The 55404-nt window shown below is 61.6% G+C and carries 63 protein-coding genes and 1 tRNA gene (1 of these 64 only partly in view); 1 reads left to right on the top strand and 63 read right to left on the bottom strand.

The genetic code is table 11. The features are described 5' to 3' along the window. The 20 genes from PQG80_RS15905 to PQG80_RS15810 all read right to left on the bottom strand — a co-directional run. On the bottom strand, positions 1-629 hold the 5' portion of the coding sequence (locus PQG80_RS15905) for a hypothetical protein (protein ID WP_271752384.1). 637 nt of this gene lie to the left of the window's left edge; only the first 629 of its 1266 coding nucleotides appear in the window; it begins with the start codon at positions 627-629; the stop codon falls past the left edge of the window. Next, the gene (locus tag PQG80_RS15900; protein ID WP_271752383.1) at positions 616-1140 is read right to left on the bottom strand and encodes an RNA polymerase sigma factor; all 525 of its coding nucleotides are present in this window, start codon (positions 1138-1140) and stop codon (positions 616-618) included. The genes PQG80_RS15905 and PQG80_RS15900 overlap by 14 nt, the downstream gene beginning before the upstream one ends. A 297-nt stretch (positions 1141-1437) precedes the next feature. After that, a complete protein-coding gene (locus tag PQG80_RS15895; protein ID WP_271752382.1) occupies positions 1438-2937 on the bottom strand; it encodes an AAA family ATPase in 1500 nt (499 codons plus the stop codon). After that, positions 2930-3463, bottom strand: coding sequence for a hypothetical protein (locus PQG80_RS15890; protein ID WP_271752381.1), 534 nt, complete (start codon positions 3461-3463; stop codon positions 2930-2932). Before PQG80_RS15890 ends, PQG80_RS15895 begins: the two co-directional genes overlap by 8 nt. 259 nt (positions 3464-3722) lie before the next feature. Further along, complete coding sequence (locus PQG80_RS15885) at positions 3723-4247, bottom strand: cell wall elongation regulator TseB-like domain-containing protein (RefSeq protein ID WP_271752380.1); 525 nt, start codon at positions 4245-4247, stop codon at positions 3723-3725. After that, on the bottom strand, positions 4244-5548 hold the full coding sequence (locus tag PQG80_RS15880; RefSeq protein ID WP_271752378.1) for an amidohydrolase: 1305 nt from the start codon (positions 5546-5548) through the stop codon (positions 4244-4246). The genes PQG80_RS15885 and PQG80_RS15880 overlap by 4 nt, the downstream gene beginning before the upstream one ends. Then, the gene (locus tag PQG80_RS15875) at positions 5545-6231 is read right to left on the bottom strand and encodes a redox-sensing transcriptional repressor Rex (RefSeq protein WP_271752377.1); all 687 of its coding nucleotides are present in this window, start codon (positions 6229-6231) and stop codon (positions 5545-5547) included. Before PQG80_RS15875 ends, PQG80_RS15880 begins: the two co-directional genes overlap by 4 nt. After that, a complete protein-coding gene (dinG, locus tag PQG80_RS15870; RefSeq protein ID WP_271752376.1) occupies positions 6228-9242 on the bottom strand; it encodes an ATP-dependent DNA helicase DinG in 3015 nt (1004 codons plus the stop codon). Before dinG ends, PQG80_RS15875 begins: the two co-directional genes overlap by 4 nt. 90 nt (positions 9243-9332) lie before the next feature. After that, the gene (locus PQG80_RS15865) at positions 9333-9986 is read right to left on the bottom strand and encodes a tetratricopeptide repeat protein (protein WP_271752375.1); all 654 of its coding nucleotides are present in this window, start codon (positions 9984-9986) and stop codon (positions 9333-9335) included. 70 nt (positions 9987-10056) lie between these two features. After that, positions 10057-10440, bottom strand: coding sequence for an aspartate 1-decarboxylase (panD, locus tag PQG80_RS15860; RefSeq protein ID WP_271752374.1), 384 nt, complete (start codon positions 10438-10440; stop codon positions 10057-10059). Positions 10441-10444: 4 nt separating this feature from the next. Next, positions 10445-11347 (bottom strand): pantoate--beta-alanine ligase, encoded by a 903-nt coding sequence (gene panC, locus PQG80_RS15855; RefSeq protein WP_271752373.1) that lies wholly within the window; start codon positions 11345-11347, stop codon positions 10445-10447. Further along, on the bottom strand, positions 11344-12207 hold the full coding sequence (gene panB / locus PQG80_RS15850; RefSeq protein ID WP_271752372.1) for a 3-methyl-2-oxobutanoate hydroxymethyltransferase: 864 nt from the start codon (positions 12205-12207) through the stop codon (positions 11344-11346). The genes panC and panB overlap by 4 nt, the downstream gene beginning before the upstream one ends. A gap of 314 nt (positions 12208-12521) precedes the next feature. Next, positions 12522-13520 (bottom strand): biotin--[acetyl-CoA-carboxylase] ligase, encoded by a 999-nt coding sequence (locus tag PQG80_RS15845; protein ID WP_271752371.1) that lies wholly within the window; start codon positions 13518-13520, stop codon positions 12522-12524. 151 nt (positions 13521-13671) lie between these two features. Continuing rightward, positions 13672-15009: a [cytidine(C)-cytidine(C)-adenosine (A)]-adding enzyme gene (locus PQG80_RS15840; RefSeq protein ID WP_271752370.1), complete on the bottom strand. Its 1338-nt coding sequence runs from the start codon at positions 15007-15009 to the stop codon at positions 13672-13674. A gap of 63 nt (positions 15010-15072) precedes the next feature. After that, the gene (gene bshA / locus PQG80_RS15835; RefSeq protein ID WP_271752369.1) at positions 15073-16239 is read right to left on the bottom strand and encodes an N-acetyl-alpha-D-glucosaminyl L-malate synthase BshA; all 1167 of its coding nucleotides are present in this window, start codon (positions 16237-16239) and stop codon (positions 15073-15075) included. A gap of 162 nt (positions 16240-16401) precedes the next feature. After that, complete coding sequence (gene bshB1 / locus PQG80_RS15830; RefSeq protein WP_271752368.1) at positions 16402-17106, bottom strand: bacillithiol biosynthesis deacetylase BshB1; 705 nt, start codon at positions 17104-17106, stop codon at positions 16402-16404. Further along, on the bottom strand, positions 17103-17525 hold the full coding sequence (locus tag PQG80_RS15825) for a methylglyoxal synthase (RefSeq protein WP_271752367.1): 423 nt from the start codon (positions 17523-17525) through the stop codon (positions 17103-17105). Before PQG80_RS15825 ends, bshB1 begins: the two co-directional genes overlap by 4 nt. A gap of 61 nt (positions 17526-17586) precedes the next feature. Continuing rightward, a complete protein-coding gene (gene dapB / locus PQG80_RS15820; RefSeq protein WP_271752366.1) occupies positions 17587-18390 on the bottom strand; it encodes a 4-hydroxy-tetrahydrodipicolinate reductase in 804 nt (267 codons plus the stop codon). 6 nt (positions 18391-18396) lie between these two features. Then, positions 18397-18948 carry a tetratricopeptide repeat protein gene (locus PQG80_RS15815; protein WP_271752365.1) on the bottom strand — a complete coding sequence of 184 codons (552 nt, stop codon included), beginning with the start codon at positions 18946-18948 and terminating at the stop codon, positions 18397-18399. 43 nt (positions 18949-18991) lie between these two features. Then, positions 18992-19360, bottom strand: a complete 369-nt coding sequence (locus PQG80_RS15810; RefSeq protein ID WP_432432760.1) for a nucleotide pyrophosphohydrolase — start codon at positions 19358-19360, stop codon at positions 18992-18994. Positions 19361-19447: 87 nt separating this feature from the next. Between PQG80_RS15810 and PQG80_RS15805 the strand changes: the two genes are divergently transcribed. Further along, positions 19448-20317, top strand: a complete 870-nt coding sequence (locus PQG80_RS15805) for a YitT family protein (protein WP_271752364.1) — start codon at positions 19448-19450, stop codon at positions 20315-20317. Between the two features lie 6 nt (positions 20318-20323). On the opposite strand, the gene PQG80_RS15800 is transcribed toward PQG80_RS15805, so the two are convergent. From PQG80_RS15800 to PQG80_RS15590, 43 genes are all read right to left on the bottom strand, one after another. Then, positions 20324-21166 (bottom strand): sporulation protein YpjB, encoded by an 843-nt coding sequence (locus tag PQG80_RS15800; protein ID WP_271752362.1) that lies wholly within the window; start codon positions 21164-21166, stop codon positions 20324-20326. A 51-nt stretch (positions 21167-21217) separates the two neighbouring features. Beyond that, on the bottom strand, positions 21218-21880 hold the full coding sequence (locus PQG80_RS15795) for a DUF1405 domain-containing protein (RefSeq protein WP_271752361.1): 663 nt from the start codon (positions 21878-21880) through the stop codon (positions 21218-21220). Between the two features lie 72 nt (positions 21881-21952). Beyond that, positions 21953-22825: a menaquinol-cytochrome c reductase cytochrome b/c subunit gene (locus tag PQG80_RS15790; protein WP_271752360.1), complete on the bottom strand. Its 873-nt coding sequence runs from the start codon at positions 22823-22825 to the stop codon at positions 21953-21955. Positions 22826-22844: 19 nt separating this feature from the next. Further along, entirely contained in the window at positions 22845-23516 is a 672-nt protein-coding gene (qcrB, locus tag PQG80_RS15785; RefSeq protein ID WP_217597518.1) for a menaquinol-cytochrome c reductase cytochrome b subunit, read from the bottom strand. An 18-nt stretch (positions 23517-23534) separates the two neighbouring features. Further along, entirely contained in the window at positions 23535-24068 is a 534-nt protein-coding gene (locus PQG80_RS15780; RefSeq protein ID WP_271752359.1) for a Rieske (2Fe-2S) protein, read from the bottom strand. 241 nt (positions 24069-24309) lie between these two features. After that, the gene (locus PQG80_RS15775; protein ID WP_271752358.1) at positions 24310-24732 is read right to left on the bottom strand and encodes a DUF2487 family protein; all 423 of its coding nucleotides are present in this window, start codon (positions 24730-24732) and stop codon (positions 24310-24312) included. Between the two features lie 147 nt (positions 24733-24879). Beyond that, the gene (locus PQG80_RS15770) at positions 24880-25059 is read right to left on the bottom strand and encodes an IDEAL domain-containing protein (protein WP_271752357.1); all 180 of its coding nucleotides are present in this window, start codon (positions 25057-25059) and stop codon (positions 24880-24882) included. Positions 25060-25095: 36 nt separating this feature from the next. Then, positions 25096-25608 carry a gamma carbonic anhydrase family protein gene (locus tag PQG80_RS15765; protein ID WP_271752356.1) on the bottom strand — a complete coding sequence of 171 codons (513 nt, stop codon included), beginning with the start codon at positions 25606-25608 and terminating at the stop codon, positions 25096-25098. Positions 25609-25696: 88 nt separating this feature from the next. Continuing rightward, complete coding sequence (locus PQG80_RS15760) at positions 25697-26965, bottom strand: hypothetical protein (RefSeq protein WP_271752355.1); 1269 nt, start codon at positions 26963-26965, stop codon at positions 25697-25699. Between the two features lie 205 nt (positions 26966-27170). Continuing rightward, on the bottom strand, positions 27171-27761 hold the full coding sequence (locus PQG80_RS15755; protein WP_271752354.1) for a histidine phosphatase family protein: 591 nt from the start codon (positions 27759-27761) through the stop codon (positions 27171-27173). Beyond that, positions 27758-28357 (bottom strand): anti-sigma factor family protein, encoded by a 600-nt coding sequence (locus PQG80_RS15750; RefSeq protein ID WP_271752353.1) that lies wholly within the window; start codon positions 28355-28357, stop codon positions 27758-27760. Before PQG80_RS15750 ends, PQG80_RS15755 begins: the two co-directional genes overlap by 4 nt. Then, positions 28354-28956 carry an RNA polymerase sigma factor gene (locus PQG80_RS15745; RefSeq protein ID WP_271752534.1) on the bottom strand — a complete coding sequence of 201 codons (603 nt, stop codon included), beginning with the start codon at positions 28954-28956 and terminating at the stop codon, positions 28354-28356. The genes PQG80_RS15750 and PQG80_RS15745 overlap by 4 nt, the downstream gene beginning before the upstream one ends. Before the next feature lie 475 nt (positions 28957-29431). Further along, positions 29432-30580 carry a prephenate dehydrogenase gene (locus PQG80_RS15740; protein ID WP_271752352.1) on the bottom strand — a complete coding sequence of 383 codons (1149 nt, stop codon included), beginning with the start codon at positions 30578-30580 and terminating at the stop codon, positions 29432-29434. A 3-nt stretch (positions 30581-30583) separates the two neighbouring features. Beyond that, positions 30584-31681: a histidinol-phosphate transaminase gene (gene hisC / locus PQG80_RS15735; protein WP_271752351.1), complete on the bottom strand. Its 1098-nt coding sequence runs from the start codon at positions 31679-31681 to the stop codon at positions 30584-30586. Between the two features lie 202 nt (positions 31682-31883). Next, a complete protein-coding gene (gene trpA / locus PQG80_RS15730) occupies positions 31884-32729 on the bottom strand; it encodes a tryptophan synthase subunit alpha (RefSeq protein ID WP_271752350.1) in 846 nt (281 codons plus the stop codon). Then, the gene (trpB, locus tag PQG80_RS15725; RefSeq protein ID WP_271752349.1) at positions 32726-33928 is read right to left on the bottom strand and encodes a tryptophan synthase subunit beta; all 1203 of its coding nucleotides are present in this window, start codon (positions 33926-33928) and stop codon (positions 32726-32728) included. The genes trpA and trpB overlap by 4 nt, the downstream gene beginning before the upstream one ends. Beyond that, the gene (locus tag PQG80_RS15720; protein ID WP_271752348.1) at positions 33925-34683 is read right to left on the bottom strand and encodes a phosphoribosylanthranilate isomerase; all 759 of its coding nucleotides are present in this window, start codon (positions 34681-34683) and stop codon (positions 33925-33927) included. The genes trpB and PQG80_RS15720 overlap by 4 nt, the downstream gene beginning before the upstream one ends. Further along, positions 34680-35492, bottom strand: a complete 813-nt coding sequence (trpC, locus tag PQG80_RS15715) for an indole-3-glycerol phosphate synthase TrpC (RefSeq protein WP_271752347.1) — start codon at positions 35490-35492, stop codon at positions 34680-34682. Before trpC ends, PQG80_RS15720 begins: the two co-directional genes overlap by 4 nt. Then, positions 35482-36531, bottom strand: a complete 1050-nt coding sequence (gene trpD / locus PQG80_RS15710; RefSeq protein WP_271752346.1) for an anthranilate phosphoribosyltransferase — start codon at positions 36529-36531, stop codon at positions 35482-35484. Before trpD ends, trpC begins: the two co-directional genes overlap by 11 nt. Before the next feature lie 34 nt (positions 36532-36565). Continuing rightward, a complete protein-coding gene (trpE, locus tag PQG80_RS15705) occupies positions 36566-38149 on the bottom strand; it encodes an anthranilate synthase component I (RefSeq protein WP_271752345.1) in 1584 nt (527 codons plus the stop codon). A 342-nt stretch (positions 38150-38491) separates the two neighbouring features. Beyond that, positions 38492-38863, bottom strand: coding sequence for a chorismate mutase (gene aroH / locus PQG80_RS15700; RefSeq protein ID WP_271752344.1), 372 nt, complete (start codon positions 38861-38863; stop codon positions 38492-38494). A 5-nt stretch (positions 38864-38868) separates the two neighbouring features. Next, positions 38869-39981 (bottom strand): 3-dehydroquinate synthase, encoded by a 1113-nt coding sequence (gene aroB / locus PQG80_RS15695; protein ID WP_271752342.1) that lies wholly within the window; start codon positions 39979-39981, stop codon positions 38869-38871. Continuing rightward, positions 39981-41156 (bottom strand): chorismate synthase, encoded by a 1176-nt coding sequence (gene aroC / locus PQG80_RS15690; protein WP_271752341.1) that lies wholly within the window; start codon positions 41154-41156, stop codon positions 39981-39983. The genes aroB and aroC overlap by 1 nt, the downstream gene beginning before the upstream one ends. A gap of 135 nt (positions 41157-41291) precedes the next feature. After that, on the bottom strand, positions 41292-41483 hold the full coding sequence (locus tag PQG80_RS15685) for a hypothetical protein (protein ID WP_271752340.1): 192 nt from the start codon (positions 41481-41483) through the stop codon (positions 41292-41294). 52 nt (positions 41484-41535) lie between these two features. Next, positions 41536-42342, bottom strand: a complete 807-nt coding sequence (locus tag PQG80_RS15680; protein WP_271752339.1) for a CheR family methyltransferase — start codon at positions 42340-42342, stop codon at positions 41536-41538. A gap of 39 nt (positions 42343-42381) precedes the next feature. After that, positions 42382-42825 carry a nucleoside-diphosphate kinase gene (ndk, locus tag PQG80_RS15675; protein WP_271752338.1) on the bottom strand — a complete coding sequence of 148 codons (444 nt, stop codon included), beginning with the start codon at positions 42823-42825 and terminating at the stop codon, positions 42382-42384. A 76-nt stretch (positions 42826-42901) separates the two neighbouring features. Beyond that, positions 42902-43876: a polyprenyl synthetase family protein gene (locus PQG80_RS15670; protein ID WP_271752337.1), complete on the bottom strand. Its 975-nt coding sequence runs from the start codon at positions 43874-43876 to the stop codon at positions 42902-42904. A gap of 15 nt (positions 43877-43891) precedes the next feature. Then, positions 43892-44773, bottom strand: coding sequence for a menaquinone biosynthesis protein (locus tag PQG80_RS15665; protein ID WP_271752336.1), 882 nt, complete (start codon positions 44771-44773; stop codon positions 43892-43894). Then, complete coding sequence (locus PQG80_RS15660) at positions 44763-45386, bottom strand: UbiX family flavin prenyltransferase (RefSeq protein ID WP_271752335.1); 624 nt, start codon at positions 45384-45386, stop codon at positions 44763-44765. Before PQG80_RS15660 ends, PQG80_RS15665 begins: the two co-directional genes overlap by 11 nt. Further along, positions 45380-46255, bottom strand: coding sequence for a UbiA-like polyprenyltransferase (locus PQG80_RS15655; protein ID WP_271752334.1), 876 nt, complete (start codon positions 46253-46255; stop codon positions 45380-45382). The genes PQG80_RS15660 and PQG80_RS15655 overlap by 7 nt, the downstream gene beginning before the upstream one ends. Further along, entirely contained in the window at positions 46252-46971 is a 720-nt protein-coding gene (locus tag PQG80_RS15650; protein ID WP_432432762.1) for a demethylmenaquinone methyltransferase, read from the bottom strand. Before PQG80_RS15650 ends, PQG80_RS15655 begins: the two co-directional genes overlap by 4 nt. A gap of 5 nt (positions 46972-46976) precedes the next feature. Next, positions 46977-47855, bottom strand: a complete 879-nt coding sequence (locus PQG80_RS15645) for a heptaprenyl diphosphate synthase component 1 (protein ID WP_271752332.1) — start codon at positions 47853-47855, stop codon at positions 46977-46979. 101 nt (positions 47856-47956) lie between these two features. Then, a complete protein-coding gene (locus PQG80_RS15640; protein WP_271752331.1) occupies positions 47957-48493 on the bottom strand; it encodes a hypothetical protein in 537 nt (178 codons plus the stop codon). Between the two features lie 81 nt (positions 48494-48574). Beyond that, positions 48575-48799, bottom strand: a complete 225-nt coding sequence (gene mtrB / locus PQG80_RS15635; protein ID WP_271752330.1) for a trp RNA-binding attenuation protein MtrB — start codon at positions 48797-48799, stop codon at positions 48575-48577. Positions 48800-48919: 120 nt separating this feature from the next. Next, positions 48920-48996 (bottom strand) — tRNA-Pro (locus PQG80_RS15630). 136 nt (positions 48997-49132) lie between these two features. Beyond that, complete coding sequence (locus PQG80_RS15625) at positions 49133-49513, bottom strand: LytTR family DNA-binding domain-containing protein (RefSeq protein ID WP_271752328.1); 381 nt, start codon at positions 49511-49513, stop codon at positions 49133-49135. Further along, on the bottom strand, positions 49510-49632 hold the full coding sequence (locus PQG80_RS15620) for a cyclic lactone autoinducer peptide (RefSeq protein ID WP_271752327.1): 123 nt from the start codon (positions 49630-49632) through the stop codon (positions 49510-49512). The genes PQG80_RS15625 and PQG80_RS15620 overlap by 4 nt, the downstream gene beginning before the upstream one ends. Beyond that, positions 49629-50153: an accessory gene regulator B family protein gene (locus tag PQG80_RS15615; RefSeq protein ID WP_271752326.1), complete on the bottom strand. Its 525-nt coding sequence runs from the start codon at positions 50151-50153 to the stop codon at positions 49629-49631. The genes PQG80_RS15620 and PQG80_RS15615 overlap by 4 nt, the downstream gene beginning before the upstream one ends. Then, the gene (locus tag PQG80_RS15610) at positions 50143-50811 is read right to left on the bottom strand and encodes a hypothetical protein (RefSeq protein WP_271752325.1); all 669 of its coding nucleotides are present in this window, start codon (positions 50809-50811) and stop codon (positions 50143-50145) included. Before PQG80_RS15610 ends, PQG80_RS15615 begins: the two co-directional genes overlap by 11 nt. A 283-nt stretch (positions 50812-51094) precedes the next feature. Next, positions 51095-51367 carry an HU family DNA-binding protein gene (locus PQG80_RS15605; RefSeq protein WP_090112863.1) on the bottom strand — a complete coding sequence of 91 codons (273 nt, stop codon included), beginning with the start codon at positions 51365-51367 and terminating at the stop codon, positions 51095-51097. A gap of 113 nt (positions 51368-51480) precedes the next feature. After that, positions 51481-52467 carry an ABC transporter permease gene (locus PQG80_RS15600; protein WP_271752324.1) on the bottom strand — a complete coding sequence of 329 codons (987 nt, stop codon included), beginning with the start codon at positions 52465-52467 and terminating at the stop codon, positions 51481-51483. After that, positions 52464-53978 (bottom strand): sugar ABC transporter ATP-binding protein, encoded by a 1515-nt coding sequence (locus PQG80_RS15595; RefSeq protein WP_271752323.1) that lies wholly within the window; start codon positions 53976-53978, stop codon positions 52464-52466. Before PQG80_RS15595 ends, PQG80_RS15600 begins: the two co-directional genes overlap by 4 nt. Positions 53979-54065: 87 nt before the next feature. After that, on the bottom strand, positions 54066-55163 hold the full coding sequence (locus PQG80_RS15590) for a sugar ABC transporter substrate-binding protein (protein ID WP_271752533.1): 1098 nt from the start codon (positions 55161-55163) through the stop codon (positions 54066-54068). Positions 55164-55404: the final 241 nt, after the last annotated feature.

The following is a 55404-nucleotide window of genomic DNA, read 5'->3' as shown; positions in this document are numbered from 1 at the left end:
TTGTTGCCGACGAACAGCAGACGCTCGGTCAGCGGGACCGCGGGCAGCGTACGCATCAGCGCAGCATCCGTCTTGGCCGCGTCCTTGCCCGTCAGCGGGTAGGCGATCAGCCGCTGGGCGAACTCCGAATCGTCCGAGGCGGCGGACACAGCCTCGATCTTCCAGAAGTTCTGGCCATAGGGCATCACGATGCCCGCGCCCTGCGCCGCGAGCTCGTACTGCCCATCCTCCGGCGCGATAAAGAGGGTACGGTAGCTGCTGACGACGTTGCCGCCGTCGTTCTGCGGATCCTCCCGCAGTCCGAGCAGCAGCGCCGAATGCAGCTCGGCGTTCGCGTCGGCGAACATCGGGGATTCGGTATCCGCGGTCTTCCCTGCCCGATCCAGGTTCATCGGGCCCGCCGGTCCGCCGGATCCGAACGACCAGTGCCAGAGGCCGACGAACAGGAGCAGCACCGCCATCGCCGCGAGCCCGGCGCCGTGCCAACCGAACCGAAGGAGCGGATGCCGGCGCGTCTCGGGACGCTCGATCGCTTCTTCGATGCGGGAGACGAGCCGCGCATCAAAACCGTTTTTCGTGAGCGGACCGCGCGAAAGCTGCTGCAAAAGATCTCTGTCATTCGGTTCCATGGCCGTTGCGCTCCTTCAATTTAGCGATTTTGCGGCGAGCGTGAAACATCCGCGACTTGACGGTTCCCTCGGTGACGCCGAGCACCTCCGCGATCTCCTTCAGAGACAGCTGGTGGTGCGCGTAGAGGATAAGCACCTCGCGCGACTTGATCGGCAGCTTCATGACCAGCTTCCAGAGGTCGTTCACGGCGTGCTGCTCGATGACGTCGTCCTCCACGGAGCGCCGATGGCCCGTTTCCAGGCTCCAGTCCGTCAAGGAGACCCGCCGGATAAACGCCGAACGCTGATGGTCGATCACCGTGTTGCGCGTGATCGTGAGGAGCCAGGTGCGGATGGACGAGTCGCTCCGGAACGTGTCCAGGTTCTTGAACACCTTGACGAATACGTCCTGCGTAATGTCGTCCGCCACGTCCCACTTGCGCGTCAGGCTGAAAGCGAAATTCCACACTTCCTTGCCGTACGCGGTCATCAGTTCGTGGAGCACCGTTTTTTTGTCGTCGGAATCGCTCATATATTTAAGATATTCGAAATTGGCGTCGGAGCCCTGCACGCAACCACCTCATTATTGGACGAAGACAAATGACTTCCGGTTCAAATTATTATGTTACCACAATTAGTTGCCCGGGTCATTTCCTGCTGCCCTGTCCGATTCAAAAGCGTGGCCGCGGTGTATGCCGGTACGGCCGCAGACGCCCGCCGCAGGCGGCGAGCCTCGCCGCCTGCCGTTCCTCCCGGTAAGCGCGGTAAATAAAAACAGGCCGTCCCGGCAGCCTTGTTCGGCTAGCGGAACAGCCTACGTCGCTTAAGATCAAGCGGCTACCGCGCGAAGGTACGCGCGGAGATCCTCGCCCGACAGCGTTTCTTCGCGGATCAGAATGTCGAGGAGCTTGGCGAACGTATCCATGTGGCCGGAGAGCAGCTGGCGCGTGCTATCGGTCAGTTCGCTTAGGATGCGCGCGTTTTCCTTGGACCATTGCTCCGCGGTCAGCGCCTCCGGATGGATGATGCCCAGATCCGTCATGCCCGATTCGATCAATGTCTTCACGATGTTGGTCGCTTGGTCGAAGTCGCCGCGCGAACCGGTGCTGCGGCCGCCGTAGTTGAGCTCTTCGGCGACGGCGCCGCCGAGCGCGATCTGAATCTGCGCTTCCAGATAGGTCTTGGTGTACAGGTAGCTGTCCTTGCGCGGATGATGGCGGACGTAGCCGAGCGCCTGGCCGCGGGGCGTCAGCGATACCTGCGCGACGCTGCCCGGTCGGACGCTCTCGGCGACGATGGCGTGGCCAAGCTCGTGAAGCGCCACGCGCTCTCGCTCTTCGCTCGACGTCTCGCGGTCCATCCGCTCGCCCATCATGACCTTGTCGATCGCCTGCGCCAGATGCGCCTGGCGAAGAACCTCGCTCTCTTCGCGCATGGCGTAGATCGCCGCTTCGTTCATGACGCTCTCCAGCTGCGCGCCGGAGAAGCCGAACGTCTCCTCTGCGACCTTCTCGAGCGATACGTCCTCGGAGAGCGGCTTGTTGCGGGCGTGCAGACGGAGGATATGCTCCCGGCCGTGCCGGTCGGGCATATCGACCTGGATGTGCCGGTCGAACCGTCCCGGACGGGTCAAGGCGCTGTCGAGCAGCTCCTTGCGGTTGGTCGCGGCGATGATGAGGACGCGCACGGACTCGTCGCCTTGGATGCCGTCCATCTCGGTCAGCAGCTGATTCAGCGTCTGATCGTACTCTTTGTTCTGGCTGCCGTCCCGCTTGCCGCCGATCGCGTCGATCTCGTCGATGAAAATGATCGCGCTGTCGCGCTTCTGCTTGGCCGCAAGGCTGCGCGCTTGTTTAAAAATGTCGCGGATGCGGCCCGCGCCGACGCCGACGTACATCTCGACGAATTCGCTGCCGGACGCGGCCACGAACGCAGAGTTCGTATGCTTGGCGGCGGCCTTCGCGAGCAGCGTCTTGCCCGTTCCGGGAGGGCCCGTGAGCAGGATGCCCTTGAGCGGCCGGATGCCGAGCTTCGCGATGCGCTCGCGCTGGACGAGAAAATCGAGCGCTTCGACCAGCTCGCGCTTGGCCTGCTCCTGTCCGCCGATGTCTTCGAAGGTCAAATACGCGGGCGGTCTCGAAGGGCCTTTGCGCATCGCGCCTCCGAACGCCATCCCGTTGCGCGACTTGGCCATGAACAGCAGGCCGGTCACGAGCCCCGCGCCGAGCAGCAGCGGAAGCGCCGGCACGCCGATAAAGATCATGAATATCAAGAAAACCGGTACGAAGCCGATCGCGATCTCTTTGCCGTAGGATCTCCAATTACGCATTCGGCCACACCTCCAATTGCTCGCCCTGGCGAGGCAGAATGACGTACTTGGCGCTGCCGGAGAGACGGAGGCTGACGTAGACGTTCTCCTCGTCGATTTCCGTAGTGGCTTTAAGTCCCGGCGTCTGCGATTCCAGCTTCGCCATCGCGTCCCGAATGCCCGTGTATTCCTTCCGGTCCATTGCCTGGGCGACGTCGAACAAGGCGGAACGCCAAATTTTCTCAAGCGATTCGTTATCGGGCGCCTCCGCGACGAGCTTCAGGCTCTTGGAGCCGATCGAACGCGCGCCTTCTTCCTTTACCGTTCTATATACATGCGCCAGGTCGGCGGAGTCGCTAAGCTTGACTTTCAGCGTGATGCCGTCCGCACTCATGTCCGAATGAGCCGATTCGACGCCCGGTACCTTCGCCGCGGCGCGGTCGAGCGGCTGCTCCACGCCATAATGACGATAAGCAAACCAACCGCCGAACAACAGCGTCACCGATACCACGGCCGTCGTCGCTATAGGCAGGATTCGCAATTTCATTTAGGCATTGGCCTCCTTTAATAGGGTTATAATGATCAATCAATTCTCGCTGCATCAACAATACATCAGCTAGTATATCATAATTTGATATACTAAATATACAAGAATGCATAAAAAGTTGTGTCAAATATTTGTTTGGCGGGTAAAGATAAGGTTCTGCCGATGAATGGTCGCGTTTTACGCGCCGTAAACGCCAGCTTACATCATAAAAAAACCTGCGCCGCGAGGCACAGGTCTGTCGATTACATATTCATATACGCTATCCGATTAAACTGTACGTTTTGAGCTGAGACCCGTCTTTAAAAGAATAGAATAGGATCGCTTGTCTTTTCGAAGCGGGATCGTCTATGTACCGAATCTCCCAGGCGGGTTGTCCGGCGAACCAGCCGGGCAGCTGACGAACGATTTTTTTCCCGGGATGATCGGCTTGGAAACGCGCAGCCGCGGCGGCTTCGTCCAGACCGTCCTCCGCTTTCTCCTTGACCGAACCGTCCTCGCGCAGCCACACGAACCACTCGGTCGCAGCCGCGTCCTTGCCCCGAACGACCCAGACGGACTCCTCCCACACATGCTTGGAGGCGCCTTCGATCTCGGTGAGTCCCGCTTCCTGCTTGGCTCTGGCGATCGCGCTCCGCTCTTCCCCCCGGTAATCGGCATCGGCGCTCCGCACGAACACGGCGAATACGACCGCGACGAACACGAGGAAGCCGGCGATGACGAGCGTCAGCCTCCAACCGGTCCACGCCGAATGGCGCCTCCGTTCGGAGATGCGGCTCGGCGTCATCCGCGGAGCCTCTCGAAGCACCGCTGCGCCTCATAACGGATACGCCCGACGTCCAGCGTCAGCAGCTCGCGCCCGCGCAGGATCTGACGACCGTCCACCCATACGTGCGCGACGTCGGCGCCGCTCGCCGCGTACACGAGATGCGAGATGTAGTCGGTACGCGGAAAAAAGTGCGGCTTGTCGATCGATACGGCGGTGATATCCGCCTTGAAGCCGGGACGCAGGCTGCCGATCGCGTCGCCGAGCCCGATCGAGCGCGCGCCGTACAGCGTGCCCATGCGCAGGGCCTCCGCGGCGGGCACGGCCGTTGGATCGCCCGACACGCCCTTGTGCAGCAGCGCGGCAAGACGAATCTCCTCGAACAGGTCGAGATTGTTGTTGCTCGCCGCGCTGTCCGTGCCGAGCGACACGGTGACGCCCGCGCGCAGCAGATCCGGCACTCTCGCCACGCCGCTGGCCAGCTTCAGGTTGCTGACCGGATTGTGGGAGACGGCGACGCGGCGCTCTGCGAGCAGCGCGATCTCCTCGTCGTTCAGATGAACGGCGTGGGCCACGAGCGAAGGGCGGGAAAAGAAGCCCAGCTTGTCCAGATGTTCGACCGGACGCGCGCCGTATTGCTTGACGTTAAGCGCGACCTCCGCAGCCGTCTCGGACATATGCGTATGGAGCGGCAGATCGAGTTCATGGGCGGCGGCTACGATCCGTTCGATATAATCGGGCGGGCACGTGTACGGCGCATGCGGAGACATCATCACCTGGATGCGGCCGTCTGCGGCGCCTTGCCATTCCTTGGCGAACTGGATGGCGTCGTTCAGCTTAGCGGTCTGGACGTCGGGCGGGCATAGGCCGATGACGCCGCGCGTCAGCGTCGCCCGGAGACCCGCCTGCGAGGCGACCTCGGCGACCTTGTCCATATGATCGTACATATCCACGAACGTGGTCGTGCCGCTCAGGATCATCTCCGCCGCAGCCAGGGACGTGCCCCAATAAACGTCGTCACCGGTGAACTTCGCTTCCATCGGCCACATATGGTTCTCGAGCCAATCCTGCAGCACGAGGTCGTCCGCCAGACCGCGCAGCAGGGACATCGCCGCATGGCCGTGCGTATTGATGAGTCCCGGCAGGAACAACAGTCCCTTGCCGTTCACGATCTCCTCCGCGGCGTCGCGAATCTCCGGCGGCGCTTCGCCTTCGCCCGACGCGGCGATATAGCCTCCCTCGATGGACATCCAGCCTTCGAAGGTCTGGCGCTCCATAGATAGCTCGGCGAAAATTCCGTTCTCGATCAGCCAACGTTTCATGATTCCGCTCCTTCGTTATCCCCAGGCGAACCGGGCGCTTCGGCTCCGTCCGCCTCTTGGTCATGATCCATATAATAAGCCAGGCTGAGCAGGTCGCTCGTGAAGTCCGCATGGTGAATGCGGATGCCGGCCGGTATCTTCAGCACCGTCGGCGCAAAGTTCAGGATGGCCCGTATGCCCGCCTCGACGAACCGGTCGGCCACCTTCTGCGCCTCGCTGGCCGGCACCGTAATGATGCCGATCGAGATTCCCTTGTCTCGAACCTCCGCGGGCAGCGACTGGATCGGATTGACCGTCAGGTTGCCGATCTCGACGCCTTTCTTGGCCGGATCGTCGTCGAACACGGAGACGATCTTCATATTATCCTTGAGATACATATTGTAATTGCAGAGCGCTCTGCCAAGATTGCCCGCCCCGACGAGCGCTACGTGAATCGGCCGGTCCAGGTTTAGGATATGCCTGATTTTCTCGATGAGATAGCCGACGTTATAGCCGACGCCCTTGCGCCCGAATTCGCCGAAGTAAGCGAGATCCTTGCGGATCTGGGCGGGATTGAGATCGAGCTTCTCGCCGAGATCCTGCGACGACACGGTCTGGACGTCGCTGATGCTGAGCTCGTTCAGATAACGCAGGTAGATCGGGAGACGCCTGACGACAGCCTCCGATATTCTCATTTGCTTCAAATGGAGACCTCCCCTTCCACGGCATCTGGTTCCTTCTTCGTCTTTTTCGTTCGCGCCGGCTTGGGCTTGGCAGCATCGGAGCCCTGCGCTCCCGTCGGCGCTTCGCCGCCGGGCGATGGCTCCGCGACCGCAGCGGTCTCTGCCGCCGCCGGTTCAAGCGGCCGCAGCCATTCCCGCACCCGCGGCACCAAACCCGCGAGCGGCAGATGCTCCATCTTGGGGCCTGGCAGCGAATATAGAAAGTACTTGCCGTAGCTCGTGTCAATGACGCGCGTATCGTACAAAATGACGATACCCTTGTCCGATGCGGTGCGCACCAAACGCCCGAAGCCTTGCTTAAACTTGATGACTGCTTGCGGCAGCGACAGCTTCATGAACGGATTTTTGCGCTGCGCGGTCAGACGCTCGCTCTTCGCCTCGGTCACCGGATGGTTCGGCGGCTGGAACGGCAGGCGGACGATCGCGAGGCAGGTGAGCGCGTCGCCGGGCAGGTCGACGCCCTCCCAGAAGCTGCTCGTCCCAAGAAGGACCGAGCGCGGCTGCTCCATGAATTGACTCGTGAGCCGGCTTCGGCTGCTGCCGTCCATGCCCTGCCCGAGGACCTGAATGTCCGCGGGCGCTAGCGCGGACTTGAGCGGCTCGTACACCGTCTTCAGCATCTTGTGAGAGGTGAACAGTACGAGCATGCGGCCCTGGGTCTCCGTGGCCACCTCGGCGAGCGAAGCCGCGAGGGCCTGCAGGAACGCGGCCTCTCCGTCTCTTCCCTTGATCGAAGGGAAGTCGCGCGGGATGAGCAGCAGTGCCTGCTGCCGGTAATTAAACGGAGAAGGCAGCTGCGCGGTGCGCAGTCTCCCCTGCTGCTCCGCCTCGTCGAGGCCGAGCTGCTCCTTGACGTACTGGAACGATTTATCTACCGTCAGCGTGGCCGACGTGAGGACGATGCTTTCCTTTTGCCCGAACAAGCCGTCCTTCAGCAGTCCGCTTACGTCCGCCGGCACGATATACATCCAGAGCGACCGGCTCTTGTACTGCGTATGCCCCTCGATCCAGTAGACGCACTCCGCCTCGGACATCGACACGAAGGACTGCAGGTCGTTCCGGACGCCTGACAGTTCCTTGACCGAGCCGTTCATGTCGGTGATGAGGCTCTGCAGGACTAGCTCCTCGCTCCGGTCGCGAATCTCAGCGAGCAGCTTCTCCAGCGGCCTCACGAGATCCGAGAGCCGCAGCACGACATTGTCGCCGTCCACGCGGATCGACTCCCAGTCGCGCGGCATCGCGTCGGGCTTCAGCCGGTAACTGAGACCGCCCGTCTCGTCGGCCGCCGCGCCCGAGGCGAGCAGCGCGTACAGCCTGTCCGTCCATTGCTCCCACGATTCCCGCAGCTCCTGCACGCGCGGCAGCAGCTCCTCCAGCTTCTCCGCCCAGGTGCCGCTGGCGCTCTCCGCCGTCCCGGTCAGCTGCGAGATCAGGCTCGGCAGCTGTCCCGTCCTCGCATCCTTCGCGAGCCGCGCGAGCGCGGAAGGCAGCGTGCCGTATCCGATCCGGCGCCCGAGATGGTTGCTCGCGACCTCTTCCATATGATGCGCCTCGTCGACGATGAGTCTGTCGTACGACGGCAGCAGACGGTGCTCCGCGCGCATGTCCGTGAACACCATCGCGTGGTTCGTGATGATGAGATCCGCCTTGAGCGCGTCCTGGCGCGCCCTGTGGTAAAAGCACTTGCGGAACCAGGGGCACTGCCGGTTCAGGCAGGAATCCGCATCGCTCGCGACGGCGTTCCATTCTTCCTTGGACCGGCTGCCGAGGTTCAGCTCCTCGGCTTCGCCGCGCTCCGTCTCCGAGAGCCATACGGCCAGCTGCCCGCGCGCCACGACCTCTTCGCGGGACAGCGCGAACGCCGGCGTCTGCATCTGCTGCTCGAACTTGCGCAGGCACATGTAGTTGCTCCGTCCTTTGAACACGGCCGCCTTGAACGGAACCGGCAGCACGTCCTGCAGCAGCGGCAGATCTCGTTGGCGCAGCTGCTCTTGCAGCTGAATCGTATGCGTGGTCACGACGATTTTTTTATTTTCTTTTAAACCATAATAAAGGGAGGGCAGCAGATAGCCGAGCGACTTGCCCGTCCCCGTGCCGGCCTCGACCAGAAGGTGCGAATCGTCCGACAGCGCCTGATGCACCTCGTCGTACATGATGCGTTGGCCTTCTCTCGGCTCGTACCCCGGGAACAGCTCCTCCATTCGGCTCGCCACGGTGTCCAGGTAAGCCTCGAACGACAGTCCCGACAGCTCCCGCTCCGCCTGCTGGCGCTGCGCCTCGCGGTCCGCGTCGTCGTCGGTCCAGTCCGCGATCCGCATGGCGAACTGGCGGTAATATTGGTAGCCGGCCGGCTCCTCGAACCAGGTCGTATCCCGCTCGGCCCGCAGCGAAGCGAGCAGCCAGCCGAGATCGCTGCGTTCGCCGTCGGCCAGCTCGCAGAGCCGCTCGAGCGTCAGCGTCGGCAGCGCCCGCAGCCTGCCGATGCATGCCGTCAGCACCTCTGCGGTAGCGAGGGCGTCGCTGTCGGCTTGATGCGGCCTGTCATGGGCGATGCCCAGGCTGTGCGTGATCGCGGTGAGCCTGTACGAGGGCAAGAACGGGAACACGAGTCTCGCCAGGTCGACGGTGTCGAGCACCCGGCCCGCGTAAGGCAAATAGCCGCTCCGGTCGAGAGCGGCTTGCAAAAAGGAGGCGTCGAAGCCCGCGTTGTGGGCGACGAGCACGGCATCATGAAGCAGCGGCACCATCTCGGCTGCCGCGTCTTCGATTCCGGGCGCATCCGCGACGTCCGCGTCCCCGATGCCCGTGAGGCTCGTGATGAACGCGGGTATCGGGCGCGAAGGCTTCACGAGCGACTGATATACGGAAGACACCGCGCCCGTATCGTCTACGACCGCGATGCCGATTTGTATGATTTCATCGTTCTGGGACGACGTTCCGGTCGTCTCGAAGTCGAGTACCGCGAATTTCATGCATGACTTCCTTTCCTGCTGGTCGCCTCCGTCAACCGCCTCGGCATGCCCGACGTAACGCCTGGCGCATCGGCGCTTTGCGCGAGACGGTTACCCGGGCACGAGCGCCGTCAGCTCCGCGCTGCCGAAGGAGAGCTGTACGCTGCCCGCGTCGCTGAGACAGGCGTCCAGGTTGTGCCGGGCATCCGCGAAGCCGGGATCGAGCTCCATCGCCTTGCGGAAATAGAGCTGCGCCTGCGACAAATTAGCCTGAACCGCTTGAACGCATCCCATCGCATTAAAGGCGATCGCCTGCAGCCTGGGTTCGTCAGCCGTGCCCGCCACCAATTGGAAATGGCGTTGAGCCTCGACGAACTCGCCCAGATGCATCCGGCTCATCGCCAGGTACAGTCGCGCCACCGACCATTCGGCATACCGCGAGAGCAGCTCCTCGAACTGGCAGGCGCACTCGCGATACATGTGGAGCTTGAAGTAACCTTGTCCCTTGACGAACGGCGCGGGCCATTCTGCGGGCGTCGCCGGCATCCCCGTCTGGGCGGGAGCGCCGGCATTCTGACACTGCCGCCTATAATCGCCCATCTTTTCCTCGAGCGCCAGCCATGACTCAATGATATCATCACTCATCGATTTTAACACGTTCCATTGTTCTTCCAGCGTCAACTTTTCTTCCGGCGACGAATTCGGATAACGTTCGATCATCTCGTCCAACACGTCGTTCATGGCGGAGAAAAAAGGCTGAATCACGAAAGAAGGCCCCCATTCGCAGACGAATTGTACTGCTCATTCTGCGTTTGCCGGGGGCCTTTCATACGCTTCAGACGACGGTCGAATGAGGCTCCTCCGCCATCATTTGAACGACGCGGTTATCCTCGTCCAGAATGGCGACCCGCGGCTTGTGGCGCTTCGCTTCTTCGTTCTCCATATAGCCATAAGCGATAATGATTACCTTGTCGCCCGGATGCACGAGGCGCGCGGCGGCGCCGTTCAAGCAGACGACCCCGGAGCCGCGCGGTCCGGGAATCGCGTAGGTCTCGAACCGGGCGCCGTTGTTGTTGTTCACGATTTGCACCTTTTCATCCGGCAATATATCCACCAGCTCCAGCAGGTCCTGGTCGATCGTCACGCTGCCGACGTAGTTTAGGTTGGCTTCGGTTACCGTCGCCCTGTGGAGCTTGGACTTCATCATTTGTCTTAGCATATCGTTACGCCTCCGGTACGGAAATGAGTATATTGTCGATGAGGCGCGTACGCCCGAACTTGACGGCTACGGCGACGATCAGCCGCTCGTCCGCGTCGGAGAGCGGGACGTCAGCGGCAGGCGGAGTTAGCGACGGATAGGTCAAAGCCTCGACGTAGTCGATCACGGCCAGCGGCGAAGCCGAGATGCCCGCCGTCACGGCCGCCTCCAGCCGCTCGGCCGTCATGCCCGAAGCGATCCAAGCCGGCACCTGGGCGAGCGTACGGGACAGAACGAGCGCCTCGCGCCGTTCGTCGGCCGAGAGGTAGACATTGCGGGAGCTCATGGCCAGGCCGTCCGCCTCGCGCACGATCGGACAAGGAACGATCTCGACGGGCTGGTCCAGATCCTGCACCATGCGCTCGACGACGGCCACCTGCTGGGCGTCCTTCAGGCCGAAGTAGGCCCGGTCGGGCGACACGATGTTGAACAGCTTGGTCACGACGACGCCGACGCCGTCGAAGTGACCGGGGCGGCTGGCGCCGCAGAGGCGTTCGGTGACGCCGGCTACGGTGATCTGGGTGGCCGTGCGGCGCGGATACATCTCCTCGACGCTCGGAAGGAATACGATGTCGGCGCCGGCCGCGGCTGCGACCTCCAGATCCCGGGATTCGTCGCGAGGGTACCGCTCGAAATCCTCGTTAGGACCGAATTGCAGCGGATTGACGAAAATGCTGAGCACCGTCAGTCCGTTGTCGAGATTAGACCGGCGGATGAGGCTCGCATGACCCTCGTGCAAAAAGCCCATCGTCGGCACGAAGCCGACCGTCGCGCCGGGGCTCGCCTGCGAGCGATACTCCCGTATCGCCTTGCGCATTTCCGGGATCGTGCGCACGATCGCCGGCGCCGAAGTCACGGATGCCGTCATTGGGATTCCCCTCCGTACAATTTAGTCGTCGGCGCCTCTTTGGGCTGCGCCTGCATCGGGAAGGCATGGCTTTCATCGGGAAACTGCCCGGTTTTCACTTCGTTCACATATTGGGAAACGGCGGCGCGGATCGTCTCGCCGACGTCGGCGTATGACTTCACGAACCGTTTGTCGCGAATGCCCGAACCGTAACGGATCAAGTCATGATAGACGAGCACCTGTCCGTCGCAGCCTCGGCCGGCGCCGATACCGATCGTAGGAATCGAGAGCCCCCGCGATACGGCGGAAGCGACGGGCTCGACGACGAGCTCGAGCACGACGCCCATGGCGCCGGCCTGCTCGAGCGCTTTGGCGTCCGCCAGCAGCTTCTCGGCCTCGGCGTCGTCGCGTCCCTGCACTTTGTAACCGCCAATCTGCAATACGGACTGCGGCGTTAAGCCCAGATGGCCCAGCACGGGAATGCCCGCAGAGACAAGCAGCGCGACCTCTTCCGCGAGGTCCGCCCCGCCCTCGAGCTTCACGGCATGCGCGCCGCCCTCCTGCATCAGCCTCGCCGCGTTGCGCAGCGTCTGGTCCTTGCTCCCCCGATAGGTGGCGAACGGCATATCTGTCACGATCATCGTCTGCGGAGCGCCTCTCACGACGGCTCTCGTGTGATAAATCATATCCTCCAGCGTCACCGGCACGGTCGTATCGTAGCCGAGTACGACGTTGCCGAGCGAGTCGCCGACGAGGATGACGTCTACGCCCGCCTCCTGGGCCAGTCGGGCCGACGGATAATCGTAGGCGGTCACCATGGCGATCGGCGAACCGTGCGCTTTCATCGATTTCAGTTTGGGCGGCGTTAAAGGTTGATTCATGTGAAAGCTCTCCCTCCTGTTGGGCGGCCAGCCGTCCGAGCGCGCAAAAAAACCTTCGTTTGCCCATGAGCAAAGAAGGTGTCCATTCAGCAGGAACGCTTCACGTCCTTCTGTCTCGGTCCCTTGGGCTCAGAGCAGAATCCGCCGCGAATCATCACGGTTATTCGGTTCTTCGGACTTGCGCGATAAGTCATCGTATAAGTAGCATGTCTCCCAGTGCGGTTCATGATGATACCGCCTGAGAGTTATATTATAGCAGAAGGAGCGACGTCCGTAAACGAGAACGATCCCCGATGCGGAGGCGCATGCGGCCGCTAACGGCCGCCGGCGCCAGGCAGCGGTGCCGCATCTCCGATCTCCGCCGAATAGATCGTGCGGACGCCCCCATCCGGCAGCTCCACCCGAAGGCCGCCGTGTTCGTCGAGTCCGCGCGGAACGCCTTCGAAAAAGCCCTGCCCCGCATTCAGCGACACGGTCCGGTCCAACGTCACCGAATAGGTCTCCCACAAAATGCGAATCGGCTCGAAGCCGCGTTCCTGATACACCGCATAGAGCTGTTCGAATTCGAGCAGCACGGCCGCGATGAGGGAAGCGCGGTCGAATGATCTGCCCGCCGCCATCTTCAGAGATACGGCGCGCGTCGACAATTCTTCCGGGTAGTCTTCCGGTTCCAAGTTCACCGCGATCCCCAATCCCACAGCCACGTAGCGCAGGCGCTCGTCCTCTGCCGCGGACTCCAGTAGGATGCCGCTGATCTTGCGGCCGTCCACGAGCAGGTCGTTCGGCCACTTGATGCCGATCGCAAGCCCCGTTTCCCGGCTTAGGCTGCGGCACAGCGCCACGGCGGACAGGAGCGTGAGCTGAGGCGCCAGATGCAGCGGCACCCCGGGACGCAGCAGCAGGCTCATCGATATGCCCCGTCCCGGCGGCGACACCCAGGCGCGGCCCATGCGGCCCCGACCGTTGTCCTGACGCTCGGCGATCACGAGCGTGCCTTCCGGCGCGCCTGCCTCCGCGAGTTCGCGCAGCACGTCCTGCGTCGACGTGACCGTCTCGCGGATATGCAGATGCCGGCCGAATGCGGCCGTGCCGAGCTTGCTCTGAAGCTCTACCGCGTTCAGCCGGGCCGGGCTCCCGGTCAGCCGGTAGCCCTTGCGCGGCACCGCCTCGATGCCGAAGCCCTCGGCCTCCAACTTGCGGATGTGCTTCCAGACCGCTGTCCGGCTAACGCCCAGCAACCGGCTAATCTCCTCGCCGGACACGAATTGCTCGCGCTTGCCTTCGAGCAGCGCGAGCAGCTGCGATTGTTCCATTGGATGCTCGCCTCCTTATGGGTAACGCTACTATAACAGGCATTGGCGCTCGGACGAGCGTGATCCGGCCCATCGCCTTCACTACGAGAGGCGTTGACGCTCGAGCACGCCTGACTCCGCCCATCGCCTTCACTACGAGAGGCGAGGCCGCTCAGGTCGCCCGACGTTTCCGCATAAACGCCTCGCGCAGCGACTGCGCGTCATTCGCCAACGCACCGAGCGCGACCTGCTCGAGCAGCTCCCGCAGCGCTATGGCGATCCACGGTCCCGCCGGTTCGCCCGATAAGGCCGCCAGCTCATCGCCGCGAATCGCCAGCTCCGAGATCCTCGCCGCCGGCAGCGCCGCAGTCCAGCCTGGCGCAGCCGAGCGCAGCGCTTCCGGAATGCCGTGCGCCTCGCGCACGGCGCCGTCCTCGAACAGCCGGAGCCAGTCCGCAGCCGCTTCCGTACCGTAATCGAGCACGGCCAGCGTCCAACTGCGGCGCAGGGACTCCTCTTCGGATCCCGCATCCAGTCCCGCATGGAGTCCAATAACGGCGGCGACCCGCTTCATTCGCTTGGACGCGAAGTGCAGCCGCCGGAGCACATCCTCCGCATCTGCCTTCGAAGCTCGGCCGGCGAGCAATAGGGCAGCCCACCGCAGATCCGCGTCCGCGCGAATCGGTACATAACGCGCGAGCCCGCGCCCTTCCCCTGGGTCGCTTCCGCCATCCGCGCGGTCGCCGCGGGAGACTCCCTCCGTCTCCCGGGCGGCGAGCCTGAGCCCCGCCAGCCATGTGCCCGGCAGCGGCGCCTTGAAGCGCTCCGGCAGCTCCGCCGCCAGGAGCAGTCCGAATGCGCGCCCCGGATCCTGGCCCGCGCACATCTTGTCCAGCTCCGCGCCGATGCGCTCCATCGCGATGAGCCCGAGCTTGTCCCGGCAGGCGAGCACGCCCGCCCAGGTCGGCCCGTCCACGGCGAAGCCGAATTCGGCCGCGAACCGCACGCAGCGGACGATCCGCAGCGCATCCTCGCCGAACCGCTGCGCCGGCTCGCCCACCGCGCGCACGGCGCTCGCGCGAAGGTCCGTCACGCCGCCGAGCGGATCGACGATTCCGCCGTCCGCGCCTGCGGCCATCGCGTTGATCGTGAAGTCGCGACGGGCCAGATCCTCGCGGACGTCGCGTACGAAAAACACCTCGTCCGGACGGCGCCCGTCGCTGTAGCCCGCCTCCTGCCGAAACGTCGTCACCTCAAAAAAAAAGCCCGCGCGCCGAACCGTCACCGTGCCGTGCTTGAGCCCGGTAGGCAGCGCGTCGGGGAACAGCCGCATGACGAGCTCCGGCGCAGCTGACGTCGTAATGTCGATATCGCTGGCCCGGCGTCCGAGGAGCGCGTCGCGGACGCAACCGCCGACGAAGTAGGCCTCTTCGCCCGATTGAACCAGCGCATGCAGCACCTCGAGACCGGCATTCCACTGCGCGCCTTCGTACGTCATCGTACCGACCATACCGATCTCCTCCACGCGGGCTCCGCAGCGAACAGCCGCTCTTATATTCACGCGCTTCCCCTATCAGTTGTATTCGCAGGCCGGCTCCGCGATCCGGGCCGGAATGCCCAGTACATTGTAGTAGATCTGCTCGTACTGAGCCGTGATCAGATCGTTGCAGAATTGCGTGCGCGATCGAATCAGGCACGCTTCTCTGAACTGCGCGTACAGCGCTTCGTCGGAGAGCAGCCGCACGGCATGCTCGGCCATCTCCGCGGTGTGGCCGATCGGCGCCAAGAAGCCGGTCTCGCCGCTCACGACGAGCTCCGGAATGCCGCCGGCGGTAGAGCCGATCGTGGGCACCCCGCATGCCATCGCTTCGAGCGCGACGAGCCCGAAGCTTTCTTTTTCGGACGGCAGCAGCACGAGATCCGCGAGCGACAGCACCTCGGCGACGTCGTCCTGCTTGCCCAGATAATGGACGCGGTGCTCAAGTCCCATCGCCTGAATCTTCGCCTGGATCTTGGGCAGGTCCGGTCCTTCGCCGACGAGCAGCAGCTTGGACGGCAGCGCCGCGTTCACCTTCGCAAAGATATCCACTACATCCGATGTGCGCTTGACCGGACGGAAGTTGGAGATGTGCATCAGCACCTTCTCGTGCGGCTCCGCGAAGTCCTTGCGCATATCCGACACCTCGCGCGGGTAATAAACGCGCTTGTCCACGAAGTTGTAGGTCAGCTCGATCGGACTCTGGATGTCGAGCAGCTCCTGCGTCTCGCGGATCAGATCGCGGCTGACGGCGGTGACCGCGTCGCTGGATCCGATGCCGAGGCGAATGATATCCTTCAGCGTTTCGTCCTGGGCGAGCACCGTAATATCCGTGCCGTGCAGCGTAGTCACGATCTTGAGCTTGCCCCCGGACATCTGCTTGGCCAGAAAAGCGCAGATCGCATGCGGCACCGCGTAATGCACATGCAGCAGGTCGAGCTGCTGGAGCTTCGCCACCTGATGCATCTTGCTTGCCAGGGAGAGATCGTAGGGCGGGTACCGGAAGACGTAGTAATCGGACACCTCTACCTCGTGGTAATAAATGTTGCGCTGGAACTTGCCCAGACGGAAGGGCATGCTCTGCGTAATGAAGTGAATCTCGTGCCCCTTCTCGGCAAGCAGTTTGCCGAGCTCGGTGGCCACGACGCCCGATCCGCCGAGCGATGGATAGCAGGTAATACCGATCTTAAGCGGTCTGTTCATCGCGAATCCCTTCTTCCCGAGCGTACGCGGCGCCTTCTCCTTGGAGGATCGGACAACCGGGTTATATGCGTCATCGTATGCCATACCGTATATATTGCCTCGATGAAACGTCGGCGGTCCCGTCGCTTTATAGCATGCCGCGCGCCGAGCCGTCTTACGAATCTAGAATCCGCCGACCAGCAACGGGCCTTTGGGAATAAAACCCTCCGCATAAGCAAGCCGGTGCGGCGCGCCGAACAGCCGGTCGCGCGCGGCGACATGGTCCAGGTATCCCGCCGTTAGCGGCGTCGGTACCCAATCCCGGGTCTCGTCCATGGGCGCGAACTGGGACCGGTAGGCGGATAGCGCCTCCATTTTCAAGCTTTGGTACTCCGTAATATCGACGACGAGCCGAGGCGCGTGCATATCGTTAATGAAATAGTAGACGAAGGCCTCCGCGGTCCAAGCATCCGAACTCGGCATATATCGGCGCAGCTTGGCGTTAAAGACCGCTTCTTCGGCGAGCCGGCTGCAGGCGGCGTGATCCGGGTGGCGATCCTCGAAATACGGCGCGAACACGACGCGAGGCCGGTGCCGGCGAATGACCTCCACCAGCTTGTCCGCCTGTTCGGTGCCAGGCCGAAGCCCACGGTCCGGCAGCCCCAGATTTCCTCTAACGGTCAATCCGAGCAGCTCGGTCGCGCGCACAGCCTCAAGCTGCCGGGTATCCGGGTCTCCGTTGGACGACATCTCCGCATAGGTGAGATCGTACATGCCGACGCGCTGACCGGCGCGCGCGGCCTTCGCGATCGTGCCGCCCATCCCGATCTCCGCATCGTCCGGGTGCGCGGCGAACACGAGCAGGTCGAGCTTCGCATCGTCGATCATTCGTCGATTCCGGGCTTGTACTTGTGCACAAGCTCGCGCCACGCAAAGTCGCCGCGTTCCAGGCATTTAACGAGCAGCTCCGCCGTCGCGACGTTCGTCGCTACGGGAATTCCCTGCACGTCGGAGAGACGGAGCAGCGCGATGATGTCGGGCTCGTGCGGCTGCGCCATCAACGGGTCTCTTAAGAAAATGATGAAATCCATTTCGTTCGTCGCGACCATCGCGCCGATCTGCTGGTCGCCGCCGAGCGGACCGGACGCGAACCGGTGAACCTGCAGCGCGGTATTTTCCATGATCCGCGTGCCGGTCGTGCCTGTAGCGTATAGCTTGTGAGGCTTGAATACATGCTCGTAGGCGATGGCGAAGTTGACCATTTCCTCTTTCTTGCGGTCGTGGGCGATCAAAGCGATATTCAGCATGGTAGTGCCGCGTCTCCTCTCCCGGGAGCGGGATATTTAAGTATGGGTTCTTGCGTTGCGCTTAGTCCAGCAGGTGCTCGAAACCGTATACGAGTCCGGTCACGTTCATCATTTTCTTCACGGCCGTGGCCACCCCTGGCATATAGCCGGCGCGATCGTAGCTGTCGTGCCTAATCTTCAGCGTCTGGCCGTGGCCGCCGAATATCACTTCCTGCTGCGCGAATACGCCCGGAAGCCGCACGCTATGTATCCGGAAACCGCCGAAGTAGCCGCCGCGCGCCCCTTCGATCACTTCTTCCTCTTCAGGATTGCCTTGGCGCAGCTCGCGCCGCGTCTCCGCGATCCGTTCGGCGGTCTTGATCGAAGTGCCGGACGGCGCGTCCAGCTTTTGGTCCCCGTGATACTCGATAATCTCGACATGGGGCATATATTTGGCCGCCTCGGCCGCGAACTTCATCATCAGCAGGGCGCCGATCGAGAAGTTCGGAGCGATCAGGCATCCGATATTCCGCTCGCGGCATTCGCGGTCGATCTGTTCCATCTGCTCTTGCGTGAAACCGGTCGTGCCCACGACGGGACGAACGCCCAGCTTGAGCGCCGTCATCGTATTCGGCATGGCGGACTTCGGATTGGTGAAGTCCACGAGGACGTCCGGCCGGCTGTCCTTGAGCGCCCTTTCAAGATCGTCGGTCAGCGCTACGCCGGCTTCGGGCATGCCGACCAGCCGGCCCGCATCCTCGCCGGAGGCAGACCGGCCGATCGCCGCCGCGAGCGCGAGCGACGGATCCTCCAGCACCATTTTCACCACTTCGCGTCCCATTCTGCCCGCTGCGCCGGCAACGGCGACTTTGATTAGCTGCGACATCCGCTATCACCTGTTCTTTCGTCTAGTATGATTGGTATAAATCAGTCGCCAACGCCGCGCGCGGTCCATCTTCGTCTCGCGCAGCAGCCTGCCCGCCTCCGCAAGCATCGGATTCATCTCCTTGGCGGCGCGCAGGGCTTCGATCGCCCTGTCGTACTCGCCGGCGAGCCGGCATGCGATGCCGAGCAGCAGATACGCGCCCGCGTCCAGCGGATCGAGCACGACCGCTTCCCGCAGCAGCTCGATCGCCGTGTCCGGCTCCGGCTGCGGCTTCGCGAGCAGCGCGCGGGCCTGCCGGGCGAGCTTGCGTCCCTCGACCAGCCGGAGATGCAGCCGATAATCGGCCTCGTCCGGAGCGAGACGCACCGCGCTGCGCGCATAATCGAGCGCCATTTCGAGCTTGCCGCTGCGCGCGAGACTGATGGAACCCTTATAATAGTAAGAAGCGTTATCCGGCTCCGCTTCCACCGCCTGCGCGAACCAATCGACCGCGGATTCGAAGTCCGAGGCCAGGATGGCTTCGTAGGCGCGGCGCAAGCATTTTTCCCCTTCCGTCACATGTACCATCCTCCTCGAATTGGGGATGATACAGCATATGAACTTAAGGGGTATCCGTGCTCTTCTTCGTCCATCTGTCCGCATCGCGCGTGCCGAACTTGTGCAGGACGCGCGCGATCGCCCGGGTCAGATCGATCCCTTCCCGGTTGGCGAAGCACAGGACGATGAACAGGACGTCGCCCAGCTCCATCTCGATGGAATTGTCGGCTTCGTCCGCCTTCTTCGGCTTCTCGCCGTATTTGTGATTGACCTCCCGCGCCAGCTCGCCCGCTTCTTCGGTCAGTCTGGCAAGCATCGCGAGGGGGGAGAAGTATCCTTCTTTGAACTGCGAGATATAGGCGTCGACGTCCCGCTGGATATCGGAGAGGTTCCGCTCCGCCAGCGCAAGGTCCGCGATTTTGGAATCAGCCACGGCTACGGTCCTTTCCATCGGTTTCTTCTTATGTTAGCTTAAGATGTCGGCAAAAATCAAATGAATTTCAGCATGGAGGTCTTGCGCATGAATCGGCAAAAGCTGTGGGCCTCGATTCGCACATGGAGCATTTTGCTGCTCGGCACCGCGATATACGGGTTCGGGATCGTCTATTTTATCCTCCCCAACCTCCTCATGGAAGGCGGCGTCACCGGGGTGGGCATCTTGCTCTTCTACGCGACCGGATTGCCCGCGTCAATTACGACGCTTGTTCTCAATCTCCCTTTGTTCTGGATCGGGTGGCGCAAGCTCGGCTTTCGGGCGATGATATACACGTTCGGAGGCACGTTGTCCTTGTCCGGCTTCTTGTGGCTCTGGCAAGCGCTGGTCGATCAAGGCTGGATTACGCCGTTTACGACGCAGCAGGACTTCATTCTGGTCGTCCTCTATGCAGGCGTGACGCTGGGTGCGGGATTAGGGCTCGTCTTCTACTCCGGCGGCACGACGGGCGGCGTGGACATTATCGCGCGGATCGCCAACAGCCGAGGCGGCATCAGCATGGGACAGTTTATTCTGATCATGGACGTCGTGGTCCTCGGCACGTCGCTGATCTTTATTCCAAAGGAAAAGGTGCTCTATACGCTCGTCAGCGTCTTCATCGCCTCGCGGGTCATCGACTTCGTGCAGGAGGGCGCCTATGCGGCAAAAGCCTTCACGATCCTGTGCCGGGAGCCGGAGACGCTGGCCATGCAGATTACGACAGAGCTCGAACGCGGCGTGACGCTGATGAACGCGGTCGGCGCGTATTCCGGCGAAGCGCGGATGGCCGTCTATTGCGTCGTCAGCCGCTTCGAGGTACGCAAATTAAAAAGCCTTGTCCGTCAACATGACAGACAGGCTTTTATCGTGATCGCCGACGTGCACGACGTGGTCGGCGAAGGCTTCAAGGAAGCGTAGGCTTGGCTATTTAGTCCGACTCTCGTCCCGGTACTTGCGCCAGCCGGAGTAGGTCAGCACCGTCAAGATGAATGCGCCGATGACGGAGAGAAAGCCTGTGGGCGGAGCCGCGGCAAGCGGACCCGATGTAGGCGCTTCGGCGGCCGGCGGGAACAGCGCTTCGACGGTCTCCGCGAGCTGCGGGGTTAGTCTGGCCGCGAGCGCGGGATCCGGCGAGGCGGCGGCGAGAACGCGTCCCGCATAGCGGAATACGGCATCTGCGCGGTCTACCTCTTCCTTTTTCCCCGCGGCGACCGCCGCCGTCCGGATCAGCTCGTAATGACCCTTCAGCGAAGCCAGCTTCTCCTGCGCCTCCCTGCTCGTCCGGCTGTCGGCGGTCTTGATCGCCGCGCCTAGGCTAGCCGCATCCTCCCGCATCAGCCTGCGGTACTCCAGCCACAAACCCTGTCCTCTCGGCGATACTGCATCTGCTGCAAGCCTCAGCGACGCGGACGCGTCGTATACTTCATGCTCGTCCGGCGACAGCGCGCTCACCGCGCGCCGCATCCGCTCCATGCCGCCGGCCAGCGCCGAGGCGCTCTCCGCCGCGGGCAGGGCCTGAGCCGGGACGGCCATCAACGCCTCCTCGGCCTCTCTTACTTTTCGCAGCACGACTAACGGATCGCCTTCGCCGACGGATCTGTACAGACTCTCGGCCGCGAGCCGGAACGGTTCGATCGAATCCCGCGGGGAGGCGGCGCCGTCAGCCGAGGCGGCTTGTCCGCCGATCCAGGCTTCCAGCCACAGGATCAACAAGGCGGCCGCCAGCACGCGGCGCGCCAACCGGACGCTTAGACCGTACTTCATCATGGACATCCCTCCCGTACAACGTATGTAGGGATGTCCACGTTTAGACCACGGTCAGCGCAGCGGGAGCCGCTTCTGCCGGTCAGCGATCCTGTAAGCGATCGCGATGACCGCTGCGATGGCCACGCTGATCACCGTCATCGCGAACGTAAAGATCGCAACGCCCAACAATCGTTCGTCAAGCGCTTGAGGCAGGCTGGGATAGACGTTGTATGTATAGTCGACGATGTCGTTCAACAGCGTCCATGCGGCGGCGATCGACAGCGCGCCGAGCCCGTAGATAAAAAACCGGCCATACGCGACGGCGCATGCCGCCATGGACAGATGCGAGACGATCAGCATCCAATCCTGCCATACGATCGGACTGCCATAAGCGGCGCTGGCGAAAATCACGACGGTCGCCCACACGCCGTATTTAATGGACGTCACGACGGCCAGCGCTTCGATGACGCCTCGGACGCCCCTCGCGAAGCCGCCTCCTCTGCCGGATGGCGCGATCCACAGCCACAGTGCGGCGATCGTGAAGAACAGCGAAGCGGTCGGACTGTCCGGCACGAACGGCAGATGCCAAGCCGGGTGCGTAAGCTGCGTTTCGACGAGCTGATTTTTGTACCAATAATACCCGTAGATCGTTCCGAATACATAGAACGCCATGAGCAGCGACATCATTGAATTCTGCGTCAAAAATCGGCGCGACAGCAATAGCTTAAGCTCCATTTAGCACCTCGCGACATCGTCAAAATGTGGAAAAGGCCTGACCATGCCGGTCAGGCCTTTTGTAAGTAAATCTTATTCTGCAGCTACCTTCTGCTTGGCGAGCCAAGTCGCGACTTTGTCGATCTCGTCGTCCGACAGCGTACCCTTGAAGGAAGGCATGCCGTCTCCCTTGCCGTTGGTGATGATCTCCTTGATCTCGTCATGGCTCAACGTATCGCCGATACCGGCGAGCATCGGACCGACTTGACCTTGCAGCTCGGTACCGTGGCAAGCGATACACTGCGCCTTCATCGTGACGGAAAACGCTTCGTCCTCCGGCTCGACGAGCGCCGGGATCTTTTCTTTGCCGTAGATGTAACGGCCCTTGCCCTCGGCGATCTGCTCCTCCGACTTCATCTCCCGCTCGATATGCTCGGGGATGGTGCCGTTCGCTTCAAGCTCCTTGGTATAATGGTGCCAAGATACCCAGGTCAGATAGACGCTGGCGATCAGCGTCACGAACATGAGCGAAGCCGCGATCGGCCGGCGATAGAAGCGGCGTTCCTTGCCCGTATCGAGGAACGGAGCGAGGAACAATGCGCCGAACATGATCGCCGGGATGCCGATCGTTCCGAGTACGATGTAGTTCTCGGACGTGTACGGGTACTTCAGCAGCTGATAGATAAACAGGAAGTACCAGTCCGGCATCGGGATGAACGCGCCGTTGAGCGGGTTCGCCGGGTAGCCGAGCGGAGCGGGCTCCGCGATCGTCAGCGTCAGGAAGCCTACGAGGACGACGACGCCGGCCATCCATTCCTTCAGCAGGAAGTTCGGGATAAACGCTTCGGACTTGCCGGGAAACGCCGTGTAATCCGGCGGCGCCGGCTTGTCCGGGTGAGGCTTGCGAATGCGCGAATCGCCGACATAGACGATTTTCTCGTTAGAATTGCCTTTTCCATGTGCCAATGCTTGCCACTCCTCTCTCTTACAGCGGCCCGGAAATGCCCTGTTTGCGAATCATGAAGAAGTGTGCGGCAAGCAGCGTGAGCAGCACGCCGGGCAGGAAGAACACGTGAATCGCGAAGAATCGAGTCAGCGTCTGCGCACCGACGATCGTGCCGCCGGCCAGCAACTCCTTGATATATCCGCCGATCCACGGGACCGAACCCGCAATCTCCATGCCTACCTTGGTTGCAAAGTATGCTTTGTTGTCCCACGGGAGCAGGTAACCGGTGAAGCCCAGCCCCAGCATGACGAAGAAAATCAGCATCCCTACGATCCAGTTCATCTCGCGCGGCGCCTTGTAGGAGCCGGTGAAGAAGACCCGAAGCGTATGTAGGAACATCATGACGATAACGAGGCTCGCGCCCCAGTGGTGCATGCCGCGGACGATAACGCCGAAGGCGACTTGGTGCTGCAGATAGTCGACGCTGTAATAAGCGTTGATGATATCCGGTACGTAGTACATCGTGAGAAACATCCCCGAGAGGATCTGGATGACGGTGATGAAGAACGTCAATCCGCCGAAGCAATATACGAACGCGGAAAAGTGGTGAGCCGGGTTAACGTGCTCAGGCACCTCGTGGTCCGCGATATCTCTCCACATCGGCGTAACATCGAGACGTTCGTCAATCCAGTTATACATGCCTTTGAACATGGACGAGACGCCCTCCTTCTATACGCGAGTGTTCGATTCCAGCGGTCCGAGATATACCCAGCCGTTCTCGACCTTCACTTGGTATTCGTCAAGCGGTTTCGGTGCCACCTTGAGATTCTTGCCGTCTTTGGTGTATCTTGCGCCGTGGCACGGGCAGTGATACTGATTCGGCGCTTCTTCGCCGCTCCAACTGATCGTGCAGCCCAGATGCTTGCACACCGGGGACAATGCGAAGATCTTGCCGTCCTCGCCCTTCGCCACGAAGGCTTGGAGCTTCGGGTCGCTCTCATACCACCCGTCGACCTGGTGTACCTTGAAGTCGATGCTCTTGGGCTCCTTGGTCACGTCTTTCTCTTCGATCGCTTTGACGAAAGCGGTCTCAGCCTTCTTCTGCAGAAGCGGGTCTACCGCAAAGCGCAACATCGGAATGATCGCTCCGCCCGCCATGAAAGCCGTGGCACCGCCGAGCGTATAAGATAGAAATTGACGTCTTGTCATTTCATTGCGCTTGATCGGCTTATGCGAGGTTTCGTGCTGCTGATTGTGGTCCATTTTTTCTACCCCCTTTGCCCACCAATATCGCGTCCGATACGGACTTTCACCTTTTGTTCACAAGGACATACCTATAATATCCCACGTGTCAAAGAGCGTCAAGAATTCCCGTTCCGTAAATGGACACAACCCGGAATCGCGCGATCTAAAATGTTGTCATTTTGTCACATTTAACCGCGGACGAACATGCTTTTGTTATACCCCGTTCCATCGATCCTATACAGAGCGCCGCCATGCCGCTTCATCCCTGCGCCGCGCGCTTCCACATGTCCGACACCGCGCGCCGCAGCGCGTCAGCGTCCGGCTCGTCCGCTTCGCTCTCCGGGCAGGCGAACAGATCGGCCGACGGCACGCTCGCCGCGTCCCATCCCGCCCTGCCCGACACGACGACGACGTGCTTGAAGCCTCCGGACCTGAGGCGCTCGCACAGCCGCTCGAGCAGTCCTTCGTCGCCGGGACCTATATAATGATGGGCGGGATAGGTGACGGTCCTGCCCCTGAACGCCGACTCGATCGGCGCTAGCCAATCGCCCGCCGCGCCGACGAGCGCCCCCGCGGCCGGAGGCGTCTCCCCGCCGCTCAGTCCCGACACCGGCAATAACGCCGTGTCCAGGTACAGCTGCAGGTCTCCCCAATTATCGTCGTCGAATTCGCTGAACTTCATCGCTCCCGCTCCCTTCGTGCATGCTTTCTCTATCCTACCTGAACGCGGCGCGCTTGCAAGCCATTTTTTCGACGCCGCTCCGCTCAGCAGAAAACAGGCCCGGCCCGACGTGAGGGCGAGCCCGCCTGTCCAACCAATGCCGCGTCCCTAGTGAAGGATCGTCTTGAGCTCTTCGGTCAACCGCAGGAACGATTCGGAATCCCCCTCCGCGAGCGCGTGGTCGATCTCGCCGTACAATTGTTCCTTGCGGTACTTGCGCAGCGCTTCGTCAAGCGTCATCTCCGCCGCGAGGCCGAGCATCGTCTCGTATGCGACTCTAATGTCCATGGGTTGCCCTCCCTGATCCTGCGGGAGGCCGCTCTGTCAACGGGCGCCCCCCGCGTATTTTACGGCTTCCGCCGCGTAGTGGTCCGCCGTCCTCCGCATCCGTTCCAGATCCTGGTCCGTCAACTCCCGGACGACCCTTGCGGGCGTCCCCATGCTGAGCGTGTAGGGAGGGATCGATTTGCCTTCCGTCACGATCGCACCCGCCCCGATCATCGCGTATTCGCCGATCGTCGCGCCGTTCAAAACGATCGCGCCCATCCCGATCAGCGATCCCCGCCCGATTGCGCAGCCGTGCACGATGGCGGAGTGGCCGACCGTCACGTCGTCTTCCAATATTAACGGTTGACCGGCGTTGACGTGGCCGACGACGCCGTCCTGCAGATTCGTCCTGCTGCCGATGCGGATCTCCGCCATGTCGCCCCGTATGACCGCATTGAACCAGACCGAGCCGCCTGCTCCGATCTTCACGTCTCCGATCAGCTTGGCGCCTTCCGCCACGAACACGCCCTCCGCGAGCTGCGGGTACTTATCGCCGTAACGAATCAACATCGCGCTCTCTCCTTTTCCCTAAAGACGGCTTGACCAAACCAGAAGCAGGAACCGCCCTATCTATTGGAAAGGATTGTAGCAAGGCCGTTCATCGGCTGTCAACGGCGCCGTAACTCCAAGGCAGCGTCTCCTCGAATCCGATCTCGCTTCCGGATACGAGGACTACGCCTTGCGGCGTCATCGTGACGACGGCTTCGCCCGCCCGCGATTCTCCCAGCCTCAAGAGACCCAGATGCAGCATCATCGCGAGCATCCGTTGTTCGAATACATTCTTCTCGGAGTCGAAATAGTAGGGCTTCACGAGCGGCAGCAACGCGGCCTCGAGAGACGGCACCGTCACCCATGCGTGCCTCGACAGCCGCATGACCCACTGCGCGAGCGCTTGAAGGTTCGTCACGGGCTGCTTGTACAGCTTCAGCCAGAAGCGGTACAGCTCCGAAGGATCGCTGGCCAGCTTGCCGTCCGCAATCTCCCTTCCCTTGTCCGTCAGGCGCAGCTCGCCTTCATCCTCCAGAATCAATCCCGTATAGAAGGCAAAGTCGTAGAGCAGCGAGAACCGTTCGGGGTATTCTTTGAACCGGCGGCCGTAACCGAAGCGGAAAGCCGACTTCGCCGGCGGCTGTTCAAGGACGGAACATACGCCGAGCATTTGCTGCAATTGTCTCTTATATAGGTAACCATCGGAGGTGAGCGGCGTATCGTGATTCCTCACGAACTTCAGCAGCTGCGCGAGATCCGCCGCCATAAGCCCCCGCTCGTCCCTATACGCCGGCGGCTCCTCTCGGTGCTCGACGATCTCCCGGAACCGGTCCTCGATCGCGTCGCACAACCTTCGCTTCACGTCCTCCGGCACATGGTACAAATACCGCGTCTGCTGCGTGATGCCGCCGAACAGCCAGCCGTAACGCTTGAACCGCGCGATGGCGCTCCTTCGCTCGTCGGCCGGAGAGGGCGGCGCCTCGGGCGGCTTGCCCTTTTTTCTGCTCCCCGCTGGCGGACGCTTGGCCGCCTCGCTGCCTGGCGGACCTATACGGGACTTGGGCGCTGCGATCTGCTTCGGTTCCGGGGTCTCCGCCGACTTCGCCGGCCTCGCCTCGGCGGCCAGCGCAGCCCTTGCCGTCAGATCCTCGAGGCTGTATGACGCGCGTTTCTCGAATAGCAGCGAGTTCAGAAACCGCAGGTCGCCAAGACTCATCTCCCCCACGCGCTGAGCCAGCACCTCCCGACGCTGCACCGTGCTAAGAATCGATTGGATCAGCTCGTTTTTCGAATGGCTGCTGCATTCGCATTGATAGACTTCCGCGATGCCCGATAGCTGCGCGATGTCCGCGTAGCTCAGCATCTCCGCCAGATTCACCGGGATCCCTCCTAAAACCGCTGATAGGAACAGTATCGTCGCGATGGTCCGCGTTTAAACGTGATCGACGCGGACGCCGATCCATTCACCGGCGCTCATGGAGGGTTCCGATGCGTCCTCTTCGCTTCTCGGCAGATCAAAAAGGACGGACGGCACAATAAGCGCCGTCCGTCCTCTCGTATATTAATCTCATCCGACGGTCCGCTTAGACCGTTCCCAGATGCGCCGTGCAATTGTGCAACGTCGGCACCCAGGCATCTTGCTCCCGCTCCAGAATCGTCAGCGACAAGTTCGCGATCCGCGTGTCGTCCACGCCGCTCCCGAGCGCCTGAAGCATCTGGGCCAAGAAGCTTCCGTGCGTGACGATCAGCCAGCTCTCTCCAGGATGTAGCGCCGTGAATTCCTCCACGAACGCCAATCCCCGGGTCCGCACCTGCGCGTCCGTCTCCTGGCCCGGCACCTTGCCGCGCCAATCCGAACCCCAGCGCGCTACGCGCTCCTCCTCGGTCGTGCCTTCGGCTTCGCCGAAGCTGCGTTCGCGCAGCCTGGCGTCGCCGACGAGCGGCAGATTCAGCCGCTCCGCGATGAGCTGCGCCGTCCTGCGGGCGCGCATCAGATCGCTGCAAGCCACCCCGTCCCATACCGCCGGTTCTCTGCGGAGCCTGTCCGCCAGCAGCAGCGCCTGACGCTCGCCTTCCGCGCTGAGCGGTATGTCGGTCGCGCCCTGAATGCGGCCGGCCTGGTTCCAAGCCGTGACGCCGTGCCGTACCCACCCTAGTTTCAATTTTCCGCTCATGCTTTTTTTAACCTCGAATACCAGTTTACGATCAGAACCGCAGCCAAAACGCCGAGCACGGACATCATGATCCAATAGCCGGGCATCGCCGGGGACGAATTGAGCACGAACGGATCGCTCACCCGCGACACGGGCATGTCGATCCTGAACGAGCCGCTCATCTCTCCGGTGCCCGCGACTTCCATGATGCCGGCCGTCTGCGCGCGATCGACGTGCAGGCGATCGTACAGCGCGAGCAGGACGCCGCTGCCGCATAAAGCCAGCAGACAAGCGACCATGGTCACGACCCTTCGGCGGAAAGACCCGGTACCCGAATAAGCCCTGCGCGCCGGCGGCAGCAGCCAGCCGTCCTCCGCATAGATACGGCTCATGACGCTGGCGTTCATCGCCTGTACGGACTGCATGGGCACCGACTCGGACTCCTCGAGCGCCACCTCGCGGATGAGCGCCGAACTCTCCTCCCACCAGCGGAACTCGGCGGCGCAGACCGGGCAGCGCGCGACGTGCGCGTCGATCTCGCGGCGCCGCGGGTCGTTTTCCTCCAGCTCCCAATACGATTCCATCTGCTGCTGAACGTGTCCGCACGTCAGGGTCATCTTGACTTCAACTCCTCGTAAACCTTCATCAGGGCCGGCTCGGGCTCATGAAAATATTTTTCCAACTGGACCTTCACGCTGGCTCTCGCACGGAACAGCAGCGACTTGACCGCGCTCACCGTCTGTCCGAGAATGCCGGCGATCTCCTGATAATCGAGTCCCTCGTATTCCCGAAGCACCAGCGCGGACCGCTGCTTCTCGGGGAGATTGTTGATCGCTTCCCGTACGAGAGCGACCTTCTCGTTGCGGAGCAGCGTCTGCTCGGGCGCCGCCTCGTAAGGCGCTAGCGGCACATAAGTCGAGTCGTCCAGCGACATATGGGCAGCCTTCTGCTTGCGAAGCTCGCTCAGCACCGTATTCCGGGAGATCGTATACAACCACGTAGAGAACGAAGCGTCGACCTCGCGGAACGAATGCAGGCTCCTGTAGGCCTTGTAGAATGTCTCGGAGCATAGATCCTCGGCCATCATCTCAAGCTTGGCGCCGCGCAGCATATGATAAATAAAAGACAAAATCTTCTTCTGATACTTGGCCATCAACTCGGAATACAGCTCCGCGTTGCCTTCCTTGATTTCCCGAATCAGTTGAGAATCGGTCATCATTTTAACGCGACCTCCACCTTCCGGGGGGCGTCTTGGACCGGTTATGTAGTTATACCGGCGTTCGGACGTAAAGTTGCGATTGCAGCCAAAAGAATCATGGCGTCCCCAGTTTTTTACATAAGATATCATCATTGTATCATACGCGCGCAACCGAAAGAATTAATTTAGCCTTAAAAATTTCTCAATTATGGCACGAAGCCGATCGTAAAGAAGAAGAGAAGGCGATAATTACGCCCGTCAGCGCAAAAAAAACACCGCCCCTAAGGGCGGTGCCGAATGACGAGCATTCAGGATTAGGATAGGAGTGGAGAGAAACCATACTGTACTTTTATTATATGTATCCGCTTCCATATTGTCAATAAGCGTTTTCATTTTATTTTAAATTACTTCCGAAAAAATAGGTGCGATAATTTACCGGATAGAATAAGCGATAAAAGCCGCAGAGCCCGAAGGGCCCTGCGGCAATCGCAGATTAGAAGTACACTGAATATTCGAGCGATCTGAGAAGCTGGACGGCGCGTTCGAGATCTTCGCCGTGACGGAACGACAAGCGCAGCACGCCCGGCACGTCCTCCCTGCTCTCGATGATATGAAGGTTGCTCAGATTGATGCGCGCCTGTCCGAGCTCCGTCGCGACCCGGCCGACGATGCCGGGCTGATCGGGTACGTCGACATAGCACTCGTGCAGCGACGTGATCATCCCCTTGCGGCGCTCGGGCAGGTTCTCGCGGAATCGTCCGGCGCTGCCGAACCGCTCGATGATGCCGTCTCCGTCCTTCGCTTCGAGCAGCGACTCGAACGCGGCGATCTCTCCCCGCCAGTCGGCGAGCAGCCGGAGCAGGACGTCTCGGTTGCCGAGCAGGATGTCCCGCCATATGTAAGGATCGCTCGAGGCGATCCGGGTAATATCGCGGAAGCCGCCGGCGGCGAGGCTCCGGTAAAGGCCGTTGGTCTCGTTGTAGTCCGCGATCTGGTTCACCAGCGCGACCGCGATGATATGCGGCAGATGGCTGATGGCTCCGACGATATCGTCGTGCAGGCCCGCATCGATCTTCACGATGTTGGCGCGCGTCCAACGAATAAGCTCCTCCAGACGCTCGAGCGCTTCCGGCGGCGTGCCGGGCGACGGCGTCAGCACGTAGAACGCGTTCTCGTACAGATCCGGCGTCGCCGCCTCGACCCCCGAGCGCTCCGAGCCTGCCATCGGGTGGCCGCCGATGAATACCGCGCCCTTCAACTGCAGCCGTTCCGCATAGCGGACGACGGAGGCCTTGGTGCTGCCGACGTCCGTGATGATGCATCCGGCCTTGAGCGGCAGCTCGGACAGGCGCTGCAGATATTCGTCGAGCTTGCCGACGGGCACGCACAGCACGATGACGTCCGCGTCGGCCGCCGCTCGTTCGACCGACGTCGTCGCTTCGTCCACGACGCCCAGCGACAGGTACTTGTCGACCGATGCCGCGTTCACCGAATGGCCTACGATCGTTAGTCCCGGCTTGCCCTTCCAGCAGAGCGCCAGCGATCCGCCGATCAGTCCGACGCCGAAGATGGCGATCCGCAGCGGCGCTCTTCCGTTATGAGTCGTTTGCGACGTTGCGTGAATCGCTTGGCCTTCTTCCATACCTTACGCCTGCACCCCGATTTCTTGCAGCACGGCTTCAAGCGCGGATACGATCTTGGCGTTCTGTTCCGCGCTGCCGACCGTGATGCGGATGCGGGTCGGATACCCGCGCTGCCCGGCGCGGATAATGACGCCTTGGCGCAGCAGCGCGTCGAACACCTCGAGCGACGGGCGCTTCACGTCGACCATGATGAAGTTGCCGTGCGCGGGGAAGTAGGCGAGACCCAGCCTGTCGAACGCGGCCCGCAGGTACGAGAGTCCCTCGCGGTTCGCCGTGCGGCAGCGCTCGAGGAACGCGTCGTCGTTCAGCGAGGCGAGCGCGGCCGCCTGCGCGAAACGCGAGGTGTTGAACGGCTCGCGCACTTGGTTGATCGAGCGGATCAGGCCCGGCGCCCCGATGCCGTACCCGATCCGAAGCGAGGCGAGCCCGTAGATCTTGGAAAACGTCCGCAGCAAGACGAGATTCGGATAGCGCTTCAGGAGCGCCAGGCCGTCCGAATACGATGGGTCCTCGACGTACTCGCAATAGGCCTCGTCCAATACGACTAAAACGCGGTCCGGAACTTGATCGAGGAATGCGGTCAGCTCCGCGTCGCTGACGATCGTGCCCGTCGGATTGTTCGGGTTGCAGATCCATACGATCTTCGTCCTGTCGTTGACCTCGGCGAGCATGGCCGGCAGATCGTGCTTGCCGTCCGCGAGCGGCACCTCGACGCTCACGCCGTTCTCGATCGTAACGTTGTGCTTGTATTGAGGAAACGTCTCGCGCGCCATTACCGTCTCGTCGCCGGGCTGAAGATACGCGCGCGCGATCATCAGGATGATCTCGTCGGAGCCGGCGCCGAAAATGATCTGGTCCGGATTCACGCCGGTACGCTTCGCGATCGCGTTCGTCAATTCGACGGCGGCGCCGTCCGGGTAAATGCTGATCTGTTCGAGCTCGCGCCGGATGGCGTCCGCCGCAAGCGGCGAACTGCCGAAAGGATTCTCGTTGGAAGCCAGCTTGATGACCTCGGTCAGGCCGAGCTCGCGCTTGACCTCCTCGATCGGCTTGCCGGGCTGGTAGACGGGTAGGTCGACGATATTCGGTTTGGGCTGCATAGGATAGGTTCCTCCCTGGCTTCATCATAAAAGACGGAGCGATTGTCCGCTCCGTCCATAGAACAACATGCCTCTATTGTGACATATCTCTATGTCGCTGTACAGATGCAAAGCGTTCAAACGGGTGAGTCCGGCCGCTAGCCGGCAAGATACCGGGAACGCGGCATCGCCCTCAACGCGGTCGCCCGTGCGCGAAAGGGTACTAGACTTCGCCGGCCTTGCGAGGCTTAAGACCCGCGATGAACACCCGAACCTCGGCAAGCCCCGCCTCGGTCCGACCCGCATCCCCGAGCGCGGACGGCGGCAGGGACGCCTCTACCTGGCGGACGATCGCGCTGCCGACGATGACGCCGTCCGCGATCCCCGCGAAGCGCTCCGCATGCTCCCGCGACGAGATGCCGAAGCCGACGCAGATCGGCACGTTCGATGCGCGGCGCACCGTCGCCAGGAATTGGTCGATGCCCGCGTGAAAATCGGACCGGACGCCGGTGACGCCGAGGGACGATACGCAGTAGACGAACCCCTTCGCCCTGGAAGCGATCCGCTCGACGCGGGCCTCGGACGTCGGCGCGACGAGCGGGATGAGATGCACGCCTGTCCGCTCCGCGATCTCCCGCACCTCGGCGTCTTCTTCGAGCGGCAGATCAGGAATGATGACGCCGCTGAAGCCGTGCTCCTGCAGCAGGGAGAAAAATCGCTCAAGCCCGAGCTGAAGCGCCGGATTGAAATAAGTAAATAAGATGAACGGCATGCGTACGCCGGCTTCGCGCGCCTTCGTGGCGACGCCGATACAGTCCGTCAGAGAAATGCTGTGCCGCAGCGCCCGCTCCGAAGCCCGCTGGATGACGGGACCGTCCGCCAGCGGATCGGAGTAAGGCACGCCGAGCTCGATCATATGCGCGCCGGCAGCTTCCGCGGCGGCGATCAGCCGGACCGAAGTCTCGAGATCGGGATCCCCCATCGTGAGAAACGGAATAAGAGCCGTCTCGCCCCGCGCCGCCAGTTCCGCGAATACCGAGTCGATCGCGTTTGCAGTCGCCGTGCTCATGGCAGATCCCCTCCCAAATAACCGATGATCGATTCGACGTCCTTATCCCCGCGGCCGGACAGGCTGATGACGATCGTCGTGTCCTTCGGCAGCGTGGGCGCCAGCTTCAGCGTATGCGCGACCGCGTGGGCGGATTCGAGCGCGGGAATGATCCCTTCCTTGCGGGAGAGGAGCTGCAGCGCGTCCAGCGCCTCTGCGTCGGTAATCGGCACGTATTCGGCGCGCTTGATGTCCTTGAGGTACGCATGCTCGGGGCCGATGCCCGGATAGTCCAGGCCCGCCGAAATCGAGTGCGCCTCTTGCACTTGACCGCCCGCGTCCTGGAGAACGTAGCTCATCGAGCCTTGGAAAACGCCGGGCGTTCCCTTCGTCATCGTCGCGGCGTGCTTGTCCGTATCAACGCCCCGGCCTGCCGCCTCGACGCCGATGAGGCGAACGGAGGCGTCGCCGACGAACGGATGGAAAATGCCCATCGCGTTGCTGCCGCCGCCGACCGCCGCGATGATGACATCGGGCAGCCTGCCTTCGGCCTCTAGAATCTGATCCTTCGTCTCGAGCCCGATGACGCGCTGGAAATCGCGGACCATCATCGGGTAAGGATGCGGCCCGGTCACCGAACCGAGGATGTAATACGTATCGTCTACGTGGCTGACCCAGTACCGCAGGGTCTCGTTGCAGGCGTCCTTCAACGTGCGCGTGCCCGAGGTTACCGGCACGACTTCGGCGCCGAGCAGCTTCATGCGGAATACGTTCAGCGCCTGGCGCTTGGTGTCTTCCTCGCCCATGAACACCTTGCATTCGAGACCGAGCAGCGCGGCGACCGTCGCGGAGGCGACACCATGCTGGCCCGCGCCCGTTTCGGCGATGATTTTCTTTTTGCCCATTCGCTTCGCCAGCACGGCCTGCCCGATCGTATTGTTGATCTTGTGCGCGCCCGTATGGTTCAGATCCTCGCGCTTCAGATAGATCTTCGCGCCTCCGAGGTGCTCGGTGAGCCGCTCCGCATAGTACAGCGGCGTCGGGCGTCCCGAGTATTGCTTGAGCAAATATCGAACTTCCTTCAGAAAATCGGGATCGTCCTTATAGCGATTGTATGCTTCCTCCAGCTCGTAGAGGGCGTTCATCAGCGTCTCGGGCACGTAGCGCCCGCCGAAGCCCCCGAACCGGCCGTGCGTATCCGGCACTTGTGTCGTCGTCATGATTGCTTCTTCACCCTTTCCGCGAATGCGGCGATTTTGGCGGCGTCCTTGACGCCGTCCGTCTCGACGCCGCTCGATATGTCCACGCCGTCCGGCGCGTAGGCCGACAGCAGCACGTTTACATTGTCCGGGTCGAGGCCGCCCGCCACGAACAGCCGGACGCCTGCGGCCTTGGCCGCGCGCTCGTAGTCGGGGATGACCGCCCATGGAAAAGCGCGTCCCGTCCCGCCCCCGGCGGTGTCGATGAGCACGGCAGATACGGCGCCCGCGTATGCCGCGAGCCTGGCGGGCCCGGTCTCGGCCCGCTCGCCGTCGGCGGATACGTCGGACGCCTCGTCCTCCCCGCCCGCGGACAGCGCCCGCCATACCTCGACGCCAAATCTGCGGCCGACCTCCCGGCAAAAATCCGGCGTCTCCCGATTCCCGTGCAGCTGCACGACGTCCAGCGGCGCTGCGGCGAGCGCGGCTTCGAGCGTCTCGAGCGTCGGATCGACGAACACGCCGACGGCAAGCGGCGGCCGGCCCTCCGCCATCCGAGAAAGGCGCGATGCGCGGATCAGCTCGCCCGCGCGCTCCGGCGTTACGTATCGCCTGCTCTTCGGCGCGAAGATAAAGCCGATGTAGTCGACGGGCTGACCGTCCATCCCGCGCAGCGTCTCTTCCTGCATGATGCCGCAGATCTTGACCGCGGGACGCGGCGAGAGCGCCGCCTTCGAAGCCGGCCGCTCACGGCCAGTCTCGCGCGATTCGCTCATCCTGTTGCTCCCGTCTCGACCACTGGGCCGAGCAGTCCCTCGATCGCGGCGCCGACGTCAGCCTGTCGCATGAAGTGCTCGCCGACAAGCACCGCCTGCGCGCCGGCCTGCCCGACGTACGCGATGTCCGCGGGCGACCCGATCGCGCTCTCGCTGACGGCCGTGACGCCTGCCGGCATCAGCGCGATCAGTTGTTCAGTCACCGATAGATCCGTCTCGAACGTATGCAGGTTGCGGTTATTCACGCCGATGAGCGTCGCGAGCCCGACCTCGAGCACCGTCTCCAGCTCGGGACGATTATGCACCTCGACGAGCACGTCCAGACCGATATCGCGGGCGAGCCGGTGATAGGCGTCCAGCTGGCGCTTGTCCAGGATGGCCGCGATCAGCAGGATCGCGTCCGCCCCTATGAGTCGCGCTTCGTAGATCTGGCGCTCGTCGATCGTGAAGTCCTTGCGCAGCAGCGGCACGTTCACGCCCTCCCGGACGTGGCGAAGGTAATCGTTGCTGCCTTGAAAATACTGTACGTCGGTCAGCACCGAGATGCAATCCGCACCGGCTGCCTCGTAGGCCTTGGCCAGCTGCACAGGATGAAAGTCCGGCCGGATGAGCCCCTTGGACGGGCTCGCCTTTTTCACTTCTGCGATCAATCCGACGGGCCGATGACGCCGGCCGGCCTTGAGCGCGGCCTCGAACCCGAGGCATGCGGGCAGCGCCGCGATCTCGCGCTCGGCGGCGGCGAGATTCATCGAACCCTTGAGAGCGGCGGCCTCTTCGCGTTTGGTCGCTACGATCCGGTCAAGAAACATGGCTTAACTCCTCCGTCCGCTGAATCCACTGCGACAGCTTTGCCTCCGCCGCGCCCGAATCGATCGTCTCCGCCGCACGCTTCACGCCTTCCGAGAGACTGTCCGCCCTTCCGGCGACGTAGATGCAGGCGCCTGCGTTGGCCAGCACGACGTCTCTATACGCGCCGCGCTCGCCTGCGAGCACCCTGCGCACGATCGACGCGTTCTCCGCCGCGTCTCCGCCGATGAGCTCGCCCAGCGGCACCGTTCTCAGTCCCAGATCCTCGGGCGCGATGTCGTAAGTCGTGACGACGCCGTTGTTCAGTTCCGACACCTGGGTCGGCGCCGACAGGCTGATCTCGTCCAGCCCGTCGTGGCTCCCGACCACCATCGCCCGCGCGAGGCCCAGTCGGCCGAGCACCGCGGCGACGATGTCCGTCTTGGTCCTGTCGTACAAGCCCATCAGTTGACGGTCGGCGCCGGCCGGATTCGCGAGCGGGCCGAGCATGTTGAATATCGTGCGGACGCCGATCTCCCGGCGCGGGCCGGCCGCGTGCTTCAGGGCCGGATGATACAGCTGGGCGAACATAAACGTGATGCCCGTATCGCGCAGGCACGCCGCAGCCTGGTCGGCCGTAAGCTGGATGTTCACGCCGAGCGCCTCGAGCACGTCCGCGCTGCCGGCCTTCCCGCTCATCGCGCGGTTGCCGTGCTTCGCCACTCTGGCGCCCGCCGCGGCGGCGACGATCGCCGACGAGGTGGAAATGTTGAATTTATGAATGCCGGAGCCGCCGGTGCCGCAAGTGTCCAACAGGTCCTCGCTCATCGCCGACAGCTTGCTGCCGAAGTCGCGGAGCGCCTCCGCGAAGCCTGTAATCTCCTCGATGCTCTCGCCCTTAAGGCGAAGCGCGACCATCACCGCGCCGATCTGGGCTTGCGTCGCCTCTCCGCGCATGATCAGGCTCATCACGCCGTGCGCTTCTTCCTTCAGCAGATCATGGCCCGCCATCAGCTTCGCCATCGCCTGCTGCATCGTGATGTTCGCGTCTACCACCGTCATGGTCAATCCCCCCGAGTTAGATGTGCGGAGCCGTTCAATCGTAATCCAGATTCGTGCTGCGGTCGCCCGCCATGACGATCAGCCTGCCCGTCTTGGGCTTCGCGGCCGGCGGGAACATCGCTTCCGCCGCGCGGATCGCCTTCAGGCAGCCCTTGGCCTTGTTGACCGTCTCCTCGTATTCGCTCTCGGGCACGGAATCCCATACGATGCCCGCTCCCGCCTGCACGTAGGCCTTGCCGCCCTTGAACACGATCGTGCGGATCGTGATGCACGTGTCCATGTTGCCGGAGAAGCCGAAGTAGCCGATGGCGCCGGCATACGCCCCGCGCGCCTCGCGCTCGAGCTCGGAGATGATCTCCATCGCCCGCAGCTTCGGCGCGCCGGATACGGTGCCCGCCGGCAGGCAGGACAGGAACGCGTCGAAAAACGTCTTATCCTTGGCCAGCTTGCCCGTCACGTTCGATACGATGTGCATGACGTGCGAGTATCGCTCGATCTCCATATACGAATCGCAGCGGACCGTGCCGAATTCCGAGACGCGGCCCAGGTCGTTGCGGCCCAGATCGACGAGCATGACATGCTCCGCGCGCTCCTTCTCGTCCGCGAGCAGCTCCTGCGCGAGCGCGGCGTCCTCTTCGGGCGTGCGCCCCCTCGGACGGGTCCCCGCGATCGGCCGGGTCTCGACGCGGTCGCCGTCGACCTTGACGAGGAGCTCCGGCGAAGCGCCCACGATAACCTCGCCGCCGAGCTTCAGCATATACATGTACGGCGAAGGGTTCATCATGCGCAGCATCCGGTACACCTGGAGCGGATCGACCTCGGTCTCGATGTGGAAGCGTTGGGAGAGCACCGCCTGGAAAATGTCGCCCGCCCGAATGTATTCCTTGGCCTGGCCTACGTTCGCGATGAACTGCTCCTTCGTCAGGTTCGACCGCACGTCTCCGAGCTCCGGATCCACGGGCGGCGTCCCGGTCGCCGGCGCGGATGGCGGCAGCGGTTCCCGCATGCGCGCGATCGTCTCGTTCATGCTCGCGCATACCCTGTCGTATTCCCGTTCGATATCGGCGTCGGCCGCGCCGTCCGCGACGTGAACGTTGCCGATGATCAGCACTTGCTGCTTGAAGTGATCGAACGCCACGATGCGGTCGCAGAACATGAAGTGCATGTCGTCCATGTTCAGGTCGTCCTCGCGATGCGGGGGCAGTCTGCGCTCGTAGTACTGCAGCAGGTCGTAGCCGAAAAATCCGATCGCGCCGCCCGTGAACGGCGGCAGGTCCGGCAGCGCGGGGCTGCGATAGCCCCGGAGACGCTCCCGCAGCAGCTTCAGCGGTTCATCCGTTTCGTGCGTCTCCTCGCTTCCTCCCTGCTCGATCGTCACCTTTCTTTTTTTCAGCCGCAGCACCATGAACGGATCCGTGCCGATGAACGAATATCTCGCCCACTTGGTGCCGTCCTCCACGCTCTCGAGCAAAAAGGCGCGTTCCCCCTGGCCGAGCTGCTGGAATACGCGAATCGGCGTCTCCGTATCCGCCATCAGTCTCTTCACGACGGGAATGACATTATAGCTTGCGGACAAACGAATGACCTCTTGAAGCTGTGCCCCGCGCTGCTGTTCCATATCCTGTATCTCCCCTCTCCGGACCCGCCACCGGTGCGGGCCCGCCGATACGTCCGGCATTCGCCGCGACGATAGATGCACGAGCCTCAAAACGAAAAAGCCACCTCCGCCGAAGCAGAGGTGACATCATGGATAAGAGGTATGTAGACGCGTATACGCCCGGTCTCGTAACTGCCCGGTCCGCTCGCTGCCTAGGCCGACTATGCGATCCCCAAGGAATCGTACACGGCTCTCCGCTCATCTCGTCTCTGCTCGTCTTACCCGCGCGTAAGTCATCGTCCCTCCGGCCGACGGTTCTGCGCCAAGTAATAGATCTACTATAGCATCGCCGGAGGAAGAGAGTCAACGGTCAGACGAGAGATCCGGACGGAGCTTCACGGCTCCGCCGAGATAAACGTGGCGAATCTCGGCCTGAGACGCCTCCGTGTTCACGTGCACCATGAGACGAACGCAGCGCTCGAGACCGCCCTTGACGGGAATCTCGACCGCGCACATCAGCGGCACCAGCTCCCAGCCCGCCATTCTGCGGATCGCGCTTGCCGGGAATGTCGCGTCAAGGTCCGGCGTGACGGTGATGAATACGCTGCAGATATCCTCGGGCCGCGTGCCGTTCTCCTCGACGATCGCCCCGAGCAGCTCGATCGTCGCATCCAATATAGGTGTTGCTTCATTGACGTCCACCGTAATGGCGCCCCGAATGCCTCTCATGCTCACCGCGCTCAAGCCTCCTCTGTCAACCCTTCGACGATCTCTCTAACCCACTTCGCGCTCACGTCATGGCGGATCTCGACGCTGCCGATCGACGTCGGCACGACGAACACCATGTTGCCTTCGCTGAATTTCTTGTCATGCTGCATCGCCTTCATGATCTCGTCCGCGTCGCAGCTTGCCGGTATCCGTACCGGCAGACCGAACTTGCGGAAGATCGCTTCCGTACGCTCGGCGATTACGTCGCCGTAGCCGAAGCGGGCCGCGAGCCGCGCGGATCCGACCATCCCGATCGCGATCGCCTCGCCGTGCAGCAGCTCGCCGTAGCCGGCTGCCGCCTCGAGCGCATGCCCGATCGTATGCCCGAGATTAAGGATGGCGCGCAGATCGTTCTCGCGTTCGTCCCTGGAAACGACGATCGACTTGACCTTGCAGCCTTCGTACAGCGCATAGCCGAGCGCGTCGGGCTCTAGCGAGAGCAGGCGCTCCGCGTTGCTCTCGCACCAGTCGACGAACGCTGCGTCCCAGATCAGGCCGTGCTTGATCACTTCCGACAGGCCCGCCTTGACCTCGCGCAGCGGCAGGCTGGCTAGCGCGTCCAGATCGTACAATACCGCCTCCGGCTGGTGGAAGGCGCCGATGATGTTCTTGGCGAGGCGGTGATTGACCGCCGTCTTGCCGCCGACGCTGCTGTCGTGCGCGAGGATCGTCGTCGGCATCTGCACGAAGCGGACGCCGCGCATATAGACGGCGGCGAGGAATCCCGCCAGGTCGCCCACGACGCCGCCGCCCAGGGCGACGACCGTAGACTTGCGGTCGAGTCCGCCCGTCAGCGCGTCCGCGACGAGCGCGTCAAGCCGTTCCAGCGACTTGGACGACTCGCCCGAGGGGACGACGGACACGCTCACCCGATATCCGGCTTCGGTCAGCGAAGCCTGAATCGCGTCGGCATACAATCCGTGTACGGACGCGTCCGTCACGAGCAGCAAAGGCGAGCCCGCGGGCAGGCCGAGCCGCTTGAAGTATTCTCCGGATCTCGCGTGGAGTCCGGAACCGATATAGATCGGATAAGAGCGTTCCCCCAGATCGACGGTCAGCTCGCGGACGGTCCCCGCCGCGGACATCAATATTCCCTCGTCTGCTTCATGTAGCTGTCGTAGTTCGCGCGGATCTCTTCCATCGAGTCCCCGCCGAACTTCTCGAGGAACGCCTTCGCGACTTCCCAGACGACCACGTTCTCCATAACGACGCTGGCCGCCGGCACGGCGCAAGCGTCAGAGCGCTCGACCTGGGCGGTGAACGGCTCGCGCGTATCGATGTCGACGCTCTTCAGCGGCTTGTACAGCGTCGGGATCGGCTTCATGACGCCGCGCACGACGATCGGCTCGCCGTTGGTCATGCCGCCCTCGAAGCCGCCGAGCCTATTGCTCGCGCGATGATAGCCCTTTTCCTCGCTATACAGAATCTCGTCGTGTACCTGAGAGCCGGGACGGTCCGCCGCCTCGAAGCCGATACCGATCTCCACGCCCTTGAAGGCATTGATCGATACCACGGCCTGGGCGATGCGGCCGTCGAGCTTGCGGTCCCACTGAACGTGGCTGCCGAGTCCGATCGGCAGGCCGGTCACGATGCACTCGACCACGCCGCCGATGGAATCGCCGTCCGCCTTGGTCTTGTCGATGAGCTCGATCATGCGCTGCTCCGTCTCGGCGTCGATGACGCGAACCGAGGACGCCTCGGTCCGCTCGACCAGCTCGTCCACGCCGATGCCGGCAGGCAGCGGAGGCGCCTTGATGCCCCCGATCGAGACGACGTGCCCGGCTACCCGGATGCCGAATTCGGCCAGCAGCTGACGCGCTACCGCGCCGACCGCGACTCTGGCAGCCGTCTCCCGCGCGCTAGACCGCTCCAAGATATTGCGCAGATCCTTCTGCTCGTACTTGATGCCGCCGTTCAAGTCGGCATGTCCCGGTCTGGGACGGTGAACGCGGCGCTTGGCCTCGTCCCCGCCTTCGATCGGCTCAACGTTCATGACCGAGGTCCAATGCTTCCAGTCGTTGTTCGCGACGACGAGCGCGACCGGCGCGCCCGTCGTGCGGCCGTGGCGCACGCCGCCCACGATCTGTGCGGTATCCTGTTCGATCTGCATCCGGCGGCCGCGGCCGTGGCCCTTCTGCCTGCGCTGCAGCTGGAAGTTGAGCGCTTCGAAATCCAGCTCGAGATTGCTCGGCAAACCTTCAATAATAGCGGTAAGCTGCGGACCGTGGGTCTCTCCCGCGGTTAAGTATCGTAGTGTCAAAGTGAGTTCCTCCCCGAGTCTTGCGGCAACCTCGAATACTTTTGTTTATTATAGTACAGCGTTAAAGCTTTTGACAAGAAAAGAGCCCGCCCATACGGACGGACCGAATGCCTGATCGCCAAGCCCGATGCCGCGTCAATCGCGGGAGCCGGCCATGCCGCGGCTGGGCGCTCGCTCGCGGCTCTCGTCCTGCGCCTGCAACCGCGATTGAACCGCACCCGGCACCAGGCCGAGCAGCGACGGATGCTCGAGCCCCAGGATTTGCGCGCATTCATGCGCCGTGATGAGCCCGCTTCGATACGCTTCGATCGCTTTGCGCTTGTCCATGACAACCTCCGCTGCCTCAGATTGCTCCTAGTATCGCGCAGCGGGGTCCGGATCATACGATTCGGCGGTAGAAAAAAGTATCGGCCGTCTCCAGCCCGTATTGGCCGGGCGAAAAGATCTGCTCCGTGCTGCCGACGAACAGGATCCCGCCCGGCTTCAGCGCCTTCGCGAACTTTTCGTACAGCTGCTGCTTCGCCTCTTCGGTGAAATAGATCATCACGTTGCGGCATACGATCAGATCGAATCCGTCCTGGAAATCGTCGAACAGCAGGTTTTGCTTCTGAAAACGGACCGCCCGCTTGAGTTTCTCGTCCACCTGGAAGGCGTCGCCGCTGCCGCTGAGATAAGCCGCGGCCATTTCCTTCGGCACCTCGCGGACCGAGCGCTCCGGATAGACGCCGTTTTTGGCTCTGGCGAGCACGCCTTCGTCGATGTCGGACGCGATCAGCGTGGCCTGGCCGAGCGCGCCCAGCCGATCGAGAATCATGGCGATCGTATACGGCTCCTCGCCCGTAGAGCATGCGGCGCTCCAGACCTTGAGCTTGGGCGAGCGCTTGAGCATGTCCGGCAGGAACCGTTCCATGAGCAAGGTCCATCTGTTCGGATTGCGCCAGAATTCGGACACGTTGATCGTCATCCGGTCGAGAAATTCATTGCGAAGCCGGGGCTCGTCCATGATGGCTTTAAAATAAGAAGTAAAATCCGGAAACCCGTTCTTGACCCGCAGCGTCGTCAGACGCCTGCGCATCTGCGTCTCCTTGTATTGCGAAAGATCGATCGACGTCGCCTTGCGGACGTTCGCGATAAAGGCGGAGAAATCCTCGTTCTCGGCCGTCGATCCGGATGTATAATCGCTCATGCTTATGCTCCCCGGCGGTTAGTCGCACTTACTGGTTTTTCAGATCCACACTTGTATGACTTTGTCGTAGTCGAGCAGATCGTCCTCGGAGAAAAAGATCCCGATCTCGCGCAGCGCATTGTCATGAGAATCCGAGCCGTGAATCAAGTTGTAATTCGTATGTATCGCGTAATCCCCCCGGATCGTGCCGGGCGCGGCCTCTAGGCCGTTGGTCTTGCCGATCAGCTGGCGGGCGGCCGTGACGGCCTGGTCTCCCTCCCACACCATGGCGAAGACGGGCCCCGAAGTGATGAACGTAATCAGACGGTCGTAAAAGTCCTTGCCTTTGTGCTCGGCGTAATGTCGCTCGGCGATCTCCGGCGTCACCTGCATCAGCTTGGCCGCGACCAGCTTCAGCCCTTTGCGTTCAAAGCGGCCTACGATCTCGCCGATCAGACCCCGCTCGACGCCGTCGGGCTTTACCATGAGATACGTGCGTTCCATCCCTATACCCCCCAGGTGCGAACGTCCGCTAAGTCACGTTCGCAGCATTTCCATCATTTTACCACAGGAATGGCGATTAATAGCTTCTTTGCGCCACAAATCTCGCGATATCGGCCAGATTTTTGCGCGCCGGCACGGCAGGCAGTCCTTCGAGCAGCTTCAGTGCCTTGGCCATGTACCGCTCGGCCAGCACTTCGGCCTGCCGGATGCCGGCGCTGCCTCTGACCAGCTTGACGGCGGCGTTGGAATCCGCCGAGCCGCCGGCTTCCTGGATGCGCGCGATCTCGCCCAGCAGCCGCGGCCTCAAGCCGGGCTCCTGCAGCGCGTAGAGCACGGGCAGCGTGATATTGCCTTGCCGCAGGTCGCTTCCGGGCGGCTTGCCGATCGCCTTTTCCGTGCCGCACAGGTCGAGCAGGTCGTCGGTAATCTGGAAAAGCATGCCTACATTGTAGCCGTAACGGTACAAAATATCGCTATGCCGCTTAGGCGCGCCCGCTGCCATGGCGCCGAGCTGGCAGCTGATGGCGATGAGCAGCGCGGTCTTGCGCCGGATGCGCAGCAGATAATTGCGGACGCTCTGTTCCGTATTGAAAAAATCGCGGATCTGCTCCATCTCGCCGATGCACATCTGGACGATGGCGCCGGACAAGATCTGATGGATGCGCGGATGCGCGAGCTCGGTCGCGATGACGAGCGACTTGCCGTGCAGATAGTCGCCGGTGAACATCGCGATGCGGTTGTCCCACTTGGCCTTGACCGTCGGTTGCCCGCGCCGGGTATCCGCGTCGTCGATGACGTCGTCATGCACGAGCGAGGCCATATGGATGAGCTCAAGCGGCACGGCGACGCGCTTCAGCTCGTCGAGCGAATACTGTCCGAACTTGCCCGACAGCAGCACGAATACCGGACGCAGACGCTTGCCGCCCGCCTTCAGCAGGTGGAGCGCCGAATCGTTCAGGAGCGGCAGATCGCTCGCGACGCTCTGCGCCAGCGCGTCCTCGATCGCCTGAAGATCGGACTTGAGTGAAGCGTAGAGCTGCATCAACTTCATATTGTCACCTTCGGTTCATTGTGGTGGGGAAGCGGGCGTCGCGATCGGTCCGGCCGGGCTCCATTCCTCGATCCGGACATCCCGCTCCATATAGCCCAGCTCGCGGGCGTACTTGAAGAACAAGGATAAGCCTTCGCGGTGTCCGTCCCCGAAGTCATGGCTCAGTCCGCCGAAGTAGCCTTTCCAGTACGCCTCGGTACCGCCTACCGTTCTTAGCGCGTGTTCGATAACGGGCCGTATATCCAGGCGCGATCGGCGCTTCGATTCGACGAACGCGTCGTAAATCTCCCGCACCTCCGCGGATCTGCCGGCTGCGGTCTCTTTTCTTACGGCCCATACGGCGAACGTCATCCACATGCCCGTGTACCGGTACCAGCTGTCGGATACGTCGATGACTTGGTAGCCATGGTTGCGCCAGGAGGCCCTTATGGCATGGTCCCCGATGAGCAGCGCGGCATTGGCTCGTTCCAGCATCGCGTCGAGATCCGGTTCGGCATTTTCGTAGAGCGGATGCCCGCCGTGGAATTTTTCCATCAGTATTTTCAGCAAATTCACCGAGGTCGCCGACGTGGTCGTCATCGCGATCCGGCCGCCGTCCAGCACAGTCTCGAGCGGAGACTTCAGGAACAGCAGAATCGACTGCACCGGTCCTCGCGCGCTGACGGAGAGGTCCGGCAGCAGCACGTAATCCTCGCTGTTCAGGCCATAGGCGAACGAGGAGACCGCCGCCATGTCGATGGCGCCCTCTCTCAGCTGCCGGTTAAGCTGCGCGGGCATTCCCTGTACTTGCTTCGGCGCGCAACGGAGCTGTGCGGGATCAAAGTAATGGAATACCGGCCATACGTTCGTGTAGTCGATTCTGCCGATCCGGATCGGTTCCGTCCGGTCATGATTCATTGCGTTCGCCCCATCTGCTGTATAAATGATGATCCAGGCCCATGACGTCCATGATCTTGCCGGTCATGAACCTGACGATATCCTCCAACGTCTGCGGTTCTTGGTAGAACGCGGGCATCGCCGGAATGATCCTCACGCCTATGCGGGCCAGCTTCAGCATATTCTCCAAATGCACGGCGTTCAGCGGCGTCTCCCGCGGCACCAGCAGCAGGGGACGACCTTCCTTCAACGCCACGTCGGCTGCCCGCGTCAGCAGGTTGTCCGAGCTGCCGTGCGCGATGGCGGACAGCGTCCCCATCGAACAGGGGACGACGACCATGCCCTCGCATCGGAACGAGCCGCTCGCGATGGCTGCGCCGATGTCGCCCGGCGGATAATAGACCAGCTCGCCGCCGTCCAGTCCGGCGAACGCTTCGGCGACAGACGCGGTACGCCGGGTCGCATCCCAACCCAGCTCTTCCTTCAGCACCCGCCAGCCCGCATCGGAGATGACGAGATGCACGTCGATCCCGGCCCGCAACAGCTCGCGGCATAAGCTCACGCCGTAAGCCGCCCCGCTCGCGCCGGTGATGCCGACCGCCCAACGTCTAGGACGCTCTGCTTGCCTCACCATGACCGCACCAGCACGAGATCGATGAACGTAAATGCGAACAGCACGGTACTCATCACCCCGTTCATCGTAAAGAATGCGGCGTTCAGCTTGCTTAAATCGCCCGGCTTGACGAGCTGGTGCTCATAATAGAGCAGCACGGCCGCCACGATCGTGCCCGCGAGATACCACCAGCTCAAATCCGTCATGGCCAGCAGCAGAATAAACCCGGCCAGCGTCACGACGTGCATGATTCTGGCTGTGAAAAGAGCCTTGGCGATTCCGAACCGCGCCGGATACGAGTACAGTCCTTCCTTGCGGTCGAACTCGACGTCCTGGCAGGCATAGATCATATCGAAGCCCGTGGACCACAGCGCTACGGATACGAAAAGCACGACCGAAGGCCAGGTGATCGTCCCCGTGACGGCGACCCAGCCGCCGAGCGGCGCGAGTCCCAGCGTAAGACCGAGCACGAGATGGCACGCCCAGGTGAAGCGCTTGGTATAGGAATAAATGACGGTCATGAACACCGCGATCGGCATCAGCTTCAGCGCCAGCGCGTTGAGCTGGGATGCCGCCCAGAAGAGGAGTACGAAGGAAACGATAACGAACAGCACGGCTTCGGAGGACTTAAGCAGACCCGCGGGAATCGCGCGGCCGGCCGTGCGCGGGTTGCGCGCGTCGATCGCTTTGTCGATGATACGGTTCAGGCTCATCGCCGCGGTCCGCGCGCCGATCATCGCCAGCAGGATCCACCCGCATTGCGCCCACGAGGGCAGCTCGCGGTTGACGGATACGGAGCCCAGGATCGTGCCGACATAAGCAAATGGCAAAGCGAATATCGTATGCTCGAATTTAATCATTTCAAGAAAAATCTTCAACTTCCGAATCATGCCCGTTCATTCCCTTTCTTCCCCATATGCAGCGCGGCGACGCCTCCGGCGAGCGGATATGCGCGCACTTCCTGAAGTCCCGCTTCGCGGAACATCTCGGCAAGCCTCGGCAGGTCGGGAAAATCGGCCAGCGATTCGGGCAGCCAGCGGTACTGGTCGTACTTGCGCGCCACGAGTTTGCCGAGCAGGGGCATCAGCTTTTTAAAATAAAAATAATAAATGGCCTTGAAGGGCTGCCAGCCGGGCTTGGACATCTCCAGGCATACGACCTGTCCGCCCGGCTTCACGACGCGCCGCATCTCGGAGAGTACCTTGGCATAATCGGGCACGTTGCGGAGCCCGAAGCCGATCGTGACGTAGTCGAATGTTCCGTCGGGAAACGGCAGCTCCATCGCGTTGCCCTGAACGAGCTCGATCTGCTTGTCCAGCCCTTTGCTCTTCACCTTCTCGCGTCCGACCGCCAGCATGCCGGCGCTGAAATCGAGACCGACGGTGCGCCCCGTTCCGCTCGCCTCCGCTAGCGCAATCGTCCAGTCGCAAGTGCCGCAGCACAGATCCAGCGACGTCTGGCCCTGCTTGACGTTCATCTTGCGCATGGTAAACTTCCGCCAAGCCTTATGACGGCGGAAGCTGATGATATCGTTCATCATATCGTACTTCGGCGCAATGCTCTCGAAGACGGAATGAACGTGATTTTGCTTGGATTCCGCATCCATTCTGGTCATCCCAACTCCTTGATCGCCGCTGCCGGCACCCATGTAGGTCCGTGGAGAAACGGCTCGATTAAACTCGCGAGTTCTGCCGCCAGCCTGTCCGACGGCAGCTTGGGCAGCATCGCCTGCAGTTGCCCCGCGGACTGCCTGAGCAGAGCGGCGAGCTTGTCCGCGACGCCGTACTTCGCCATCAGATGGCGAAGCAGCCCGAGATCGTCGCCGCTCTCCTCGAGCGCCCTGCGATCCTCGTCGCTCCCTTCGCCGAGCACGTGCCACACGCCCCAGCTCCCGGTCAGATCGTCCGGGCGCTGCAGCCTCAGCAGCTCTTGGAACAGCAGCTCGCACCGGGAGAAGCGCTCGACGAGCTCCGGCCATAGCTTCGCGTGCATCCCGCTCATCAGATGGCCGAACGACATAAAAAGAACGCCCCGAATCGCGGAGCCGTGGCTGACGTATTCTTCTGCGTCGAGCCGCATCTGCTTCATTTTGCCGTAAAGGGCGACCTTGATCCGGTTCACCTCGCACACGGCTTCGCTGAGGCGCTTCACCGTCTCGATCTGGCCGGCCTGGGAGAGCAGATTATAGAAGCGGCTGCTGAAGTAATCGCCCGCGAGCACCTTCATCTGGCGGGCGCGCATCTGGCGCGTCTGCGCCTTGGCGCCGCTCTCCTCGTTCTCTACCAGATCGTGCGTATCGAGCCCCATCTGGACGAGGGACGTCGCAAGCGGGTATAGTTCCACCTGGGCGCCGAATCCCTGCTGATCCGCGAGTACGGCCTGAAGCAGGCGGACGCGCCCCTCGGGGAACTCGGGCAGATCCGTGTGCTTCGCGATCATATCGTAGTCGGTATATTTTCGGGCCATTTGCGCAATCGGTTTACGTGTCATGTTCAGCCTCCGGGAGTGCAAAGCGCGGGAATCGCCGCCAATTCAATTTATTAATTATAACATAACCGATTGCACGCCGCATGAGACGCCGCAAGCGTTCATCAAAATGCAAAATTTGCGAGCCATTCGCGTCCCGCGGCCGTCCAAATCAAGTGATATTTGGCGGATTGCGCCCATTCGCGCGCGTCCTCTCCGGCCTGGCGGGTATCGGCGCTCAGCGACGCCCAGTCGGCGGCTCTCAGATCCGCGGAAGCGAGCAGCGTCCTTCGTCCGTCCTGCAGCGCGTAAAAACGGATCAATAGCTGCCGGACGTTGTTCACCCGCTCGAAGGAGGCTCTCGACAGTTCATAGGCATCGCCCAGCAGCGCTTCCGGAGCTGCGGTCCCAGGAGAGATCGACAGATCGACGCTCAGGATGCCCGGCTCCCATCTGACGCGGGTCAGCTTCATCGCGAGCGGCAGCGGATCGAGCAAGTCGGCGACGCCGTCGTCCATCAGCCGTTCGCTGCGAATAGGCACGAACAGTCCGTCCGAGCCGGATGCCAAGCGACGGGGGTGCGCCGGATGCAGCAGACCGAGCAGGACGATGACGCATAGGCCTAGCGCCAGCAGCGCGATTCCACTCCACCAATGACGCATAGACAGCCCCTCCTCGTCCTTCCGCTCCTTCCCATTGTATAAACAAAAAGGGCAGGCTATGCCTGCTCCCCGAGACATGCTTCAGTTGTCCGTCTCGACTATTCCGTACTTCGTCAGCACCGTAGCCTTGCCTCGGATCTTGATGGCGGATGTATGATCGGTAAACTGCGCGATCAGCACTTCCCCCTTGTCCAGCTTCTCGGTGTGGTGAAACCGGGTATCCTGCCCCCGCGTCAATCCGATTACGTTCACGCCGCTCTCTTTGGCCTTCACGACGATGTAGTCCGCTTGATTCGGAACGTCCATACCGGTTGCCTCCTTGTCGTATGTCTCGGCGCGGCGCGATTGATTTTTCGCATCGTCCGTTCAATAAAAAACGGCTCCCCGGGTATAAGCCCCGGGAAGCAGTCTTGTTCACGTATGTAATGGTCGGAACGGCGGGATTCGAACCCACGACCTCACCCACCCCAAGGGTGCGCGCTACCAGACTGTGCTACGTCCCGGAATAATAGCGAACGTATGTGATTATAGCACGCTCTACGTTTCGCTTGCAAGCATTATAATGTCGAGATCCACTTTGTAAATAAGTGATACGGAAGAGCCGGCGGTTCATGCAGCATTACCGCCGGCTTCATTCTTCTAGGCCTTGGAGGGCTTCAGATTCAGTCGGTAGGCAGGCGCCGAAGAGCCTTCCCTTAAGAAAGCGACCAAGTCCTTGTGATGAGCCCTCGACACCGGCGCGCTGATGCCGCCTTCAAAAAATACGCGCCCAAGATCGCCGTCGTATCGCTGGATCTTATCCGTCTGGACCAAATAGCCGCGTTCGACTTTTCGGAAGCCTTCGCCGGACAAATAACGGTCGAACTCTTCAAGAGAGCTAAGATGGCTGAAGATGCCGTACGATGTCTGAAACTTGATGATGCCGTTCTCAATGAACTGAAACAGTACATCTTCGAGCGGAATCTCGATCACTTCAACCTCTTTGCCGCGACGAATGGAAACCGGAATCACTTTGCTCATCTGCGGAGCTCCTTCGGCATGGTAGGTTTGTTCAGGAAAACATAACAGCCCGTAAATGCGAACAGGGAGGCGACTCCGACCAACAGGGAGCCCATGACGCTGTATGCGCGTTTTTTCATTCTTCTTCACCTCCTTCCTTAAATGGCAGCAGAAGCGTCTGCACCGCAAATGTCAGCGCGAACAGATCGGATTGAATCCACAGGTTGGACGCGACGAGGGCCATCCCGATGACTTTGAGAATCGGATAATGGCGCTTCTTAATCCAGGCGTACTTGTCGAAATTGGAAGGCGCGAATATCGCGACCATGACCAGCGCGAAAAGCGTAAAGCCGAGCGTCCACGAATCCGAAAAGTGAATATGAGGAATCAACGTCAATACGATCGTAGAGCCGACGATACACCCCACGTTAGAAGTAAGATGATACCCTCCCGTCGCTAGGCGAAGGATGGCGAAAGATACGATAACTACCATTGTCGCTCCAGGTTCGCCCGTAATCAATCCGAGCACGAGGGTCATCGTCGCAATGAAGACCGTATTGATGATAATTTTAAGCGCGTACTCGATCACGTCGGCGGAAGGCGCCTGCGCGCCGGCTTCGGTCATCCGCACATGAAGCCCCTCCGAGTACTTACGCAGCATCCTCATTATCCTTTCTTAACGCAATATACAGAAATGGGGGTAATGTGAGTATGAAAACCAGACTGGCATATACGACATAATCCTCGAATTCGTTGCGGAAGACGTAAGCCAATACCATGAAAACGACGATCGCGGATATGATCACGGCGATTAACGTCGCGTTCGTACCCTTGAATTCCAGATCGTGCCGGCGGGATGTCGGCACGAAATCGAATCCCCAGTTGTATTTCTTGATCACCCGGGCGACAACGAACATCAGGATAAACGTAAGCAACTGCGCCGATGCGCTAATGGCGATGTCGTCCTTAATCGTCTCTACGGATATCGCATTATACTGGCCCAGCGTGAGGATCGTAATCCCTTGAACGACGATCAACAGCGACAGTCCGGCGAAGTTCATGATGATCGAATAAAAGATAGGGACGCGAAACAAGATCCAAAGAACCAGTACGTAAAGGAAAAATTGTATATATGTCGAAAGATTCACGGTCTCGGGGTTCAGCCTCGTAAAGTAGGAAACCTGGCTCATCATGAACGCGACAAGCGATACGGTGATAAAGGCCCGCTTGTTAAGTCGAAACCGGAACAAGGAAAACATGACCAGAAAGACGCCGAAGCATTCGATGGCGGCTCCTACTATGAATACTACATAATGCATTGGCTTTGAGCCCCTTTATCTAAAAATACTACAAAATGAGAATTTCATCCACTAGCGGAAGATATTAATTTACAAAATCCGCCTGAATACCTATTCTGATAAAATACTAACATTCGTGTCGATGCGTGTAAATCGGTTTATCTCAAATTGCGGCGGCGCCCCGCGGGTATCGCATAAATAATAGAAAAAGCCATCTTTGCCAGTGAAATCTGGCAAAAATGGCTTCCCGTGCGCTGCGCGCGCGGCTCGCGTTATGTAGCGTTCGCGCAATCGCGGGGTCCTATTATTTAATTCCGTCCTTGAGCGCCTTCCCTGGCTTGAACGCGGGGATCTTGCCTGCCGGAATCTCGATCTCGTCGCCGGTCTGCGGGTTCCGTCCCTTGCGGGCGGAGCGTTCGCGAACCTCGAAGTTGCCGAAGCCTACGAGCTGTACCTTGTCTCCGGATTGGAGCGCCTCGGAAATAACGTCGAATACGGCGTCGACGGCAGACGTGGCGTCCTTCTTGGAAAGGTCGGCGAGCTCGGAAACCTTTGCGATCAGTTCGGTCTTGTTCAATGCATTCACCTCCCATACGGACAACTGGCGTAGTATCTGTTTATCCGTTTCAACAGAAATTATACACATGAAAACCGCGGCGCCGCAAGCGGAAAGCCGCGCGCGACGCTTCATTATGCCTTTCGGCGGCTCAAATGCACGAAAGTGACGGTCAGCGCGAGGACGAGAACGGCCCCTTTGATGATGTCCGTCGTATAATACTGCACGTGCAGCATCGTCAGTCCGTTAATGAGAATGCCGGTCAATACCGCCCCTACGAAAGTCCCAATAATGTTGGGCCTGCCGGCGCCGAACACCGAGTAGCCGACGAATACGGCGGCGACGGCGTCCATCAGCATCGGCGCGCCGGCGTCGATCTGGCCGGAGCCTACGCGGGCGGTATACAGGATGCCTCCGATAGAGGCGAACACGCCGGACGCGATATACGCCCAAGTACGGACCCGGCGTACGCGCACGCCGGACAGGCGAGCCGCCTCTTCGTTGCCCCCGGTCATCGTCGCCTGGCGGCCGAAACGGGTATACTTCAGGAAAATATGCGCGCCGACCACCGCCAGCACCATCAGGATGACAGGGAAAGGAATGCCGAACAGCTTGCCCTGTCCGATCCACAGAAAGTCGGGATTCATGACGCCCGGCGCCTTCGTGCCGTCCTGAAATTGCATGTTGTTGTAAATCGAATAGCCTTTGGTGTAAGTCTTGTGAATGCCGCTCACGATGTACATGACGGCCAGGGTAGCGAGCAAGTCGGGTATGCGCACCTTGACGATCAGGAACGCGTTAAGCAGGCCCACAGCGGCTCCGATCACGAGCGGCGCGATCAGCACGACGGCGAGCGGCATCTCGTACCAGATCATCATCGTGGCCGTCGCGACCGTCGTCAGCGATACCGTCGAGCCGACCGACAGGTCGAATCCGTCCACGGTCAGCGAGATGGTCACGCCGATGGCCACGAACGTCAGTATCGAGATGGAACGCAGGATGTCCAATAGATTAGAGCTTGTAAAGAAATACTCGTTGTTCAGCGAAAAGAAAACGACGACGAGCCCGATGAAAAGGAGCGCCCCGTATTTGTAAGAGAACTGCAGCAGCCTGTTGTTCACGCCAGATCCTCCTTGCCTGCGCTCGCATAATAAAGAAGCTCTTCCATCGTAACGTCGCCGCGGTCGAACGACTTGACGATCGCCCCGTCGCACATGACGAGGATGCGATCGGCGAGCCCGAGCGCCTCGGCGAACTCGCAGGTCAAGTATAGAACGCCCTTGCCGGCCCCGGCCAGCTCTCCGATGATGCGGAAGATATCCCGCTTCGCGCCGACGTCCACGCCCTTGGTCGGCTCGTCGAACAGGAACACTTCCGCGTCGGTCGCCATCCATTTGCCGATCGCGACCTTCTGCTGGTTGCCGCCGCTGAGGAAGCCGGTCGGCTGTCCAGAAGACGCCGTGCGGATGCCCAGCCGGCCGATCATGTCCTCCGCGTGCCCGCGTTCGGCGGGCTTGGAGATGAATCCGATCCGGCTGAGCTGCCTCAGGATCGGCAGGCTCAGGTTATGCAGCACGGAGGATCCGACGAGGATTCCCTCCTTGCGCCGCTCCTCCGGCACCAGCGCGATGCCGGCCCGCACCGCGTCCGCCGGAGAGGCCGCGTTCGCTGTCCTGCCGGCGATTCTGACCGTGCCGCGCTCGGCCGGATCCGCGCCGAACAACAGCCGCGACAGCTCCGTCTTGCCTGCGCCGACCAGGCCGACGACGGCGACGATCTCGCCTCGGCGCACGGTCAGATTCACGCCTCTCACGCGATGACCGGCTGCGATATCCTCCACTTCGAACAATGTCTCGCCGATCGGCACGGTCGTCTTCGGGTACTCCTCCTCGAAGCTGCGTCCGAGCATCGCGCGCACGATATCGCCCGTGGCGACGTCCGCGGCTGGCTCGGACAGCACGACCTTGCCGTCGCGCATGACGGTGATCCGGTCGCTGACCTGTTTGACTTCCGGCAGCCGATGGGAGATGAAAACGATGCCGATGCCTTGCCTTTTAAGCTCGTCCATGATGCCGAAGAGCCGGTCCGCCTCCTCGAGGCTGAGCGGCGCCGTAGGCTCATCCAGGATGACGTACTTGGCCTCCTGCACGAGTACCCTGGCGATCAGCACGATCTGCTTTTCCGCCAGCGTGAGCTCGTCCGCCCTGCGCCTGACCGGAATGCGGGAGCCGATCCTGGCGAGCACCGCCTCGGCCTCCCGGCCGATGGCTGCCCAATTCATCCACATCGGGCCTTTGCCGGCAGCGATGCGGTCGAGCATCATGTTCTCCGCGACCGTGAGATGCGGGACCAGGGACGTATCGACCTCCTGATACACGCAATGAATGCCTTCGGCCTTGGCGTCGGCGGGCGACGCGATCGACAGCCTCCGGTCCCCGATCGAGATCGTTCCGGCGTCCGAGCCGTAAGCCCCGGACAATATCTTCATCAGGGTGCTCTTGCCTGCCCCGTTCGCGCCGAGCAGGGCGTGGACCTCTCCCGGGCGCACCGCGAAGTCAACCCCTTCAAGCGCGCTTACGCCAGCGAACGACTTCGATATGTTTTTCATCTCGAGCTCCAAGGCGCCGTTCATGTCCGCTCCTCCTTCCGCCGTTATCTTCCGATCACAATACAGGACGGCGCGGTCAGAATCCCGCGCCGTCCTCGTCCCTATCCTATTTTAATTGCCGCTTACGGATTGCTCAAGCTCTTTCAGGTAATCCGTGTTGCCCGTGTCGCTCTCTCCCCATCCGTCCACGTATTGGGACAGGTCGGCGGTCGTGACTTTCTTGTCCGTCGGCAGCGCGTCGCGGCTGACGTAGACGGAGTCGAGCTGGACCGTAGGCGGCGTCTCGTCGCCGTGCAGCTTCTGGTACAGGTAGCGAACCTGGACTTGTCCGATCGAAGCCGGATCGACGGCCGCGGAGGCGACCCACGGGCTGGCCGGATCCTGGATCATCGCGAGATCCTCGTCGCTCAGGTCGATGCCGTAGATCTTGATCTCGTCGCGTCCCGCTTGCTTGACCGCGTTGGCCGCGCCTTTGGCGAACTCGTCCCATGCAGCCCAGATGGCGGTGATGCTGCCCTTTTCCGGATATTGCTTCAGGATCGCTTCGGTCTTGGTCTGCGCATCGAGCTGCGCGCCGTCCGCGGTGCCGAATGCCGTGAGTTCCTTAATGTCAGGGTTCGCGTCCATGAATGCCTTATACGCGATCTGGCGGGACTCCATCGGCGGGAAGCCGGCCACCCAAATTTTGACGATGCTACCCTTGCCGCCAGAGTCCTTCGCAAGCGCTGCAAGCGTCTGCTCGGCCATCTTCTGGTCGTTCTGCGCGATGCTCGTCACGCCAGCGTTGGTCAGGCCGGAATCGAACGCGACGACCGGGATGCCGGCCGCGATGGCCTTGTCTACGCCTGCGGTCAGCGCGCCTGCGTCGCCATGGTCGATCAGGATGCCGTCGTACTTCTGCGTTACGGCCGCGTCGAGGTTCGTCGCCATGACGTCCAGCTTATTGTCGGAAGGAATGACCGTCAGTTCGCCGCCGAACTTCTCGACTTGCTTCTTGACGCCGTCGACGTACTGCGCGGAGAACGTGCCGGTGTTCAAACGCATGATAAGCGCGATCTTCTTCCCCTTGAGCGCGTCGGCCGCGCCGCCTGCATCGGACGGGGACGCAGCGGCAGAGGATGCGGCAGCCGACGATGCCGGAGCCGAACCGCTGGACGCGGCATTATTGTTTTTGTTGCCGCATGCGGACAGGAGCAAGACGAGCGCCATGGCCAGCGCGAGCCATGTTCCGAAACGTTGATGCTTTTTCACTTGAAAAGGCCTCCCTAATCTATGCAATCTATTTGTAGGATTAATATAATCACTATTCCCAAGTATGTCAATTGGTTTTTGCGATTTTATGCGCTAAACGATCATACAAGAGTCTATTCTAGGCGAATGATGTCGTTTTAACAAGAATAATTTATAGAATCTGCTCATAAGAACCCCGCACGGAACGCAAAAAGCCGCG

Source organism: Cohnella rhizoplanae, assembly GCF_948329515.1.
Taxonomy (GTDB): domain Bacteria; phylum Bacillota; class Bacilli; order Paenibacillales; family Paenibacillaceae; genus Cohnella; species Cohnella rhizoplanae.
This window is presented reverse-complemented; position numbering and strand designations above follow the sequence as displayed.

Bases quoted from the DNA above. Each gene is read 5' to 3' on its own strand.
- PQG80_RS15900 (WP_271752383.1), bottom strand. From the start codon at position 1,140: ATGAGCGATTCCGACGACAAAAAAACGGTGCTCCACGAACTGATGACC.
- PQG80_RS15895 (WP_271752382.1), bottom strand. From the start codon at position 2,937: ATGCGTAATTGGAGATCCTACGGCAAAGAGATCGCGATCGGCTTCGTA.
- PQG80_RS15890 (WP_271752381.1), bottom strand. From the start codon at position 3,463: ATGAAATTGCGAATCCTGCCTATAGCGACGACGGCCGTGGTATCGGTG.
- PQG80_RS15885 (WP_271752380.1), bottom strand. From the start codon at position 4,247: ATGACGCCGAGCCGCATCTCCGAACGGAGGCGCCATTCGGCGTGGACC.
- PQG80_RS15880 (WP_271752378.1), bottom strand. From the start codon at position 5,548: ATGAAACGTTGGCTGATCGAGAACGGAATTTTCGCCGAGCTATCTATG.
- dinG (WP_271752376.1), bottom strand. From the start codon at position 9,242: ATGAAATTCGCGGTACTCGACTTCGAGACGACCGGAACGTCGTCCCAG.
- panD (WP_271752374.1), bottom strand. From the start codon at position 10,440: ATGCTAAGACAAATGATGAAGTCCAAGCTCCACAGGGCGACGGTAACC.
- panC (WP_271752373.1), bottom strand. From the start codon at position 11,347: ATGACGGCATCCGTGACTTCGGCGCCGGCGATCGTGCGCACGATCCCG.
- panB (WP_271752372.1), bottom strand. From the start codon at position 12,207: ATGAATCAACCTTTAACGCCGCCCAAACTGAAATCGATGAAAGCGCAC.
- PQG80_RS15845 (WP_271752371.1), bottom strand. From the start codon at position 13,520: ATGGAACAATCGCAGCTGCTCGCGCTGCTCGAAGGCAAGCGCGAGCAA.
- PQG80_RS15840 (WP_271752370.1), bottom strand. From the start codon at position 15,009: ATGGTCGGTACGATGACGTACGAAGGCGCGCAGTGGAATGCCGGTCTC.
- bshA (WP_271752369.1), bottom strand. From the start codon at position 16,239: ATGAACAGACCGCTTAAGATCGGTATTACCTGCTATCCATCGCTCGGC.
- bshB1 (WP_271752368.1), bottom strand. From the start codon at position 17,106: ATGATCGACGATGCGAAGCTCGACCTGCTCGTGTTCGCCGCGCACCCG.
- PQG80_RS15825 (WP_271752367.1), bottom strand. From the start codon at position 17,525: ATGCTGAATATCGCTTTGATCGCCCACGACCGCAAGAAAGAGGAAATG.
- dapB (WP_271752366.1), bottom strand. From the start codon at position 18,390: ATGTCGCAGCTAATCAAAGTCGCCGTTGCCGGCGCAGCGGGCAGAATG.
- PQG80_RS15805 (WP_271752364.1), top strand. From the start codon at position 19,448: ATGAATCGGCAAAAGCTGTGGGCCTCGATTCGCACATGGAGCATTTTG.
- PQG80_RS15800 (WP_271752362.1), bottom strand. From the start codon at position 21,166: ATGATGAAGTACGGTCTAAGCGTCCGGTTGGCGCGCCGCGTGCTGGCG.
- PQG80_RS15795 (WP_271752361.1), bottom strand. From the start codon at position 21,880: ATGGAGCTTAAGCTATTGCTGTCGCGCCGATTTTTGACGCAGAATTCA.
- qcrB (WP_217597518.1), bottom strand. From the start codon at position 23,516: ATGTTCAAAGGCATGTATAACTGGATTGACGAACGTCTCGATGTTACG.
- PQG80_RS15780 (WP_271752359.1), bottom strand. From the start codon at position 24,068: ATGGACCACAATCAGCAGCACGAAACCTCGCATAAGCCGATCAAGCGC.
- PQG80_RS15775 (WP_271752358.1), bottom strand. From the start codon at position 24,732: ATGAAGTTCAGCGAATTCGACGACGATAATTGGGGAGACCTGCAGCTG.
- PQG80_RS15770 (WP_271752357.1), bottom strand. From the start codon at position 25,059: ATGGACATTAGAGTCGCATACGAGACGATGCTCGGCCTCGCGGCGGAG.
- PQG80_RS15765 (WP_271752356.1), bottom strand. From the start codon at position 25,608: ATGTTGATTCGTTACGGCGATAAGTACCCGCAGCTCGCGGAGGGCGTG.
- PQG80_RS15755 (WP_271752354.1), bottom strand. From the start codon at position 27,761: ATGAGCGGAAAATTGAAACTAGGGTGGGTACGGCACGGCGTCACGGCT.
- PQG80_RS15750 (WP_271752353.1), bottom strand. From the start codon at position 28,357: ATGACCCTGACGTGCGGACACGTTCAGCAGCAGATGGAATCGTATTGG.
- PQG80_RS15745 (WP_271752534.1), bottom strand. From the start codon at position 28,956: ATGACCGATTCTCAACTGATTCGGGAAATCAAGGAAGGCAACGCGGAG.
- PQG80_RS15740 (WP_271752352.1), bottom strand. From the start codon at position 30,580: ATGGAAGAAGGCCAAGCGATTCACGCAACGTCGCAAACGACTCATAAC.
- hisC (WP_271752351.1), bottom strand. From the start codon at position 31,681: ATGCAGCCCAAACCGAATATCGTCGACCTACCCGTCTACCAGCCCGGC.
- trpA (WP_271752350.1), bottom strand. From the start codon at position 32,729: ATGAGCACGGCGACTGCAAACGCGATCGACTCGGTATTCGCGGAACTG.
- trpB (WP_271752349.1), bottom strand. From the start codon at position 33,928: ATGACGACGACACAAGTGCCGGATACGCACGGCCGGTTCGGGGGCTTC.
- PQG80_RS15720 (WP_271752348.1), bottom strand. From the start codon at position 34,683: ATGAGCGAATCGCGCGAGACTGGCCGTGAGCGGCCGGCTTCGAAGGCG.
- trpC (WP_271752347.1), bottom strand. From the start codon at position 35,492: ATGTTTCTTGACCGGATCGTAGCGACCAAACGCGAAGAGGCCGCCGCT.
- trpD (WP_271752346.1), bottom strand. From the start codon at position 36,531: ATGACGGTGGTAGACGCGAACATCACGATGCAGCAGGCGATGGCGAAG.
- trpE (WP_271752345.1), bottom strand. From the start codon at position 38,149: ATGGAACAGCAGCGCGGGGCACAGCTTCAAGAGGTCATTCGTTTGTCC.
- aroB (WP_271752342.1), bottom strand. From the start codon at position 39,981: ATGTCCGCGGCGGGGACCGTCCGCGAGCTGACCGTCGATCTGGGGGAA.
- PQG80_RS15685 (WP_271752340.1), bottom strand. From the start codon at position 41,483: ATGGACAAGCGCAAAGCGATCGAAGCGTATCGAAGCGGGCTCATCACG.
- PQG80_RS15680 (WP_271752339.1), bottom strand. From the start codon at position 42,342: ATGAGCGATTATACATCCGGATCGACGGCCGAGAACGAGGATTTCTCC.
- ndk (WP_271752338.1), bottom strand. From the start codon at position 42,825: ATGGAACGCACGTATCTCATGGTAAAGCCCGACGGCGTCGAGCGGGGT.
- PQG80_RS15670 (WP_271752337.1), bottom strand. From the start codon at position 43,876: ATGAAGTTGATGCAGCTCTACGCTTCACTCAAGTCCGATCTTCAGGCG.
- PQG80_RS15665 (WP_271752336.1), bottom strand. From the start codon at position 44,773: ATGAATCATGACCGGACGGAACCGATCCGGATCGGCAGAATCGACTAC.
- PQG80_RS15660 (WP_271752335.1), bottom strand. From the start codon at position 45,386: ATGGTGAGGCAAGCAGAGCGTCCTAGACGTTGGGCGGTCGGCATCACC.
- PQG80_RS15655 (WP_271752334.1), bottom strand. From the start codon at position 46,255: ATGATTCGGAAGTTGAAGATTTTTCTTGAAATGATTAAATTCGAGCAT.
- PQG80_RS15650 (WP_432432762.1), bottom strand. From the start codon at position 46,971: ATGGATGCGGAATCCAAGCAAAATCACGTTCATTCCGTCTTCGAGAGC.
- PQG80_RS15645 (WP_271752332.1), bottom strand. From the start codon at position 47,855: ATGACACGTAAACCGATTGCGCAAATGGCCCGAAAATATACCGACTAC.
- PQG80_RS15640 (WP_271752331.1), bottom strand. From the start codon at position 48,493: ATGCGTCATTGGTGGAGTGGAATCGCGCTGCTGGCGCTAGGCCTATGC.
- mtrB (WP_271752330.1), bottom strand. From the start codon at position 48,799: ATGGACGTTCCGAATCAAGCGGACTACATCGTCGTGAAGGCCAAAGAG.
- PQG80_RS15625 (WP_271752328.1), bottom strand. From the start codon at position 49,513: ATGAGCAAAGTGATTCCGGTTTCCATTCGTCGCGGCAAAGAGGTTGAA.
- PQG80_RS15620 (WP_271752327.1), bottom strand. From the start codon at position 49,632: ATGAAAAAACGCGCATACAGCGTCATGGGCTCCCTGTTGGTCGGAGTC.
- PQG80_RS15615 (WP_271752326.1), bottom strand. From the start codon at position 50,153: ATGCTGCGTAAGTACTCGGAGGGGCTTCATGTGCGGATGACCGAAGCC.
- PQG80_RS15610 (WP_271752325.1), bottom strand. From the start codon at position 50,811: ATGCATTATGTAGTATTCATAGTAGGAGCCGCCATCGAATGCTTCGGC.
- PQG80_RS15595 (WP_271752323.1), bottom strand. From the start codon at position 53,978: ATGAACGGCGCCTTGGAGCTCGAGATGAAAAACATATCGAAGTCGTTC.
- PQG80_RS15590 (WP_271752533.1), bottom strand. From the start codon at position 55,163: ATGGCGCTCGTCTTGCTCCTGTCCGCATGCGGCAACAAAAACAATAAT.